The sequence below is a fragment of the Streptomyces longisporus genome (assembly GCF_039532765.1).
Taxonomy (GTDB): Bacteria; Actinomycetota; Actinomycetes; order Streptomycetales; family Streptomycetaceae; genus Streptomyces; species Streptomyces longisporus.
In genome coordinates, this window is sequence record NZ_BAAASG010000012.1 from 113,736 (window position 1) to 170,253 (window position 56,518).

Sequence of the window (56,518 nt, forward strand, 5' to 3'; positions counted from 1 at the left end):
CGTCACCAGCCGCTCGATCGCGTGCACATGCCCCTCACCGGCGTGCTGCGCGACGACATACCCCTCGGGATCGATCACCACCAGCGTCGGCCAGGCCCGCACCGCGTACTGCTTCCAGGTCGCGAGCTCCGGGTCGTCCAGCACCGGATGCTCCACCCCGTACCGCTCCACGGCATCGACCACCGCCGCGTGCTCGGCCTCGTGCACGAACTTCGGAGAGTGCACCCCGATGACGACGACGGTGTCCGCGTGCTTCTCCTCCAGCTCCCGCAGCTCGTCGAGGACGTGCAGACAGTTGATGCAGCAGAACGTCCAGAAGTCCAGCACGACGATGCGTCCGCGCAGGTCGGACAGGGTGTACTGCTGGTCGCCGGTGTTCAGCCAGCCGCCCTTGCCCACCAGCTCGGGGGCTCGGACACGGACGCGCCGGGGAGTGGAGTCGGTCATGGCTCAAGAGTGCCACCGGCCACTGACAGTCACGAAAGCGTGTAACCCGTCGTCGTGTCCACGTGGTCGGGGATCTCCTCGTGGTGGTCGCCGACCGTGAGCGTGCCGGTGGGTTCGAGGAGGAGGATCTCCGTGGGGGTGGGGGCGTGGGGCTTGTGGTGGGTGCCCCGGGGGACCGTGAAGAGGGAGCCCTTCGTGAGGACGACCGTGCGTTCGCCGGACGGTTCACGCAGGGCGATGTGGAGTTCGCCGTCCAGGACCAGGAAGAACTCGTCGGTGTGGTCGTGGACGTGCCAGACGTGCTCGCCCTCGACCTTGGCGACCCGGACGTCGTAGTCGTTGACGGTGGTGACGATGCGCGGGCTCCAGCGGTCCGTGAAGGACGCGAGGGCACTGGACAGGGAGATGGGTTCGGTCGTCATGGGTTCATCGTGGGGGTGGGCCTGGAGGACACGTGAGTGCTAGAAATCGCATATGGCGCAAGGATCCTCTCAGCAGTCTCCGCACCGGGTCGCGGTGATCGTCGACGAGGGCACCAACCCCTTCGAGGTGGGCGTGGCGACCGAGCTGTTCGGGCTGCCGCGGCCCGAACTGGGGCTTCCGGGACCGCTGTACGAGGTGACGTTGTGCGCGCCCGCGCGTGAGGTGCGGATGAACCACGGGTTCTTCACGCTGACCGGGGTGCCGGGGCTGGACGCCGTGGACGGTGCGGACACCCTCGTCGTCCCGGGGCGGCCCGACAACGTCGTCCCGCGCGAGGCCGCCGTACACGACGCGATCCGCCGTACGCACGCGCGTGGCGCGCGCGTGGTGAGCTTCTGCACCGGGGCCTTCGCGCTCGCGGAGGCCGGGCTGCTGGACGGGCGCCGGGCCACGACCCACTGGCGCTGGGCGGACCTGTTCCGCGAGTTGCATCCGAAGGTGCTGCTGGAGCCGGACGTGCTGTTCGTCGACGAGGGCGATCTGCTCACGGCGTCGGGCAGCGCGGCCGCGCTCGACCTCGGCCTGCACCTCTGGCGCCGGGACCACGGGGCTGAGCTCGCGAACGCCGTCTCCCGGCGGCTGGTCTTCGCCTCCCACCGGGACGGCGGGCAGCGGCAGTTCGTGGAGCGGCCCGTGCCGGACGTGCCCGAGGAGTCGCTGGGGCCGCTGCTCGCCTGGGCGCAGGAGCGGCTGGGCGAACCGCTGGCGGTGGCGGACCTCGCGGCCCGGGCGGCGGTGTCCCCGGCGACCCTGCACCGCCGCTTCCGCACCCAGCTGAGCACGACCCCGCTCGGCTGGCTGACCGGGGAACGCGTCGCCCTCGCCTGTCGTCTCATCGAGCGCGGGGAGGAACGGCTGGACGTCGTCGCGGCGAGAAGCGGACTGGGCAGCGCGGCCAACCTGCGCGCGCGCATGCGGCGCGAGACGGGACTCAGCCCGTCGGCCTACCGGCGGCGTTTCGGACCGACGCCCGGGGAAGAGGTGGGGACATGAGATTCCAGGTACGCGACCGGCTCCTCGGCTTCGGTGACGACTACTGGATCGAGGACGAACACGGCAACAAGGTGTTCCTCGTCGACGGCAAGGCCATGCGCCTGCGGGACACCTTCGAGCTGAAGGACACCCAGGGACGCGTCCTGATCGACATCCACCAGAAGATGTTCGCCCTGCGCGACACCATGGTGATCGAACGGGACGGCGCCGCCCTCGCCCGCATCAAGCGCAAACGCCTTTCCCTGCTGCGCCACCACTACCGGGTCTCCATGGTCGACGGCACGGAGCTCGACGTCAGCGGCAAGATCCTCGACCGCGAGTTCGCCGTCGAGTACGACGGCGAACTCCTCGCCGTCATCTCCCGCCGTTGGCTGCACATCCGGGACACGTACGGCGTCGACGTCGTACGGGAGGACGCGGACCCGGCGCTGCTGATCGCGGTGACGGTGTGCGTGATCCACCTGGCGGAGAAGGAACGGGAGGACGACTGAACCCCCGCAGCGCCCGGGGCTAGAGGACCCGGTCCTTCAAGGCCGGGAACTGCTCGCGCGTCGTCGCGACCTTCGCCGGATCGAACTCCACGGTGAGGATCTCCTCGTCCGCCCCGGCCTCTGCGAGGACCTCGCCCCACGGATCCACCACGATCGAGTGACCCGCCTGCGGAACTCCCGCATGGGTCCCGGCCGTTCCACAGGCGAGCACGAACGCCTGGTTCTCGACCGCCCGCGCCTGGGCCAGCAGCGTCCAGTGCGCCCGGCGGCGCTCCGGCCAGCCCGCCGGGACGACCAGGGTCTCGGCCCCGGCGTCGACGAGACCGCGGAAGAGTTCGGGGAAACGGAGGTCGTAGCAGGTGGCGACGCCCACGGTCGTCCCGGGCAGACGGACCGTCACCAGTTCCCGCCCCGCGCCCATCAGCACGGCCTCGCCCTTGTCGAAGCCGAAACGGTGGATCTTGCGGTAGGCGGCGGCCAGATCACCGGAGGGGGAGAAGACGAGAGACGTGTTGTAGAGCGGCCCTGAACCCGCGGCGGAGCCGCTTTCGGATGCAGCCCGCTCGGGGATCGAGCCGGCGTGCAGCCACACGCCCGCGTCGCTCGCGGCCTTCGCCATGGCCTCGTACGTCGGCCCCTCCAGCGGCTCGGCCTCGGTGCCGAACGCCTCGTAGGCGAAGGCGCCGGTCGTCCACAGCTCCGGCAGCACGACCAGATCGGCCCCGGCCTGCTCCCGTACCAGCGAGGCCACCCGCCGCCGACGCGATTCGACCGATTCGCCCTCGTCTACGGCGATCTGGATCAGAGAAGCGCGCACACTACCACCGTCCTGGCATTCGAGCCGTCCACACGGGCCTACGATCGTCACACGAAAGCACTGCCGGGGTGCCTCACAGCAGCGTAACTTGGGGGTCCCCCCGGTTCGAGCGCAGCCGAGAACTGGGGGAGTTCCAAGACCGCGCCGAGTGCAGCCACCTCCCGCTGGCAACGCTGCCACCAACCGCCCGTGTACCGACCGAGGGGTCCCGTTCCGTGAGTCTGCATCCCACCCTCCAGCCCTACGCCGACGCCTGGACCCACTCCATCGAAGCGATATCCGAGCTGGTGGGACCGCTTGTGGAGGGAGAGTGGAACCGTCGGACGCCGTGCCCCGGGTGGTCGGTCCGTGACGTCGTCTCCCATGTCATCGGCCTGGACTGCGAGATGCTCGGCGACCCGCGCCCCATCCACACGCTGCCGCGTGACCTCTTCCACGTCACCAACGACCACCAGCGCTACATGGAGATGCAGGTCGACGTCCGCCGTCACCACACGGCGCCGGAGATGACCTCCGAGCTGGAGTACGTGATCATCCGCCGCAACCGCCAGCTGCGCAACGAGTCGCGCGACCCGGGCACCAAGGTGCGCGGTCCCCACGGCACCGAGCTCACCCTCGAAGAGTCCATGCGCGCCCACGCGTTCAACGTCTGGGTGCACGAACAGGACCTGCGGGCGGCCCTGGGCCGCCCCGGCAACCTCGACTCCCCCGGCGCGCACATCGCCCGTGACGTGCTCCTCGCCGAGCTGCCCGCCATCGTGGCCGAGAAGTCGGACGCGCCGCGCAGTTCGGCGATCGTCTTCGACGTGCACGGCCCGGTCGAGTTCCTGCGCACCATCCGCGTCGACATCCAGGGCCGCGGCACCCTCGAGACCGCCCCCGCCCTCGGCCCCGCCGCCACCCTCACCCTCGACTGGGAGACGTACGTGCGCCTGGCCTGCGGCCGGGTGACCCCGCAGGGCGTCGCGGACCGGGTGAAGGCGGAGGGGGACCCGGAGCTCACGGCGGCCATCCTGCGGAACTTCACGGTGACTCCGTAGCGCCTGCGGATCCCGTGATCAGCGGTCCTCGGTGACCGTCGTCGCGACACCGCCGCTGATCACGACCTTCGCGGAGACACCCTTCTTGGCGGCGGCCTCCAGCTGGTCCAGGGTGCAGCGGGAGGTCCCCGACGACCCCGGGGTGCCGCAGATGGTGCCCGCGCCGTACACCTTGGTGCTGTCGGCGACGAAGAACGCCTGCTCGACGCCCTTCATGTCGGACACGGTGAACTTGCCCGGCGCCAGATAGCCGACGTTGCCGAGCCAGGTGCCGCTGACGCCCTTGGTGCCGGTGCTGCCGCCCGCGCCATGACGTTCGCGGACGACGGTGGCGACGCCCTTCCTGATCGTCACATCGGCGGGGACTGCCGCCTTCCTGGCCGCCGTCTCCAGCTGGTCCAGGGTGCAGTGCGAGCCGCCGCAGATCGTGCCGGCGCCGTGGATCCGGGTGTCGGTGGCGACGAAGAACGCCCGGTCGGTCTTTCCGGGCACGGACACGATGTACTTGCCCGGGGCGAGATAGCTGATCGTGCCCCCGGTGATGGTGGCGTTCACGCCCTGCTGGGACTTCGACGCGTTCCCGGCGGAGGTGCCCGAGGAGCCGGAGTTCTGAGACGACCCCGAGGACTTCGACGTCCCCTGCGACGTGGCCGTCGTGGACGCCGAGGTGTCCGCGGAGCTGCCCTTGTCGGTGGAACCGTTCTGACAAGCCGTCATCAGCAGTCCGGCCGAGATCGCGGCGGTGACGAGGGCGGTCTTGCGCAGGCGGCGGTTCATCGGGAGGTTCCCTTCAAGAGCGAGGACTGTGTTCGAGGCGTTCGACGCACTCGCTGACTATGAGGGGCCGCCGGTCCCCCGGGTCACGTCCGTCCTCGCTTCACGACACCGCTGTCACACGCCCATGACACAGCAACACCCGGGCTGTGAACGTCCGTCGCAGTGAACCGCCCGCTTCACGCGGGCACGTGCACCGTCTCCACCCGGCTCGCCACCAGCCGCTCCCGCTCCCGACGGGCGACCCGCCCCCGCAGCCGCAGGATCTGGCTGACCCCGAGCGCCTGGAGCACGAACACCGCGGAGAAGGCGACCGTGTAGTCGTCGCCGGTGGCGTCCAGCAGCACGCCGATGGCGAACAGTGTCGTCATGGAGGCGACGAAGCCGCCCATGTTGGTGATCCCGGAAGCCGTGCCCTGCCGCTCCGCCGGGTTGGCCGGCCGCGCGAAGTCGAAGCCGATCATCGACGCCGGACCGCAGGAGCCGAGCACCGTGCACAGCACGATCAGCAGCCACATCGGCGCCCGGTCGGCCGGGTAGGCCAGCGTCGCCGCCCACACCACCGCCGTCGCCGCCACGGTTCCGAGCGCCAGCGGCAGTCGCGCCGCGTGGTGCCGGGCGATGATCTGGCCGTAGACGAGGCCCACGACCATGTTCGACAGGACGACCAGGGTGAGCAGTTCACCGGCCGTGGCCCGCGACAGGCCCTGCGCCTGCACCAGGAAGGGCAGCCCCCACAGCAGCAGGAACACCATCGCCGGGAACTGGGTCGTGAAGTGCACCCACAGCCCGAGCCGCGTCCCCGGCTCCCGCCAGGAGGCCGCGATCTGCCGCCGCACGTACGCGGCGCCCTGGTGCGGGAACGGCTCCGGCTCGTACCCCTCCGGGTGGTCCTTCAGGAACAGCAGGAGCAGGACGAGGACGACGACTCCGGCCAGCGCGCTGCCCGCGAAGGCGGCCGTCCAGCCGACGCCGTGCAGCAGCCGGGCCAGCACCAGCGTGGAGACCAGGTTGCCCGCCATCCCGGCCAGTCCCGCGAGCTGCGCGACCAGCGGCCCGCGCCGCGCCGGGAACCAGCGGGTGCCCAGCCGCAGCACGCTGATGAACGTCATCGCGTCACCGCAGCCGAGCAGCGCACGGGAGGCGAGGGCCATGCCGTACGAGGGCGAGAACGCGAACCCGAGCTGACCTGCCGTGAAGAGCACCACCCCGATGGTCAGCACCTTCTTGGTGCCGAGCCGGTCCACCAGCAGGCCGACGGGTATCTGCATGCCGGCGTAGACGAGGAGCTGCAGGATCGAGAAGGTCGACAGGGCCGAGGCGTTGACGTGGAAGCGGTCGGCGGCGTCGAGGCCGGCGACCCCGAGGGACGTACGGAAGATGACGGCGACGAAGTAGACGGAGACGCCGATGCCCCAGACGGCCATCGCGCGCCGGCCGCCCGGGGGGTCACCCGGCAGGGTGGTCGCGGCGGACGCCGACCTCATCGGACCTCACCCCGCGCCAGGTGCGAGAACCAGCTGACGTGCCGGTGCACGACCCCGACCGCCTCCTCCGGGTCCCCCGAGCGCAGCGCCTGGAGGATCTCCTCGTGCTCGGCGAGGGTCTTGGCGATCCGGTCGGGGTGCGAGTGCAGTACGGCGACGCCCATCCGCAGCTGGCGGTCGCGGAGTTGGTCGTAGAGCCGGGAGAGGATCTCGTTGCCTCCGCTGCGGACGATCTCGGCGTGGAAGCAGCGGTCGGTGACGGCGGCCCCGGCGAGGTCACCGGCGGCGGCCTGCGCCTTCTGCTTCGCCAGCAGTTCCTCCAGCCGCTCGACGAGGCCGGCGGGGGCGGGCACGGCCTTGCGCGCCGCATGCGTCTCGACCAGCAGCCGGGTCTCCACCACGTCCGCGATCTCCTGCGCGGACACGGGCAGGACCAGGGCGCCCTTCTTCGGGTAGAGCTTGATCAGCCCTTCCACCTCGAGGCGCAGCAGTGCCTCGCGCACCGGAGTGCGGGACACCCCTACGGCTTCGGCGAGTTCGCCCTCGGTGAGGAGGGTCCCGCCCTCGTAGCGGCGCTCCAGGACGCCCTGCTTGACGTGGGTGTAGACGCGGTCGGCGGCGGGCGGTTGCTTGGCGGTCAGGGTCCCCGGGCTGCTCATGCGAACAGGATAGATACAACACGTACCCATGAGGGGGTTCGTCCACCATGCGGACGGATCGCCGTCGGTGGATTACTGCTTACGGGAACCCGCCTCTGCAGCCGCACAACCTTCTGTGCTACTTACGTGTCACACACGTGCGGCCCCAGCTTCTTTGCACGCTCAACTCGGCCGCACGCCAGGGGCATTCGACACAATCGGGGTAAACACTTGATTACCGGCATTCCGGGCAGTCGTGTCCGCAGAGCCGCCGCCGTCACCGTGACGGCGGGCGCCATGCTCGCGACCGCTGCCCTCACCGCTGCGCCCGCGCAGGCCGTCTCCGCGCCCACGATCGTCGCCAAGGGCGGCTACGTGATGAACAACGCGAACGCCAAGACGCTGTACACGAAGGCAGCGGACACCAAGCGGTCCACCGGCTCCACCACGAAGATCATGACCGCCAAGGTCGTGCTCGCACAGCCGAACCTGAACCTCGACGCCAAGGTCACCATCCAGAAGGCGTACAGCGACTACGTCGTCGCCAACAACGCCTCGCAGGCCCACCTGATCGTCGGCGACAAGGTGACCGTCCGTCAGCTGCTGTACGGCCTGATGCTGCCGTCCGGCTGTGACGCCGCGTACGCGCTGGCCGACAAGTTCGGCTCGGGCTCCACCCGGGACGCGCGTGTGAAGTCGTTCATCGGCAAGATGAACACCGCCGCGCGGAGCCTGGGCCTGACGAACACGCACTTCGACTCGTTCGACGGCATAGGGAATGGCAACAACTACTCGACGCCGCGCGACCTGACGAAGATCGCCAGCAGCGCGATGAAGAACTCCACGTTCCGCACGGTCGTGAAGACGAAGTCGTACACCGCGAAGACCGTCACCAAGACGGGCAGCATCCGCACGATGAACCCGTGGACCAACACCAACGGGCTCCTCAGCAGCTACAGCGGCACCATCGGCGTGAAGACCGGCTCCGGCCCGGAGGCGGGGTACTGCCTCGTCTTCGCCGCCACGCGGGGCGGCAAGACGGTCATCGGCACCGTCCTGTCCTCCACGTCCATCCCGCAGCGCGAGGCGGACGCGAAGAAGCTGATGACCTACGGGTTCGCGCAGCTCGGCTGACCCGGATCAGCACAGGAACAGGGAGGGCCCCTCGCCGACGGCGAGGGGCCCTACGCCTCCTCTAGAGTCGCCGGGTGACCGAGCCCTCCTACCTCACGGCGGTCCGGGAGTCCTACGACACCGTCGCCGCCGACTACCTGAAGCAGGTCAAGCGACCGGCCGAACTGGACCCGCTGTCACGCTCGTTGCTGACCGCGTTCGCGGAGGCCGTGCGGGAGGGCGGCGGCGGGCCCGTCGCGGACCTGGGCTGCGGCCCGGGCCTGGTGACGGCGCACCTCGCCGGGCTGGGGCTGTCCGCCTTCGGCGTCGACCTGTCCCCGCGGATGATCGAACTGGCCCGCCGGACCCATCCGGGCCTGACCTTCACGGTGGGCTCGATGACCGCACTGGACATCGAGGACGGCTCCCTCGCCGGCATCCTCGCCTACTACTCCACCCACCACACCCCACCGGACCTGCTCCCGCTCGTCTACGGCGAGTTCCACCGGACGCTCAGGCCCGGCGGCCTGCTCATGCTGGCCGGTCATGTGGGAGCAGGCGAGTGTGTCCGCCGGGCGCAGGCCTACGGTGGCCATCCGGTCTCGTACGAGTCGCATCGGCTCCCCCCGGACCAGCTCGTGGAACTCCTGGAGCAGGCCGGGCTGACCGTCACGGCACGGGTGCTGCAGGAGCCCGAGGGAACCAGGAGGCCCCAGATCGCCACACTGCTGTGCCGCCGCCCCCTGTAACCGAAGAAGCCACGCACCCACACGGGCACCCGACTCCTGAAGGCCGCGCCCGCCGCGCCGGACAGGCGAAGCCCGCCACGGTTCACCGGCGCCCCAAAGACCGCGTACACGGCCCCTGACAGCTTCCCTCACCGAGCAGGACCGGCAACTCCAACCACAGTTCACCGGCGTCCGGAGGCCGAGTTCACACCAGTGAGCGACTGGCGCAGGCTCCCGGAGGCCGAGTGCACGCCAGTGAGGGACTGGCGCAGGCTCCTGGAGGCTGCGCTCGCCGCGCCGGACAGGCGAAGTCGCCACGGTTCACCGGCGCCCCAAAGACCGCGTACACGGCGGCCCCCGACAGCTGCCCTCACCGAGCAGGACCGGCAACTCCAACCACAGTCCACCGGCGTCCGGAGGCAGAGTGCACGCCAGTGAGGGGCTGGCGCAGGCTTCTGCAGGCTGCGCTCGCCGCGCCGGACAGGCGAAGCCCGCCACGGTTCACCGGCGCCCCGAGGGGGGCGCCGGGTCGTGTCGAAGGTGCGGCTCCGTCATGTGGGTGTGATCAGCCGCGACTGTGCCGGGACAGCAGACGGGATGTCGGCGTCCCGCGGCGGTGCGGCGCAGGTGGCGGAGGGCCTAGGCCCAGGTGATCAGCCGCTTCGGCTGTTCCAGGATCGCCGCCACGTCCGCCAGCACCTTCGAGCCCAACTCGCCGTCCACCAGGCGGTGGTCGAAGCTCAGCGCCAGCGTGGTGACCTGGCGGGGCTTCACCTTGCCCTTGTGGACCCAGGGCTGGAGCTTGATCGCGCCGACGGCGAGGATCGCGGATTCGCCGGGGTTGAGGATGGGGGTGCCGGTGTCGACGCCGAAGACGCCGACATTGGTGATGGTCACCGTGCCGCCCTGCATGGCCGCCGGGGAGGTCTTGCCCTCCCTCGCCGTAGACACCAGCTCGCCGAGCGCCTCGGCCAGCTGCGGGAGCGTCTTGTCGTGGGCGTCCTTGATGTTCGGGACGATCAGACCGCGCGGGGTGGCCGCGGCGATGCCCAGGTTGACGTAGTGCTTGAGCACGATCTCCTGGTTCGCCTCGTCCCAGGACGCGTTGATCCCCGGGTTGCGCTTGATGGCGACCAGGAGGGCCTTGGCGATCAGGAGCAGCGGGTTGACGCGCAGCCCCTCCAGGTCCTTGTCCTGCTTGAGCTCCTCCACCAGCTTCATCGTGCGGGTCACGTCGATCGTCACGAACTCCGTGACATGCGGCGCGGTGAACGCCGAGCCCACCATCGCCGCCGCCGTCGCCTTGCGCACGCCCTTGACCGGGACACGGGTCTCGCGGGCCGTGTCGTACGCCGCAACCGGCGCCGGGGGTGCGGACACAGCGGGAGCCGTCACCGGCTCCGCGGCCGCCGGTGCCACCGCCGCGTGGACGTCCTCGCGCGTGATGATGCCGTCCGGCCCGGACGGGACCACGGTCGCGAGGTCGACGCCCAGGTCCTTCGCCAGCTTGCGCACCGGCGGCTTGGCCAGCGGGCGCGGCTTCTCGGCCGAACCCGCCGGGGCGGTCGCGGTGACCGGCCCGTGGCCGTTGAGCTCCTTCTGGACCGCCGTCGAGGCCTCCGGGACCACCACCTCGGGGCCCTTGCGCGGGCGACGCTTGGTGGAGGACGCGGCGACCCCGTAGCCCACCAGCACCGGCTGGCGGCCGGAGCCCTCCGGCTTCTCCTCGACGGGGGCAGCCGGAGCAGCGGCCTGCGCCGGGGCGGGCACAGCGGCGCCGCCGGACACGTCCACCGCGATGATCGGCGTGCCCACGTCCACCGTGGAGCCCTCGGGGAAGTGCAGGTCGCGGACCACCCCGTCGTACGGGATGGGCAGCTCCACCGCCGCCTTCGCGGTCTCGACCTCGCACACCACCTGCCCGTCGGTGACCCGGTCACCGGGCTGGACGTACCACTTGAGGATCTCGGCCTCGGTCAGGCCCTCGCCGACGTCCGGCATCTTGAACTCGCGTACGGACGCTTCCGTCATCGTCGTCACGACCCTCTCCTCAGTACGCCAGGGCGCGGTCGACGGCGTCGAGCACCCGGTCCAGGCCCGGCAGGTACTCCTCCTCCAGGCGGGCCGGCGGGTACGGGGCGTGGTAGCCGCCGACCCTGAGGACCGGTGCCTCCAGGTGGTAGAAGCAGCGCTCCGTGATGCGGGCGGCGATCTCCGCGCCCGAGCCGAGGAACACCGGCGCCTCGTGGACGACGACCAGGCGGCGCGTCCTCTGCACGGACGTCTGGATCGAGTCGAAGTCCAGCGGGGAGATCGAGCGCAGGTCCAGGACCTCGAGGGACTTGCCCTCCTCGGCGGCCGCGGCGGCGGCCTCCAGGCAGAGCTTCACCATCGGGCCGTACGCGACGAGCGTCAGGTCGGTGCCCTCGCGGACGACCTGAGCCTTGTGCAGCGGCCCGGGGATGGCCTCGGTGTTGACCTCCGCCTTGTCCCAGTAGCGCCGCTTGGGCTCGAAGAAGATCACCGGGTCGTCGCTCTGGATGGCCTGCTGCATCATCCAGTAGGCGTCCGACGCGTTCCCGGGGCTGACCACCTTCAGGCCCGCCACATGCGCGAAGAGCGCCTCGGGGGACTCGGAGTGGTGCTCGACCGCGCCGATGCCGCCGCCGTAGGGGATGCGGACGACCACCGGGAGCTTGACCTTGCCGAGCGAGCGCGCGTGCATCTTCGCGAGCTGCGTGACGATCTGGTCGTAGGCCGGGAAGACGAAGCCGTCGAACTGGATCTCCACGACCGGGCGGTAGCCGCGCAGGGCCAGACCGATGGCCGTACCGACGATTCCGGACTCGGCGAGCGGGGTGTCGATGACCCGGCTCTCGCCGAAGTCCTTCTGCAGGCCGTCCGTCACCCGGAAGACACCGCCGAGCTTGCCGACGTCCTCACCCATGATCAGGACTTTGGGGTCGGACTCCAGGGCGCGGCGCAGCGACTCGTTGATCGCCTTGGCGAGAGCCATCTTCTCGGCCATCTCAGTTGCCCCCCTCATCCGCGAACGACGCCTGGTAGGCGGCGAACTGGGCCCGCTCCTCGTCGACGAGCGCATGCCCGTCCGCGTACACGTTCTCGAAGATGGCGAAGTGGTCCGGGTCCGGCATGGCGCGGACCGCCTCGCGCACTCGTTTGCCCAACGCCTCGCTCTCGGCCTCGAGTTCCGCGAAGAATCCCTCGTCCGCGTGGTTTGAAGCCTCCAGGTACCGGCGAAGGCGCAGGATCGGGTCCTTCGCCTCCCAGGCCTCGCGCTCCTCGTCGGCCCGGTACTTCGTCGGGTCGTCGGAGGTGGTGTGGGCGCCCATGCGGTACGTGTACGCCTCGACGAGGGTGGGGCCCTCACCGCGGCGGGCCCGCTCCAGGGCCCACTTCGTCACCGCGAGGCAGGCCAGCACGTCGTTGCCGTCGACCCGGACGCCGGGGAAGCCGTAGCCCTGCGCACGCTGGTAGAGCGGGACGCGGGTCTGCTTCTCGGTCGGCTCGGAGATCGCCCACTGGTTGTTCTGGCAGAAGAACACCACGGGGGCGTTGTAGACCGCTGAGAACGTGAAGGACTCGGCCACGTCGCCCTGGCTGGAGGCGCCGTCGCCGAAGTAGGCGATGACCGCGCTGTCCGCGCCGTCCTTGGCGATGCCCATCGCATAGCCGGTGGCGTGCAGCGTCTGGGAGCCGATGACGATCGTGTACAGGTGGAAGTTGTTGCCGTTCGGGTCCCAGCCGCCGTTGTTCACGCCGCGGAACATGCCGAGCAGATTGGTCGGGTCGACCCCGCGGCACCAGGCGACGCCGTGCTCGCGGTAGGTCGGGAAGACGTAGTCGTCCTCGCGGGTGGCCCGGCCCGAGCCGATCTGGGCGGCCTCCTGGCCGAGCAGCGAGGCCCACAGGCCCAGCTCGCCCTGGCGCTGCAGGGAGGTGGCCTCGGCGTCGAAGCGGCGGGTGAGCACCATGTCGCGGTACAGGCCGCGGAGCTCATCGGGGGTGATGCCGGCGACGTACTCGTCGTACTCGGCGTTCTTGACGCGCTCGCCCTCGGGCGTCAGCAGCTGTACGAGCTCGGGGTCGGTGCTCGGCGATTTCCTTGCGGTGGTCGTCTTGCCGGCCGTGCTCTTGGTACCGGCGCTGCGTCGCGGCTTGCGCGCGGCAGTGCTCTCCACGGTCACGTGTGCTCCTCCGTCGGTCCGGCATCCCGGGTTCGCCGGGATGCCAGTGCGGCTCGCCTGAAGCCCTACGGACGCACAGGGTGGGTGCGGCCCGGTCGGGGACAGGCGTGACAGGTGCCCCGGCGAGCGCCCTGCAAAAGGCACGTTACCCAGTGCTCCACATTTCTGTGAAACCCCTCCTGACCTGCGATTTTGCTTGGATTTCCAAGTAAATCGCGAAAGTCGGGAACATCTCCTGGTCACAGCCTTGCAGGGGGCCGGAACAACGGCACGTTATCCCGGTGACCCACGTCACGGGAAGAGTTCACCTCGGGCGAGCCCGGGCGACTGGTCAGCCGCCGACGCCCGACGTGACACCCGTGGTGCCGCCGTTGCCACCGCCCGCGTCCGTCCCCGGGTCCGTCGAGTCGCCCGAGGTCGGCGTCGACGGGGCGGGGTCGTCCGTCGGGTCCGCGGTGGTCGGCTGGTTCGTCGGCTGGGTGCTCGGACGGCTGCTGGGGGTGTGGGACGGGGTGTACGACGGCGTGCGCGACGGCGTGTAGTTCCCGGCCCCGGAGCTCGTGCCGGTGCCGTTGTCCGTGGACGTGTCCGTCGGCTGGTCGGTCGGCTGGTCGGTCGGGGACTCGGTGGCCGTGTCGTCCTTGGTGCTCTGCGAGGTGGTCGGCGACTGGGTGGTGCCGTCGCCGCCACTGCCGTTGCCGGTCTTGTGCAGCGCCAGCGCGACGCCCGCCGCGATGGCGATCACCGCGAGGACGGCGAGGACCCACAGCTTGCCGCGGCCGCTGCCCTTGTTGCCGTGCCCCTCGAAGCCGCTGTCGTCCCCGCCGCCGTAGCCGGTGGGCAGGATCGGCTGCGGGATCTGCGTGGTGCCGGAGGAGTCGCCGGGGTGCGGCAGCACCGTCGTGCTCGCGAAGCCCGCGGCAGGGGTGTGCCGACCCTCGTGCACGGCGACCGGGCCGGTGTTCCAGGTGCCGGTGTGGCCGCCCTGGTCGTACAGCATCTGCAGCCCGTACTGGACGAGGCCGCGCATCTCCTCGGCGGTCTGGAAGCGGTCGTCCGGCTCCTTGGCGAGCGAGCGCATGACGAGGCCGTCGAGCTCAGGCGGCGAGGCGTCGGAGACCTCGGACGGCGGCGTGGGGATGTCCTGGACGTGCTGGTAGACCACCGACAGCGGGGTCTCGCCCGTGAACGGGGGCCGCAGCGCGAGGAGTTCGTAGAGGAGGCAGCCCGTCGCATAGAGGTCGGAGCGGTGGTCGACGGCCTTGCCGAGCGCCTGCTCCGGGGAGAGGTACTGCGGAGTGCCCATGACCATGCCGGTCTGCGTCATCGTCGACTGCGCGCCGTGCAGGGCACGGGCGATGCCGAAGTCCATCACCTTCACCGCGCCGGTGTGCGTGATGATCACGTTCGCCGGCTTGATGTCGCGGTGCACGATGCCGTGCTGGTGCGAGTAGGCGAGCGCCTCCAGCACACCGGAGACGATGATCAGGGCCTGCTCGGGGCCGGGCGCCTCGGCGTTGATCAGCAGGTCGCGGATGGTGCGGCCCTCGACGAGCTCCATCACGATGTACGGCACCGACTGGATGCCGCCCGCGGCGTAGCCGCCATTGGACAGCGTGTCCTCGCCGGAGTCGTACACGGCGACGATCGCGTGGTGGTTGAGGCCGGCCACGGACTGGGCCTCGCGCGTGAAGCGGGCCTTGGAGACCGGGTCCTCGGCGAGGTCGGCACGGAGCAGCTTGACCGCGACGGTGCGCCCGAGGCGCACGTCCTCCGCGGCGAAAACCTCCGCCATGCCGCCCCGGCCGAGTCTGCGGGTCAGCCGGTACCGGCCGTCCCCGACCAATCCGCCGTTCCCCCACATTTCCGGCGCATCTGACATACCGCCGCCAGTCGCCTCGGGGTCGGACGGGCCCTGGGCGCGCTGCTGCTGTGCCATCAGTCCTCGCCGTCGTTTCTGCCCGCGGTGCGCGCGGTGTTGTTACGGTCTCCGTCGGCCACGCTACAGCCTCAATGCAAGCCGCCGGTCCGAGAAGGGGGCCGGAACCGGCACAGGACGGACCGGCCATCAAACCGTCACTCCGTCAGTCCGTGCAAGTTCTGTGTACCGCCCGTACAGCCTCTGTAACGCTCGCGCGACGCTTCTATCGCGTACGGTCACGGATCGGGCACCGAGCTTGACGTGTCAGTGCCCTGGGGCAGACTGGGCCGGGAATAGCACTTTGGATCATCGGCAGTCAACGGCGCCTCAAGGCCCACGGGGGAAGCGGAACATGAGCCAGGACGGCGCACAGGGCCGGTATGCGGGGCGGGCGCTCGCCGGCGGCCGCTATCAACTGCGCGACCTGCTCGGCGAGGGCGGCATGGCCTCCGTGCACCTGGCCTACGACTCCGTGCTCGACCGCCAGGTCGCGATCAAGACGCTGCACACCGAGCTCGGCCGCGAGCAGGCCTTCCGCGAGCGCTTCCGCCGCGAGGCCCAGGCCGTGGCGAAGCTCACGCACACCAATATCGTCTCGGTCTTCGACACCGGCGAGGACAGCCTGGACGGCATGACCACGCCGTACATCGTGATGGAGTACGTCGAGGGCCGCCCGCTGGGCTCGGTGCTCGACGAGGACGTACGGCAGTTCGGCGCGATGCCCGCCGACAAGGCGCTGAAGATCACCGCGGACGTTCTCGCGGCGCTGGAGATCAGCCACGAGATGGGCCTGGTCCACCGGGACATCAAGCCGGGCAACGTGATGGTCACCAAGCGCGGCGTCGTCAAGGTGATGGACTTCGGCATCGCGCGCGCCATGCAGTCCGGTGTGACGTCCATGACACAGACCGGCATGGTCGTCGGCACCCCGCAGTATCTGTCGCCGGAGCAGGCGCTGGGGCGGGGCGTGGACGCCCGGTCCGATCTCTACTCGGTCGGCATCATGCTGTTCCAACTCGTCACCGGACGGCTGCCGTTCGAGGCGGACTCACCGCTGGCGATCGCGTACGCGCATGTGCAGGAGGAGCCGGTGGCTCCTTCGTCGATCAACCGGGCGCTGCCTCCCGCGGTGGACGCGCTGGTCGCCCGCGCGCTGAAGAAGAACCCGAACGAGCGTTTCCCGAGCTCCGAGTCGATGCGCGACGAGTGCCTGAGGGTGGCCGCGTCCGTGCAGGCCGCCCCGCCGAGCATCGTGCCGGGCACCCGCCCCCAGAGCGGCTCCGGCGTCGGCTCCGCGGTGTTCCCGCCGGTCCCGCAGGCGCCCCAGGCACAGCCGGGCCCCGTGCAGACGCCGTACCGGGCGCCGCAGCCGCCGACCCCGAACCCGAATCCGTACGGCGCGCCGACACCGCCTCCTTCTCCGGCGTACGGCTATCCGCAGCAGGGCGGCTACCGGACGCCGTCGCCGTACGCGCAGCCGCAGACCCCGCCGCCGTACAACCTCACGCCCCAGCAGCGGCCCTTGGGGCCTCCGGGGGGCGGCAAGAACAACAAGTCGGTGGTCATCGGCACGATCGTCGTCTCGATCATCGCCGTCGGCGGCCTGATCGCGGCCCTGGCGCTCAACGGCGGTGGGGGCGGCGGAGGCGGCGGTCAGGGCGGCGGCAGCAGCCCGGACCCCACGACGACGCACGCGGCGGACTGGCGCGGGCCGGACACCACCAAGGTGATCGACTCGACGGAGTGCACGGAGCCGCAGGAGTCGTACACCGACGAGAACAAGATCCGGGTGCCCGACTTCCGGTTCAAGTACATCGATTCGGTCAAGGAGTGCGCGCAGGCCGCCGGTTGGTCGCTGGTGGTCAACGACTACAACGAGAACACGTACGGCGAGGGCGCGGTGATCGACCAGACCCCCGAGGCCGGCTCGGACGTCGACCCGCACAAGGTCAAGATCACGCTCGACGTCTCGACGGGCAACCCGTCCTGACGCTTGGCATGCAGACGCCGGCATGACGAAGGGCCCGGCGGCTTCGGCCGCCGGGCCCTTTCGCTCACGTCGCTACAGGTCACCCATGTGACTACAGGTACGGCCCGCCCGAGCGGCCGGCCGTGGGTCCGTCCTCGCCCATCTCGTGGCCGACGCCCGGCGGCAGGGCGCGCCGCATCTGCTCCAACTGGGCCCGCGCGGCCATCTGCTGGGCGAACAGCGTGGTCTGGATGCCGTGGAAGAGGCCCTCCAGCCAGCCCACCAACTGGGCCTGTGCGATGCGCAGTTCGGCGTCACTGGGCGTGCCGTCGTCCGTGAAGGGCAGCGAGAGCCGCTCCAGCTCCTCGACCAGCTCCGGCGCCAGCCCGTCCTCCAGCTCCTTCACCGAGCTGCGGTGGATCTCCTTGAGCCGGGCCCGGCTCGCCTCGTCCAGGGGAGCGGCGCGCACCTCCTCCAGGAGCTGCTTGATCATGCTGCCGATCCGCATCACCTTGGCCGGCTGCTCGACCTGCTCCGTCACCGGGATCTCGCGGGAGTCCTCGTCCCCGCCGCCGATCGCCATGCCGTCCTGGCCCACGACCAGGATCTGGGGGTTCTCCGGTGACCTGTCGTTCCTCGGCATCTCCATGCCGCCATTCTCTCGCACGTGTGCATCTCATCACCGTGGTGCCCCCTGTGGAGGGTGATCCACCGTTTACGGTGCGGGAGTTTCCGTCACGGCGCGTGGCTTTCCGTCCTCAGCCGCACCAGCCGGGCCTCGGTGGGGGCCCGGTTCGAGCGAGGTCGAGAACTGAGGGAGGTCGAGCCGGCGGATCTCGACCTCCGTGTGGCACCAGCTTGATCACCAGTTCGTCGCGCGGCGGAGCGGCCCGCCGCACGGGACGCGCGAACCGGGCCCGCAGCTCGGCCACCCGCCTCGGTCAGCGTGTACAGCACCCGTCCGGCCTCGTCCTCGCCGTCCTGGACGACGATCCCGTCCCGTTCCGGACGGCCGAGGGTCGGGGGCCTGCCCATGTTCAGCGGGAGCTGTCGGCCGTGACGGATCGACATACCCGGATTGGTGCAGCGGGTTCGGTTTTTTGGCGGAACCCGGAATGCCGGAAGTAGTGATGAATGTGACGCTTGGGGCGTGAATCCATGGCTGCGTGCTTTGAAGGGGGCCGGACTGGTGGTGGGGGTGGGGGCGGGCGTACTCGTGTTTCCGTACGGGGGTGGTTCGTCGTACGGGGCTGTCGCCTCCTACGGCGGTGTGGCGACGCACGGGAGCGTGGCAACGCACGGGGCGGTATCGACCCACGGGGCGGACGTGGGCCGCATGGCTGCTGAAGGAGCCCCGGCGGCTGCTTCCCGGGCTCCCTCCGCGTCTGTCTCCCCCTCTTCCACCGCCTCCTCCCCCGAGCCGTCCCGGGCCGGGAGCCGGGCGGGTGAGGGACGGGAGCGGCCGGGACGACGGGAGACGGCGGACGAGTCCGGGGCCGTCCCCTCGGACGAGGGGGGTGAGGACGCGTCCCAGGAGGAGGCGGACGCGGGGCAGGCCGCCTCGGCGACGCCGCCCGCGGAGGCGGGCCTGGTGCCCTCCAGGCCCGCGCAGCGCCCCGGCGCCCAGGCCGCCGAGCAGCCCGCCGAGCCCGTCCTGCGCATCCTGCCCCTGGGCAGCGGCTTGGTCCTGATCGGCCTCGGTCTCGGCCTCGCCTTCATCGGCCTGCGGATGCGCCGGGCGTAGGGCCCTGTGTGTGGATGGCCGGGGGAGGCGGGAATTCAGGGCACGACCAGCAGCACCTTGCCCACATGGCCGCTCTCCTCGACGACCCGGTGGGCCGTCGCCGCATCGTCCATCGGGATTTCGCGGTCGACGACGGGGCGGATGTGGCCGGCGTCGAGCAGGGGCCAGACATGCTCGCGTACGGCCGCGACGATGGCCGCCTTCTCGGTGAGCGGGCGAGCCCGCAGCGAGGTGGCGCTGACGGCGGCCCGCTTGTTCAGGAGCGTGGCGATGTTCAGCTCGCCCTTGATGCCGCCCTGCATGCCGATGATCGCGAGACGGCCGTTGACGGCGAGGGCCTGGACGTTGCGGTCCAGGTACTTGGCGCCCATGTTGTCGAGGATGACGTCGGCGCCCGCGCCGTCGGTGGCCTTCTTGACCTCGGCGACGAAGTCCTGCTCCCGGTAGTTGATCAGGATGTCGGCGCCCAGTGCCGCGCACTGCTGAAGCTTCTCCTTGGTGCCCGCCGTGACGGCGACCTTGGCACCGACGGCCTTGGCGAGCTGGATCGCCATGGTGCCGATGCCGCTGGAGCCGCCGTGCACGAGCAGCGTCTCGCCGGGGCGCAGATGGGCGATCATGAAGACGTTGGACCAGACCGTGCAGACCACCTCGGGCAGCGCGGCCGCCTGCTTGAGGTCGACGTCCTTGGGGACGGGCAGCAGCTGTCCGGCCGGAACCGCGACCTTCTCGGCGTAGCCGCCGCCCGCGAGCAGCGCGCACACCTCGTCGCCGACCGCCCAGCCGGAGACTCCGGTACCGAGCGCGGCGACCCGGCCGGAGCACTCCAGACCGGGGTGGCGGGACGCGCCGGGCGGCGGGTCGTAGAAGCCCTGTCGCTGCAGGATGTCGGCGCGGTTGACGGCGCTGGCCACCACCTCGACCAGGACCTCGCCCTCGCCGGCCACCGGATCCGGGACCTCGTCCCACACCAGCGCCTCGGGCCCACCAGGTTCGGGAATCGTGATCGCATGCATGAAGGGGACGCTACTCCCTGCCGTCGGCGGTGCGCGGGCGTGCCGGTCCTCGGGCCGGTCACGAGGCGGCGCCGCGACCCGGTGTGATCACTCCTGGCGCAGGGGCCGGACGTCGGGGGCGACCTGTGCTCCGGGCGAGGCCCGCACGATGGTGATCAGCCGGTCCGTCAACTGCAGTGTGCCGACGGCCTGATCGTCGTATCCGAGCACCCGGTGCCCGCGTACGACGCTCACGACCAGGTCCTCCGTCTCCCGCGGTGTCTTGCCCACCTCGGCCTTCACGACCGGCCGCTCGATCATGTCGAGCCCGCTGCCCTGCTGGATGAGGTCCTCCATGACCATGGCGGCCGCCGGGCTGAGCACGGACAGGCCGAGCAGGCGGCCGGCCGCGCTGGCGCTGGTGATGACCGCGTCGGCGCCGGACTGCTGGAGCAACGGTGCGTTCTCCTCCTCGCGCACCGCGGCCACGATCTTCGCACCGCGGTTGAGCTGCCGGGCCGTCAGCGTGACGAGGACGGCCGTGTCGTCGCGCTGGGTGGCGATGATGATCTGCCGCGCACGGTGCACCTCGGCCCGCTTCAGCACCTCGCTGCGCGTCGCGTCGCCGACCACACCGACGTAGCCCTCGGACGTCGCCGCCTCGATCACCTTGGAGCTGGGGTCGACCACGACGACCTGCTCCTTCTTCAGTCCCGTCGCACACACGGTCTGGATCGCCGAGCGCCCCTTCGTACCGAAGCCGACGACGACGGTGTGGTCGCGCAAGGTGGACCTCCAGCGGTTCAGTCGCCATTCCTCCCGGGTGCGTTCGGTGAGGACTTCGAGTGTGGTGCCGACCAGGATGATCAGGAAGAGCACGCGCAGCGGCGTGATGACGAAGATGTTGGTGAACCGGGCGGAGTCGCTGACCGGGGTGATGTCGCCGTATCCGGTGGTGGAGAGGGTGACGGTCGCGTAGTAGAAGGCGTCGAGCAGGTCGACCGCGCGGTCGGAGTTGTCGTTGTAGCCGTCGTGGTCGGCGTACACGATCAGCGCGGTCGCGACCAGGACCGCCAGGGCCAGTAACAGCCGTTTGGCGACCTGGCGGATCGGCCGTTCGACCACCTTCCTCGGCAGTCTCACCCGGTGGGTCACGAGATGTTCGTCCGCCTGGCGGGCGATCGCGTCATGGCCCGGAAGTTTCACGTGAAACACACCCCGATTCCGGCGGACGCCCAGGGCAGGTCGAGGAGTTCCAGCTCCTGACCCGGGCGGGCGCCGCCCGGCGGTACGACGGCGAGGGCGTCGGCCGCGGCGATCCCGCGCAGCATGGCCGGACCGTTGTAGTGCAGCGGTACGGCGCTGTCGCCGCGCAGCACGACGGGGATGAGCCGGGTGTCGTACGGATGCCCGTGGACCCCGTCCTGGAGCGGCAGGGCGTACGGCTCCGGGGCGGGGCGTGCGGCCAGTGTGCGCAGCAGGGGTTCGGCGAGGGTGAGCAGGCCGGAGACGGCGGCGAGGGGGTTGCCGGGCAGGCCGACGAGATGCTGGTTCTCTTTGGTGCGGGCCAGCAGCATGGGGTGGCCGGGCCGCACCTTCACGCCGTCCACGAGGAGTTCGGCGCCGATGCGCTGCAGGGTCGGGTGGACGTGGTCGACGGGACCGAAGGCGGTGCCGCCGGTGGTGACGATCAGGTCGGCTTCGGAGCCCGTGACGGCCTTGCGCAGGGCCTTCGCGTCGTCCCCGAGCCGTCGTACGGATGTCACCTCGGCGCCCAGGGCGCGCAGCCAGGGCGGCAGCATCGGGCCGAGGGCGTCCCGGATCAGGCCGTCGTGCGGCCGTCCCTCGGTGAGCAGTTCGTCGCCCAGGACCAGGACCTCGACGCGGGGGCGGGGGACGGCGGTGAGGGTGTCGTAGCCGGCGGCCGCGGCGAGACCGAGGACGGCGGGGGTCACGAGGGCGCCGACGGGCAGGAGCTGGTCGCCGGTGCGGCACTCCTGGCCGCGGGGGCGGATGTCCTGGCCGTGCTGTACCTCGCGAGTGGCGTGCAGACGGCCTTTGTCGTCGGTGCGGCCGTGTTCGCTGCGGATCACGGCGGTGGTGTCCGGGGGGATGCGGGCACCGGTGGCGATACGGACGGCCTCGCCGTCGGTGAGGGCTTCGGGCTCGGCATGTCCGGCCAGGACGCCCTCGTCCCGTACGTCCCAGGGGCCGGGTCCCGCGACCGCCCAGCCGTCCATCGCCGAGGTGTCGAAGGAGGGCAGGTCGGTGAGGGCGGTGAGGGGGGCGGCCAGGGTGAGGCCGAGGGAGGCTTCGAGGGGGACCGAGACGAGGGGGCGGCGGGCGCCGGACCGGGCGGCGCGGGCAGCGATCGACCGGGCCTCGGGCCAGGGGGTGGCCCGGTGGTGGGCATCGGGCTTGTGCGGCGCGGCGGCGTCGGCGGCCTGCGGGGCGGACGCGGGTACCAAGTCGCCGGGGGTGCGGTGGTCGGGGGTGCGGTGGTCGGGTTCCTTCACCAGGGCGAGCACCTCCTCGACGTCGAGGTCCTCGACGTCCTCGCCGGGCCGGGTGGAGCGGGCGGTCATCCGGCGTCCGGGCGGGTGTCGGGGGTGGCATCGGGAGCGACGTCGGGCTCGGCGCCCGCGGTCTTGTCCGTCTCGTCGGCCTCCTCGGCCCAGCGCAGGGCGAGGGCCTCGGCCTTGCGGGCGGCTTCGGCGACGGCTTCGGGACCGCCGCCGGCCTGGGCGGCCGCGTAGCCGACGAGGAAGGTGGTCAGCGGTGCGGCGGGCCTGGCCACCCCGTGGGCGGCGTCGCGGGCGAGGTCGAGCAGGACACCGGTGTCGACGTCGAGGTCGATGCCGAGCTCGTCCTTGGCTGCGGAAATCCATTCATCCAACACGTGCCCATGCTCCCTGATGCGTGCCCTGGCGGTGGCGATGTCGTCCCAGGTGTCGCAGTCGAAGGAGGCGACGGGGTCCGGGACGCGGGTGAGGTGGAGGGCGGCGGTCAGCCGGCGCAGCGGCAGCCCCGTGAGGCTGCCGTGCTCAGTGGCGAGCGCGGCCAGTTCGCGGCGCAGCGCGTGCGTGCGGTAGGCGGCCACGAGGGGCTGGTCACGGCCGTCGGCATCGGTGAGCAGGACGCCTTCGGTGGCGCTCGCCTGCAGTGCGCTCAGCAGTCGTCGCACGGTGGCCGCCCCGAGGAACGGCAGGTCGGCCGAGAGAACCACGGTCTGCTCGGCGGTGGTGTGGTGCAGCCCGGCGCCGAGCGCGGCGAGGGGTCCCCCGCCGGGCGGGTCCTCGTGGGCCCACAGCACGGGCCGGGCGGTGGGCCTGGAGCCGGCGACGACGACGGTCGTGCGGGCGTCGGCGCAGGCGGTCAGCACCCGGTCGAGCAGCGCCCGGCCACCGATGTGCACGCCGGGCTTGTCGGCGCCGCCGAGCCGCCGGGCGGCGCCCCCGGCGAGCACGACGGCGTCGTACGCGTCGTGTGCCGGGGTGGCGCCCCGGTCACCGGAGGGCTCGTGCGAGGTCATCCCCCGAGTATGCGTGCCCTCACGATCACAGGGAACGCATGGGCGTCACCCGGAACGCGCGGGCGCCCTCGCCGTCACAGCGTGCGCAGCAGCACCGCCGGCTCTTCCACGCAGTCCGCCACATACCGCAGGAAGCCACCTGCCGTGCCACCGTCACACACCCGGTGGTCGAAGCTGAGCGAGAGCTGGACAACCTGCCGCACAGCGAGCTCACCCTCGTGCACCCACGGCTTGGGGACGATGCGGCCGACGGGGACCGCATGGGCTCCCGGAACGCAAGGACCTCCCCGTCCTCACAGCGTGCGCAGCAGCACCGCCGGCTCTTCCACGCAGTCCGCCACGTACCGCAGGAAGCCACCTGCCGTGCCACCGTCACACACCCGGTGGTCGAAGCTGAGCGAGAGCTGGACAACCTGCCGCACAGCGACCTCACCCTCGTGCACCCACGGCTTGGGGACGATGCGGCCGACGCCGAGCATGGCAGCCTCGGGGTGGTTGATGATCGGCGTGGACCCGTCGACACCGAACACGCCGTAGTTGTTCAAGGTGAAGGTTCCGCCGGTGAGTTCCCCGGGCGTGAGGCTGCCCGTGCGGGCCGCCTCGGTCAGCCGGGCGAACTCCGCGGTGAGCGCTTCGGCGTCCCGTGCGTGTGCGTCCCGTACGACCGGAACGACGAGGCCGCGCTCGGTCTGCGCGGCGAAGCCGAGGTGCACCTGGTCGAGCTGGACGACCTCCCTGGCCTCCATGTCGACCGTGGAGTTGAGCTCGGGGAACCGGGCGAGAGCGGCCGTGCAGATGCGGGCCAGCAGGGCGAGGAGGGAGATCTTCGGCCCGCCGGCCGCGTTCATGGCGGCACGGGCGCGCATGAGCTCGGTGGCGTCGGCGTCCACCCAGCAGGTCGCGTCCGGTATCTCGCGGCGGCTGCGGGAGAGCTTGTCGGCGACGGCGCCCCGGATGCCCTTGAGGGGGATGCGCAGGCCGGTGCCGGGTGCTGCGGTGGGCGTCGGCGCGGGCGTCTGGGTGGCGGCAGCGGTTTCCGCCGTCCGTCCCTGTGCCTCGGCGGCACGCAGCGCGTACTCGACGTCGGCGCGCAGGATCAGCCCGTCGGGGCCGGAGCCCGTCATCTCCTTCAGGTCCAGGCCGTTCTGCCGGGCGAGCCTGCGCACCAGCGGCGAGATCACGGGAACGGGGCCGTCCGCCGTCCCGCGTGCGCCGGGGCTTCCGTTCGCCTCCCGGGGCGCCGCGGGTGCCGGCTGTCCCGGCCGTACCCTGCGGCGGCGTGCGGGCGCCTGCGAAGTGCCGTATCCCACCAGGACGTTGCCCGAACCCTCGCTGTCGCCCTCCGGAGCCGCCGGTCCGACCGCGACCGTCAACAAGGGGGCGCCGACGGGCAGTTCGGTGCCCTCCTCGCCGAAGCGGGCGGTGACCACACCACCGTAGGGGCAGGGCACGTCGACCAGCGCCTTGGCCGTCTCGACCTCGACGACCGGCTGGTCGACCGCGACGACGTCGCCGACCTCCACCAGCCAGCGGACGATCTCCGCCTCGGTGAGCCCCTCCCCGAGGTCGGGGAGCCTGAACTCCAACACCTGTGCCATCAGCTCTCGGCCTCCCACTGCAGACGCCCCACGGCATCGAGGATCCGGTCCACGCCGGGCAGGTGGTGCCGCTCCAGCATCGGCGGCGGGTAGGGGATGTCGAAGCCGGCCACGCGCAGCACCGGCGCCTCCAGGTGGTGGAAGCAGCGCTCCGTGACACGGGCCGCGATCTCCCCGCCCGGGCCGCCGAACCCGCCCGACTCGTGTACGACGACCGCGCGCCCGGTCCGCCGTACCGAGGCGCAGACCGTCTCGTCGTCGAACGGCACCAGGGAGCGCAGGTCGACGACTTCGAGGTCCCAGCCCTCGGCCCGCGCGGCCTCGGCGGCTTCGAGGCAGACGGGAACCGACGGTCCGTACGTGATAAGCGTGGCGCTGCGGCCCGAGCGCCGCACCACCGCGCGGCCTATCGGTTCAACGTCCGTCGGGTGCTCCGGGTTCCAGGAGTCCTTGGACCAGTACAGGCGCTTGGGTTCGAGGAAGACGACCGGGTCGTCGGAGGCGATGGCGGCGCGCAGCAGGCCGTAGGCGTCGGCGACGGTGGCGGGCGTGACGACATGGAGCCCCGGAGTCGCCATGTAGTACGCCTCGGAGGAGTCGCTGTGGTGCTCGACGCCGCCGATGCCGCCGCCGTAGGGGACGCGGATGGTGAGCGGGAGGGGCATCGCGCCGCGGGTGCGGTTGCGCATCCGGGACACGTGCGAGATCAGCTGCTCGAACGCCGGGTAGGCGAACGCGTCGAACTGCATCTCCACGACCGGGCGCAGGCCGTACATCGCCATGCCGACCGCGGTGCCGAGGATGCCCGCCTCGGCCAGCGGGGTGTCCGTGCAGCGGTCCTCGCCGAACTCCTTGGCGAGGCCGTCGGTGACGCGGAAGACACCGCCCAGGGTGCCTACGTCCTCACCCATGACGTGCACGGTGGGGTCGGCGGCCATGGCGTCGCGCAGCGCGCGCGTGAGCGCCTGCGCCATGGTGGCCGGCTTGAGGGCGACGGTGGTCATCAGTGCCCGCCTTCCTGTTCCGCGTGCAGCTCCGCCTGCAACTGGGCCCGCTGTTCGCGCAGTTGTCCGGTGGGTTCGGCGTACACATGGGCGAACAGGTCCATCGGGTCGAGGACCGGGTCCTGGTTCATGCGCTCGCGCAGGTCGGCGGCCATGGTCTCGGCGTCGTCGCGGGCGGCCCGTATGCCGTCGTCGTCGAGGAGACCGCGCTCGGTCAGTTCGTGCTCCAGGAGCGCGATGGGGTCGTGGGCGCGCCAGGCCTCGACCTCGGTGTCGCCGCGGTAGCGGGTGGCGTCGTCGGCGTTGGTGTGGGCGTCGATGCGGTAGGTGATGGCCTCGATCAGCGTGGGGCCGCCGCCCTCGCGGGCGCGGCGCACGGCGTCGGTGAGGACCTCGTGCACGGCGGCCGCGTCGTTGCCGTCGACCAGGCGGCCGGGCATGCCGTAGCCGACGGCCTTGTGGGCCAGCGACGGGGCCGCGGTCTGCTTGGCGAGCGGGACGGAGATCGCGAAGCCGTTGTTCTGGACCAGGAAGACCACCGGGGCCTGCCAGACGGCGGCGAAGTTCAGCGCCTCGTGGAAGTCGCCCTCGCTGGAGCCGCCGTCGCCGACCAGGGCGAGGGCGACCACGTCGTCGCCCTTGAGGCGGGCGGCGTGCGCGAGGCCCACGGCGTGCGGGAGCTGGGTGGCGAGGGGGGTGCACAGTGGGGCCACGCGGTGCTCGTGCGGGTCGTAGCCGGTGTGCCAGTCGCCGCGCAGCAGGGTGAGCGCCTGGACGGGGTCCAGGCCGCGCGCGACGGCGGCGAGCGTGTCGCGGTAGCTGGGGAAGAGCCAGTCGCGGTCCTGCAGGGCGAGCGCGGCGGCGACCTGGCAGGCCTCCTGGCCGGTGCTGGAGGGGTAGACGGCGAGACGGCCCTGCTTGGTGAGGGCGGTCGCCTGCACGTTGTACCTGCGGCCGCGCACCAGCTCGGCGTACAGGCGGCGCAGCAGGGCCGGGTCGGCCTTCGCGGCGGCCTCGGTGCCGAGGACGCGGTAGGGCTCCGCGTCGGGCAGCAGCGGCGCGGGGTCCGTGCGGGGCTGCCAGGCGGGGGGCGGCGACGGCCGGTACCCGCCCCGCTGCTCCATGACCGTCATGACGGCACCTCCTCGTGGGAGCGGCTTCAGGCGCGCCACGGGGGTGATGCGCCTCACCTACCGATTGTTCGGTCGTCGGCACATTTTGGCTACAGGCACCTCCAGGCTGTGGACAAACGGTTCTCCACAACCTGAAATGAACGCAGTACGTCCATGGTAGGGAGGCGGGGGGACATGGCACCTGAACAAATGGCCGAGGGGCCGGAAGGCAGCAGTCCCCTGCCGCAGCCGCGGCCCCTCGACGCCATCGATCTGGACATCCTCCAGATGCTCCAGGCGGACGGCCGCGCATCCATAAGGTCGGTCGCGGAACGGGTGCATGTCTCCCGCGCCAACGCCTACGCGCGTATCAACCGCCTCATCGAGGACGGCGTCATCCGCGGCTTCGGAGCCCGTGTCAACCATGAGCGCGCCGGTCAGGGCACCTCGGCGTACATCACCCTGAAGATCGTCCAGAACTCCTGGCGCACGGTGCGCGAGCAGCTCAGACAGCTGCCCGGGGCCTCCCACATCGCCCTGGTGGGCGGCGACTTCGACGTACTGCTGCTGGTGCACACACCGGACAACAAGGCACTGCGCGAGCTGGTGCTCACCCGGCTGCAGGCGATGCCCGAGGTGCTCAGCACGCGCACGCTGCTGGTGTTCGAGGAGGAGGACCTGGAGCCGCAGGGCTGAGCCCTGAAAAGCCGCTCAGCCTTCCTTGCGGAGCCCTCCGAAGACCAACTGGACGACCGCGTCGGCCACTTCGCGCTCGCTCATGCCTCGTCCGTCGGGCCGGTACCACTCGACGATCGAGTTGATCATCCCGAAGACGAGCCTGGTGGCGAGCCGCACCTCCACGTCACCGCGTACGTCCCCGTCGGCGGCCGCCGCCTTCAGCAGCTCGGCCACCTGGTGGTCGAAGTCACGGCGCCGCTCCAGGGCCCAGCGCTCGGTGCCCGTGTTGCCGCGCACCCGCAGCAGCAGCGTCACATACGGCAGTTCGCCGATCAGCACCTCGACCATGCGCCGCACGACGTACTCGAGGCGTTCGGCGGCGCGCCCCACGCGCGCGTGCTCCTCGTCGAGGATCCCGAAGAGCCCGTCGAGCGCCCGGCTGACGGCCCGGCGCAGCAGCTCCTCCTTGCCGGCCACATGGTGGTAGATCGACGACTTGGAGATGCCGGCCGCCTTGGAGAGGTGCTCCATGGAGGTGCCGTCGTAGCCGCGCTCGTTGAAGACCTGGACGGCGACGGACAGCAGTGTCTCCGGGGTGTACGTGTCGCGCTTGGCGGTGGTCATGACTGGCTGCCCTCCCGCTTGTCGGAGGCGTAGGCGTGCCGGTACAGCGCGAGGGAGGGCGCATAGCGCCCGGAGGGGTCGCGCAGGTGCAGGTCGTCGAGGAGGGCGTAGGCCCAGTTGCGGCCGAGCCTGCGGCTCCACTCGAAGGGTCCGAGCGGGTAGTTGACACCCAGGCGCATCGCGGTGTCGATGTCCTCCTCGGTGGCCACGCCCTTGGCGACGGCGTCGTGCGCGAGGTCGACGATCCGGGCGACCGTGCGGGCGACGATCATGCCGGGGACGTCGCCGATGACACTGACGTCCTTGCCGAGCGCCTGGAAGAGGCCGGTGGCCTCGGCCAGGGTCGCCGACGAGGTGTCCTGGGACGCGGACAGGGCGATACGGGTGGCCCTGCGGTAGTCCAGGGCGAGGTCGAAGTAGACGACGTCGCGGAACTCGACGGAGGTCTGGCCGTCGGCGAGCGCCAGCTGGCCGCCGCTCGGCAGCACCAGGCGGGTGCCGTGGTCCTCGTCCTCCTCGCGCACGGCGATGCCCGCCTCGCGGATCAGCGGGAGCAGCTCGGAGGCGGGGCCCAGGTCGCCCTCGACGACGACGTACGCGGGCTGCTGCGCGGGCTCCGCGGTGTGCGGCTCGGGGCGCTCGGCGTCGTCCCCGTACTCGTACCAGCCCTGACCGCTCTTGCGGCCGAGCCGGCCCGACTCGACCAGGCGCCGCTGGGCGAGCGAGGGCGCGAAGCGCACGTCCTGGAAGAAGGACCGCCATACGGAGTGGGTGACGGACTCGTTGACGTCCTGCCCGATCAGGTCGGTCAGCTCGAAGGCGCCCATCCTGAAGCCGCCCGACTCGCGCAGGACCGCGTCGATGGTGGCGGGGTCGGCGCCCTGGGCCTCGTACACGGCGAAGGCCTCGGCGTAGAAGGGCCGGGCGATGCGGTTGACGATGAAGCCGGGCGTGTCGGCGCAGGCGACCGGTGTCTTGCCCCAGGCGCGCGCCATCTCGTACGCGCGCGTGGCCGACGAAACGTCGGTGGCGAACCCGGAGACGACCTCGACCAGGGGGAGCAACGGCGCGGGGTTGAAGAAGTGCAGGCCGACGAAGCGCCCGGGGTGGCGCAGGGCCCCGCCGATGGCGGTGACGGACAGGGAGGAGGTGTTGGTCGCGAGCAGACAGTCCTCGGCGACGATGTCCTCCAGCTCACGCAGCAGGGCCTGCTTGGCGTCCAGCTGCTCCAAGACGGCCTCGACGACCAGGGAGCAGTCGGCGAGCTCGGTCAGGCTCTCGGCGGGCAGCAGCCGCTCGCGTGCCGCGTCGCGGTCGGCGGCCGTGAGCCGGTCCTTCTCGACGAGCCGGTCGAGGCGGGCGCCGATCGCCGCCGCCGCTTGCGCGGCGCGCCCGGCAGCGGCGTCGTACAGCCGTACGCGATGGCCTGCCACCAGCGCGACCTGGGCGATGCCCTGGCCCATGGTGCCGGTGCCGACGACGGCCACGGGGCTGCTGAGGTCGAGTGCTGTCATGTGCGCGATCCTCCCGCACGGGGTTTTCCACAGATGCGGCAGGCCCCCTTGTCCCGACCGATCGTTCGGTTACTCTAACTCTGACCGGCTGTTCCTGCCCATGTTTCCGCCAGGTCATGAGCTCGACGAAGAGTTCTCAAGACGAGGAGTTGGTCCCGCATGGCCGCCGAACTGACCACCCGCGAGCTGATCGCCAAGCACCGGCCCACCCTCGACCAGGCGCTGGAAGCGATCCGCACGCGCGCGTACTGGTCCCCGCACCCCGAACACCCCAAGGCCTACGGCGAAAACGGCAGCCTGGACGCGGCCGCGGGCAAGGCCGCCTTCGACGCCCTGCTGGGCACCCGCATCGACCTCGGCCAGCCCGGCACGGACGACTGGGTGGGCGCCGAGGTCTCGCCGTACGGCATCGAGCTGGGCGTGACCTACCCGCATGCGGACGTCGACGAGCTGCTGCCCGCCATGAAGGCCGGACAGCGCGCGTGGCGCGATGCCGGCGCGGAGGCGCGAGCGGTGGTGTGTCTGGAGATCCTCAAGCGGATCAGCGACCGGACGCACGAGTTCGCGCACGCGGTCATGCACACCTCCGGCCAGGCCTTCATGATGGCGTTCCAGGCGGGCGGCCCGCACGCCCAGGACCGCGGCCTGGAGGCGGTGGCGTACGCGTACGTGGAGCAGGTCCGCACCCCCGACACCGCGGAGTGGACCAAGCCCCAGGGCAAGCGCGACCCGCTGGCGCTCACCAAGCAGTTCACCGCGGTTCCGCGCGGGATCGCGCTGGTGATCGGCTGCAACACCTTCCCGACGTGGAACGGCTATCCGGGCCTGTTCGCGTCCCTGGCCACCGGCAACGCGGTCCTGGTCAAGCCCCACCCGCGCGCGGTGCTGCCGCTCGCGCTCACCGTGCAGGTCGCGCGCGAGGTCCTCGCCGAGGCGGGCTTCGACCCGAACCTGGTGGCCCTGGCGGCCGAGCGCCCCGGCGAGGGCATCGCGAAGACGCTGGCCACGCGCCCGGAGATCCGGATCATCGACTACACGGGCTCGACGTCCTTCGGCGACTGGCTGGAGGCCAACGCCCGCCAGGCCCAGGTCTACACGGAGAAGGCCGGCGTCAACACGGTGCTGGTCGACTCCACCGCGAACTACAAGGGCATGCTCTCCAACCTGGCCTTCTCGCTGTCCCTGTACAGCGGCCAGATGTGCACGACCCCGCAGAACCTGCTGATCCCCCGCGACGGCATCCGCACCGACGAGGGCCCCAAGACCTTCGACGAGGTGGTCGCCGACCTCGCCCGCTCGGTCGACGGCCTCCTCGGCGACGACGCGCGCGCGAACGCCCTGCTCGGCGCGATCGTCAACCCGGACGTGAAGGCCCGTCTGGAGGCGGCTGCCGGTCTCGGCGAAGTCGCCCTGGCCTCCCGGGAGATCAGCAACCCGGAGTTCCCGGACGCGGTGGTGCGCACGCCGGTGATCGTGAAGCTGGACGGCGCCAAGCCCGACGACGAGGCCGCGTACATGAGCGAGTGCTTCGGCCCGGTCTCCTTCGCCGTCGCGGTCGACTCGGCCGCGGAGGGCGCGGAGCTGCTGCGCCGCACCATCCGCGAGAAGGGCGCGATGACGGTCGGCGCGTACACGACCGACGAGGAGATCGAGCGGACGGTCCAGGAGGTCTGCCTGGAGGAGGCCGCCCAGCTGTCGCTGAACCTCACGGGCGGGGTGTACGTGAACCAGACGGCCGCGTTCTCGGACTTCCACGGGTCCGGGGGCAACCCGGCGGCCAACTCGGCGCTGTGCGACGGGGCGTTCGTCGCGAACCGCTTCCGGGTGGTCGAGGTGCGCCGCGAGGCCTAGGAACCGAGCGCGCCCCCGGTGGCGCTCCAGTGGTACAGCGTCATGGCCACACTGGTCGCGAGGTTGTAGCTGGAGACCTGGGGGCGCATCGGCAGCGACAGCAAGTGGTCGGTACGCGCGCGTAGTTCGGCGGACAGGCCGCTGCGCTCGGAGCCGAACGCGAGGACGGCGTCGTCCGGGAGCTTGACGCCCCGGATGTCGTCGCCCTCCGGGTCCAGGGCGAACAGCGGTCCCGCCGGCAGCTCGTCGACGGCCAGGCGTTCCACGGCGGTCGCGAAGTGCAGCCCCGCGCCGCCGCGCACCACCGTGGGGTGCCATGGGTCGAGGGTGCCGGTGGTGACCACACCGGTCGCACCGAAGCCGGCGGCCAGACGGATCACGGCGCCCGCGTTGCCGAGGTTGCGCGGGTTGTCGAGGACCACGACGGGGGCCGTGCGCGGGATGTGCGCGAGCTTCTCCAGATGGGCCGCACGGGACGGTCGTACGGCCAAGGCGGCGACGGCGGTGGGATGCGGGCGCGGCACCAGGCTCCGGTACGTCGGCTCCGGCACCTCGGTGAGGAGGCCGGCCAGCGCGTCCCGCACATCGGGGGCGAGCTCGTCGGCGAGGGCGAGCGTCGCCCGCCGGTCGGCGGTGACCGCCAGCGGGACCTCGGCTCCGAAACGCACGGCGTGCTTGAGGGCGTGGAAACCGTCGAGCAGCACACAGGTGCCGGCGATCCGGCGCCAGGCGGTCACGGGGTCGGGGGCGGGATCGGTCATGGCGTGCAGCCTACGTGCGCGCGGGACCGCAGCTCACGCCCGCCCGCACGGGCGCAGGCTCACGCGGTGGAGCTCACTTGTGTGGGCTCGGGGCTCTCCGGGGCGGGCGGCCCGGACGGCGTCGTACGGCCGGTGCGGGCGAGGACGCGGCCACGCGCGCGTACTGCCCAGCCGGCGAGGCGGTGCAGCAGCGACGTCGGCAGGAAGACCGCGTCCGTCGCGATCATCGCCAGCGAGAAGAACGGCAGCCCGAGGACGACGGCGATCACGGCGTGCTCGGTCATCATGACCGCCAGCAGGACGTTCTTGACCCGCCGGTTGAACAGCGTGAACGGGAAGGCGACCTGCACGATGACCGTCCCGTACGTCACGAGCATCACCATCGTGCCGCTGGACGACAGCAGGTCGGCGAGCCCGGGCCAGGGCGAGAAGTAGTCGAGGTGGAGGGGGTAGTAGACCGCGGTGCCGTCCTGCCAGCGCGTGCCCTGGATCTTGTACCAGCCGGCCGTCGCGTAGATCAGACAGGCCTCCGTCATGATCACGAAGAGGGCGCCGTTGTGCACGATGTTGGCAACGACGTCCAGGAGGATCCTCGGCTCCGCGCTCTTCGCCCGGCGCCCGACCAGCCACCACACGGCCTGCGCGAGCCAGACGCCCCACAGGATCACGGGCACGGTCGGGTCGGCACCGTCGAACCGCCCGCCGGCCGTCACCGCGATCAGCGCGAACCCGAGCACGGCCCACAGCAACGGGCCGACCCGGTCAAAAACCTGCGCTCCACGCGCGCGTGCCCGACGCGCACGCTCTGCCCGCCGTGCGTCCAGCGACCAGACCTGGCCGCAGCGCGTGAACACGAGGTACACGGACATCAGGTGCAGGACGTTGTCACCGCCGTCCCCCATGAACACGCTGCGGTTCTGCAGTGAGAGCACACCGATCATGAACAGCACGGACATGGTGCGGGTGCGCCAGCCGAGCAGCAGCAGGACGCTCGACAGCGCGGCGAGTACGTAGACGAACTCGAACCAGCCCCGGCCGTCCGACCACATCAGGGCCGTGAAGGCACTGTTGGACGCGATCAGCTGCTGGGCGAGGTCCCAGCTCCACGGGCCGCCGGGGCCGTACAGCTCCTCGCGATGGGGAAACTCGCGCAGCAGGAACAGCAGCCAGGTCGTGCTGAAACCGATGCGGATCACGGCGGACTGGTAGGGGCCGAGCGCCGATTCGGTGATGCGGGCGATGGCGGAGGAGACCGAGAGGGCGAAGCGGTTCACCGGGCGCCTCCGTCGGTGTCGGCGGCGGTGACCGGCCACCAGGGCAGCACGCGGTCCATGGGTTTGTCGGAGACCTTCTCAGTGCTCCACTTCGGCGGGGGCACATTGGTGGTACGGGAACGCACCTGCACCTGATCGATGACTCCGCCCTTGCCTGCCGCCTCGTCGCGGCCCAGGCGGAGCACCACTATGCGCCGCAGATACGTCTCGGACAGGGTGCCGCGCAGCCCCACCGCACGGTTGTTGCCGTCGTGCGTGGAGACGAAGAAGTCCCAGGCCCGGCGCAGCTCGTTCTGCTCGGTGTGGCTGGGCAGCAGATTGCCGTCGATGGCCTGTCCGTCCTCGGCGGACAGGTCGTACCAGCCGGTGGTCCGCACCTCGCCGTTCTTCTCCTGCACCTCGGCGCGCACCTGGACGGCGATGTTCTGCTGCAGCGGGTTCGGCGCGAACAGCTTCCAGTTCTGCTCGAACTCCGGGTAGATCCAGTCGTCGATCGCCTTGCCGTGCGCCTTGGTCAGCGTGTTCGACGGCGCGACGTGCAGAAAGACCATCCCGACGTGCACACAGACGAGGACGGCGACGACGGCGAGCGTCAGCGCGGCGCCGATCTGGTAGCGCAGGGAGAGAGCGGCCACCCCGGTGCGCGGTTCGGCGTACGGGCCGGGCGGGGGAGCCACCGAGAAGGCCAAGGCGCCGGAATCGAGCGCGGCAGCGTCCGGTGAGGCGTCCTGCCCCTCGTCCGCCGGGCCGGGTCCGGCCGGCCGGGGCGGGCTGTCCTGCGCGGGCGATCTGCCTGGTTCGGGCGGACCGACCGGCCCGGGCGGAGCATCCGGCTCGGGCGCACCACCCGGCCTGCCCGGCCCGTCCAGCCCCTGCCGGGCGTCCGAGTCTGTGCCGTACGCGTCCATTCCGCCCCGTCTCCCGATCTGCCACCGCACTCGCAGGGGCACGGTACTCAGGCCCGCCCGCCCGGCACAGCCCCCATCGGGCCGAGCTCCTCGCGGCATACGCGAAGTCGCCCCACTTGTCCACAGGACGGCGGTCGAGTTATCCCCAGCGGTTGACACCTTACGGCGCCCGTCCCACCATGGAATCGCACGAACCGAACGATCGGTCGGGAGCCAGCTCCGGACAGAGCCCAGGTCGAGGGGGACCGCATGGCGACAGCAGCCGCGCACCAGACGTACGGCACCGTGGAAGACACCGACGCCACCGGTGCGTACGAGCGCGCCTTCGACGCCGCCGTGGCCGCCGACGAGCGCATCGAGCCGCGCGACTGGATGCCGGAGGCCTATCGCGCGACGCTGGTCCGGCAGATGGCGCAGCACGCCCACTCCGAGATCATCGGCATGCAGCCGGAGGCCAACTGGATCACCCGCGCGCCCTCCCTGCGCCGCAAGGCGATCCTGATGGCCAAGGTCCAGGACGAGGCCGGACACGGGCTGTACCTGTACAGCGCGGCCGAGACCCTCGGCACCAGCCGCGACGAGCTGCTCGACAAGCTTCACTCCGGCCGCCAGAAGTACTCATCGATCTTCAACTACCCGACGCTGACCTGGGCGGACGTCGGCGCGATCGGCTGGCTGGTGGACGGCGCCGCCATCACCAACCAGGTCCCGCTGTGCCGCTGTTCCTACGGCCCGTACGCGCGCGCGATGGTCCGCATCTGCAAGGAGGAGTCCTTCCACCAGCGCCAGGGGTACGAGCTGCTGCTGGCCCTCGGCCGCGGCACCCCGCAGCAGCGGGAGATGGCGCAGGACGCGGTGAACCGTTGGTGGTGGCCGTCCCTGATGATGTTCGGTCCGCCCGACGACGAGTCGGCGCACTCCGCGCAGTCGATGACGTGGAAGATCAAGCGGCATTCGAACGACGAGCTGCGCCAGCGCTTCGTCGACATCTGCGTCCCCCAGGCCGAGTCCCTGGGCCTCACCCTCCCCGACCCGGACCTGAAGTGGAACGAGGAGCGGGGGCACTACGACTTCGGCCCGATCGACTGGACGGAGTTCAAAGAGGTCCTCAAGGGCAACGGCCCGTGCAACGAGCAGCGGCTCACCCAGCGCCGGCGCGCGCACGAAGAAGGTGCGTGGGTGCGGGAGTCGGCCGCGGCCTACGCGGCCAAGCACACGAGCGGGACCAGTGGGATCAGCAAGACCGGCGAGATGGGAGCGACGCGAGCATGACGAACACCGACTGGCCCCTGTGGGAGGTCTTCGTGCGCTCACGCCGCGGCCTCTCGCACACCCACGCCGGCAGCCTGCACGCGCCGGACGCGGAGTTCGCCCTGCGCAACGCCCGCGACCTGTACACCCGCCGCGGTGAGGGTGTCTCGATCTGGGTCGTCCCGTCGTCCGCGATCACGGCATCCTCTCCGGACGAGAAGGACCCGTTCTTCGAGCCGGCCGCCGACAAGCCGTACCGGCACCCGACGTTCTACGAGATCCCGGAGGGGGTGAAGCACCTGTGACGGTTCCTGAAACGGCCGCGGCTCCCACGACCGCCGCCCTCGCCCTCGGCGACGACGCCCTGGTGCTCTCGCACCGCCTCGGCGAATGGGCGGGGCATGCCCCCGTCCTGGAGGAGGAGGTCGCCCTCGCCAACATCGCGCTGGACCTGCTGGGCCAGGCCCGCGTGCTGCTGTCGGCGGTGGGGGACGAGGACGAACTGGCGTATCTGCGCGAGGAGCGCGCCTTCCGCAACCTCCAGCTGGTGGAACAGCCGAACGGCGACTTCGCCCACACCATCGCCCGCCAGCTCTATTTCTCCACCTACCAGCACCTGCTGTACGCCGAACTGGCCGCCGCGGACGGTCCGTTCGCAGGCCTCGCCGCAAAGGCCGTGAAGGAGGTCGCCTACCACCGCGACCACGCCGAGCAGTGGACCCTGCGGCTCGGCGACGGCACGGAGACCGGCCACGAGCGCATGCAGCGCGCGTGCACGGACCTGTGGCGGTTCACCGGCGAGATGTTCCAGCCGGTGGACGGCCTGGACGTCGACCTGGCGGGGATGGAGAGGGACTGGCTTGAGTCCGTCCGGGCCGTGCTGCACCGCGCGACCCTGACGGTCCCCGAGGGGCCGCGCGCCGGGGCGTGGGCGGCCGGCGCGGGCCGCCAGGGCGTGCACACGGAGTCCTTCGGGCGGATGCTCGCCGAGATGCAGCACCTGCACCGCAGCCACCCGGGGGCGTCATGGTGACGACGACCACCGCCCTGGAGTCCGAACTCCTCGAGATCGCCGGTTCGGTGCCCGACCCCGAACTGCCCGTGCTCACCCTCCAGGAGCTCGGCGTCCTGCGCGCGGTGCATGTGCGCGGCGCGGACTCGGTCGAGGTCGAACTGACGCCGACCTACACCGGCTGCCCCGCCATCGAGGCGATGTCCCTGGACATAGAGCGAGTCCTGCACGCGCACGGCATACGGGACGTCACCGTCCGCACGGTGCTGCGGCCCGCCTGGTCGACGGACGACATCACCTCCGAAGGGCGGCGCAAGCTACGGGAGTTCGGGATAGCTCCCCCGCGCGTACGAGAGGCCTCGGGGCCGGTCACCGTGTCGCTCGGCCCGACCCGCACGCTGGAGCCGGTGCGCTGCCCGCACTGCGGCAGCACCGACACCGAGCTGCTCAGCCGCTTCTCCTCCACCGCCTGCAAGGCGTTGCGGCGCTGTCTGTCCTGCCGGGAACCCTTCGACCACTTCAAGGAGCTGTGATGGCCCGCTTCCACACGCTCCGGGTGGCGGCGGTCGACCGGCTCACCGACGACTCCGTGGCCCTCACCCTCACCGTGCCCGAGGAGCTGCGCGAGGAGTACCGGCACGCCCCGGGCCAGCACCTCGCCCTGCGGCGCCTGGTCGACGGCAAGGAGATCCGGCGCACGTACTCGATCTGCTCCCCGGCGCCTGCCCCCGGCGACGCGGGCCCCGGAACCCTGCGGGTCGGCGTACGGCTGGTCGAGGGCGGGGCCTTCTCGACGTACGCGCTCAAGGAGATCAATGCAGGCGACGAGCTGGAGGTGATGACCCCGGCCGGCCGCTTCACCCTCGACCCCGCGCCCGGCCTGTACGCGGCGATCGTCGGCGGCAGCGGCATCACCCCGGTGCTGTCGATCGTCTCCACGCTGCTGGCACGCGAGCCGCAGGCCCGGTTCTGTCTGATACGCAGCGACCGCACGGCCGCCTCGACGATGTTCCTGGACGAGGTCGCCGATCTGAAGGACAGATACCCCGGGCGGCTGCAGCTGGTGACGGTGCTGTCCAGGGAGGAACAGCAGGCGGGGCTGCCGTCCGGACGCCTGGACCAGCAGCGGCTGACGGAGCTGCTTCCGGCGCTGTTGCCGGTGGAGCAGGTGGCGGGTTGGTTCCTGTGCGGGCCGTTCGGGCTGGTCCAAGGGGCCGAGCGGGCCCTGCGCGGGCTCGGTGTGACGCGCACGCGCATCCACGAGGAGATCTTCCACGTCGACGCCGCCGCCCCCGCGCCGGCCGCGACCGCCCCCGCGCACAGCACGGTCACCGCGCGGCTCGACGGCCGCGGCGGTACCTGGCCCGTGCAGGACGGCGAGTCCCTGCTGGAGACGGTCCTGCGCAACCGTCCCGACGCGCCCTACGCCTGCAAGGGCGGAGTGTGCGGCACCTGCCGGGCCTTCCTGGTCACCGGCGAGGTGCGCATGGACCGCAACTTCGCGCTGGAACCGGAGGAGACGGAGGCGGGATACGTGCTGGCGTGCCAGTCGCATCCCGTGACGGAGAAGGTGGAGCTGGACTTCGACCGCTGAACCGACGGCCGCGGTTCCAAGTCGGCGGACCGTTCCCTTCTTCTAGAACCTGTTCTATCTTGACGGTCCGTCAGATCAGCGGACCCTCCGGAGGGACAGGACCGTGGACTTCACCTTCACCGAGGAGCAGCAGGCGGCGGCCGAGGCGGCGCGGGGGGTGTTCGCCGGGGTCGCGCCGGACGCGGTGCCCAGCCCCTCCCTCGTCCCCGGCGCCGTGGCCGACGACTTCGACCGCGCACTGTGGACCAGGCTCGCCGAGGCGGACCTGCTGAGCCTGCTGCTGGACACGGAGTTCGGCGGGGCGGGCCTGGACGCCATCGCCCTGTGCCTGGTGCTGCGGGAGTCGGCCAAGGTCCTGGCGCGCGTTCCGCTGCTGGAGACCAGCGCGGCCGCCGCGGCCGTACAGGCCTACGGCGGCGAGGAGTTGAAGGCGGCGCTGCTCACCCGCGCGGGGCGGGGCGAGGCGGTGCTGACCGTCGCCGTGAACGGCCGCACCGGCCACGACCCGGCCGAACTCGCCGTCACCGCGCGGCGGGAGGGCGACCAGTGGACCCTGGACGGCGTGCAGACCGCCGTGCCGTGGGCGCACACCGCCGACTTCGTCGTCGTACCCGCCCATACGGCCGCCGACCGCGCCCTCCTCGCCGTGGTCCCCCGCACCCACCAGGGCGTCGGGCTGGGCGAGCAGGTCTCCACCACCGGCGAACGGCTCGGCGAACTGCGTCTGGAAGCCGCACGGATCCCGGCCCGTGACGTCATCGACGCCGACGGCGCATGGGAGTGGCTGCGCGAACTGCTGACCACCGGGACCTGCGCGCTGGCCCTCGGCCTCGGCGAACGCGTGCTCGCGATGACCAGCGAATACACCGGCAAGCGGGAGCAGTTCGGATACCCCGTCGCCACGTTCCAGGCCGTCGCCGTGCAGGCCGCCGACCGGTACATCGACCTGCGTGCGATGGAGGCCACGCTGTGGCAGGCGGCCTGGCGGATCGCCTCGGGAGCACCCGGCGTACTGCCCGCCTCCGCTGACGTCGCCGTCGCCAAGATCTGGGCGTCGGAGGGCGTACGGCGGGTCGTGCAGACGGCACAGCATCTGCACGGCGGGTTCGGGGCGGACGTCGAGTACCCACTGCACCGCTACCACGCCTGGGCCAAACACCTGGAGCTGCAGCTCGGCCCGTCGGCAGCGCACGAGGAGGCCCTCGGTGACCTGCTGGCGGCGCACCCGCTGGGCTGACCGCCCGGGCCGACGCGAGCTACAGCACGAACCCGGGCTGCCCCTCGTCCGTCACGACCGGGCGGCCCGCGGCCGCCCACACCTGCATGCCGCCGTCGACGTTCACGGCGTCGATGCCCTGCTGCACGAGGTACATCGCGACCTGCGCCGAGCGACCGCCGGAACGGCAGATCACGTTGACGCGGCCGTCCTGCGGCGCGGCCTCGGTCAGCTCGCCGTAACGCGCGACGAAATCACTGATGGGGATGTGCAGTGCCCCTTCGGCGTGACCCGCCTGCCACTCGTCGTCCTCGCGGACGTCCAGCAGGAAGTCGCCGTCCTTGAGGTCCGAGACCTCGACCGTGGGCACACCAGCTCCGAAATGCATGCCCAAGACGCTACCCGACGCGGCCCGGCGCGGAACCGGCCGCCCGAGCGGCAGGGCTACCCCAGCAGCTCGGCCAGCTCCGCCTCGCGCCGGGAGACATCCGCCAGGAGCTTCTCGGCGATCTCCTCCAGCAGACGGTCCGGATCGTCCGGCGCCAGCCGGAGCATCGCGCCGATCGCGCTCTCCTCCAGTTCCTTGGCGACCAGGGCGAGCAGTTCCTTGCGCTGGGCGAGCCATTCGAGGCGGGCGTAGAGCTCCTCGGCGCGGCTCGGACCGCGCTCCTGCGGTGCCGGGCCCTTGGCCCACTCCTCGGCCAGCTCCCGCAGCAGGGTCTCCTCACCACGGGCGTAGGCGGCGTTGACCCGGGTGATGAACTCCTCGCGCCGGGCCCGCTCGGTGTCGTCCTGGGCCAGGTCCGGGTGGGCCTTGCGGGCCAGTTCGCGGTAGAGCTTGCGGGCCTCGTCGCTGGGGCGCACCCGCTGCGGAGGCCGCACAGGCTGGTCCGTGAGCATCGCCACGGCCTCCGGGAAGAGCCCCTCCCCGTCCATCCAGCCGTGGAACAGCTCCTCGACGCCGGGCATCGGCAGCACCCGGGCCCGCGCCTCGTCCGCCTTGCGACGGTCCTCGGGATCGCCGGTGCGGGCGGCCCGGGCCTCGGCGATCTCCGCGTCCAGCTCGTCCAGGCGGGCGTACATCGGGCCGAGCTTCTGGTGGTGCAGCCGGGAGAAGTTCTCGACCTCCACGCGGAAGGTCTCGACAGCGATCTCGTACTCGATCAGCGCCTGCTCGGCGGCCCGCACGGCCCGCTCCAGCCGCTCCTCGGGACGCGGCGCACCGTCCTCGGGCGTCGCCTGCGCCTCGCCGGCGACACCACCCTGCTCAGCTTCCGGGCTCGTCACCCGCCCAGCGTAGGCCACCCCGGCCCGCCTCTCCGACCCACCGACATGAGCGCCGGAGCCCCACTCCCCGATGCCCACCGGCCCCGACGTCACCGGCGTCCCCGGCCGGCACCTGATCTCAGGAGTGCGCACCTGCTGCGGGACCGCTCACCGGAGAGGCGCAGGCGGTGCAGGGGCCCCAGTCGATGTACGGCGCCCCGCGCTCCTCACCCGCCCCCTGCGAGAACTCCCCTCACACCCCCATCTCCGCCGCAACCCTCCCCGCCCGCACCGCAGCCACCAGATCGGCGTGGTCGGCCTCCGTGCGGTCGGCGTAGGCGACGGCGAAGTCGGCGATCGCCTCGTCCAGTTCCTCGCTCTTGCCGCAGTACCCGGCGACCAGGCGCGGGTCGGCGCTGTGGGAATGGGCGCGGGCCAGGAGGGCGCCGGTCATGCGGCCGTAGTCGTCTATCTGGTCGGCGGCCAGCGCCGCCGGATCGACGCTGCCCTTGCGGTTGCGGAACTGCCGTACCTGGAAGGGCCGCCCCTCCACCGAGGTCCAGCCCAGCAGGATGTCGCTGACCACCTGCATGCGCTTCTGCCCGAGAACCACCCGGCGGCCCTCGTGCTCCACCTGCGGCGCATCGAAGCCCGCCGTCACCAGGTGCGGCACCAGCGCCGAGGGGCGGGCCTCCTTCACCTGGAGGACGAGCGGCTCCCCCCGGTGGTCGAGGAGCAGCACCACGTACGACCGGGTGCCTACGCTGCCCGTGCCGACGACCCGGAAGGCGACGTCGTGCACCGCATGGCGGGCCAGCAGCGGGAGCCGGTCCTCGGAGAGCGTCGTCACATACTGCTCGAGTGCGGCGGCCACCGCCGCGGCCTCCGCGTCCGGAACCCGCCGCAGCACCGGCAGCGCCTCGACGAAGCGCCGCCCGCCGTCCTCGGCCTGTTCCGTCGACTTCGCCGCGAAACGCCCGCTCGTGTTGGCCCGTGCCTTCTCTGACACGCGCTCCAGCGTGCCGAGCAGGTCATGGGCGTCGGTGTGGGAGACGAGTTCCTCGTCCGCGATGGCGTTCCACGCGTCCAGCACCGGCAGCTTGGCGAGCAGCCGCATGGTGCGGCGGTAGGCGCCGGTCGCGTCGTAGGCCGCCTTGCGGCACTGGTCCTCGTCGGCGCCGGCCTCCCGGCCCGCGAGCACGAGGGAGGCGGCGAGCCGCTTGAGGTCCCACTCCCAGGGGCCGTGGACGGTCTCGTCGAAGTCGTTGAGGTCGATGACCAGGTCACCGCGCGCATCGCCGTACAGGCCGAAGTTCGCGGCATGCGCATCCCCGCAGATCTGTGCGCGGACCCGGGTCATGGGGGTGCGCGCCAGGTCGTACGCCATGAGGCCGGCGGAGCCGCGCAGGAAGGCGAAGGGCGTGGCCGCCATCCGGCCCGCGCGTATCGGGGTGAGCTCGGGGATCCGGCCGCGGTGGGACTCCTCGACCGCGTCGGCCGCGTGCGGACGCGAGCCGTCGAGGTCGAGCGCGGAGTGCGCACTGCGCGGCACCCGCTTGCGCAGCGCCTTGCCCTCGTCCTTGGGCGATCCCTGGGCGGGCCACTCGGCGAAGCCCCGCACCCGCGGAAGCCGCCGCACACCCGACCCCGCCGCTGCCTCTCCGATTCCGGTCACGCCAACCGCCTCCCCCGCACGCCCATGAACATCAACTCGTGCCGACCGTACAGCCGGTGGACGGGACGCGTCAGACCCTGTGGACAACTCCGCACCTGTGGAAAACGCCGCCGGGACCGGACCTTGCGGGCCATGTGATTGTCCTCACCGGGTAACGCGCCTCACACCGCCTGGAACAACGCAAAAGCCCCAGGTCAAAGACCTGGGGCTTTTGGCTGGTGCGCGAGGGGGGAGTTGAACCCCCACGCCCTTGCGGGCACTGGAACCTGAATCCAGCGCGTCTGCCTATTCCGCCACCCGCGCATTGGGTGTGTCCTCCGGCTCCGGCCCTTTGGGCTGGCGCCTTCCGACACGCAGAACATTAGCACGCTGGCCGGGGTGGGTTCACATCCCTTATCCCTGGGCAGCCGCCCACCAGCGCGGACGTGCCGTCCGGCCGTCGACCGGCCGCCCCGTGTTCGTCCCGCCACGTGACCGTGAACCACCGGCACACCGACGACCCGCCCGCGAAGCCCTCCGCTCCGTATCAACACGTACCGGTTCACGTATCAACCTCGTACCGGTCCTGCCCGTCTCCCCTGGAGCCGGGCAGGGTCCACAGCCAGGTGCGGGACACTGGTCTGCGGCCGCCTCTACGATCCTGGGCAGAAGGAGAGCGTGGGAGTAGTTCGAAGGGCAGCTTCGGAGGGAACCTCCGGAGGGAACTTCGTCCAGCGTCGACACCCGTCGACCGGGCCGACAGGGGGAACCAGCTGATTCACCCGCGCGTGGATACGATCAGTAAGCAGTACCAGGCAAGGCAGCGCCCGCCAGCCGGGACACTGGACGGAAGCGACATCGGAGGAGGTGCCTCATGGGAGTCCTGAAGAAGTTCGAGCAGCGTCTCGAAGGTCTGGTCAACGGCACCTTTGCCAAGGTGTTCAAGTCCGAGGTCCAGCCCGTGGAGATCGCCGGAGCGCTCCAGCGTGAGTGCGACAACAACGCGACCATCTGGAACCGCGACCGCACGGTCGTCCCCAACGACTTCATCGTGGAACTGAGCACGCCGGACTTCGAGCGGCTCAGCCCCTACTCCGGCCAGCTCGGCGACGAGCTCGCCGGCATGGTGCGCGACTACGCCAAGCAGCAGCGCTACACGTTCATGGGACCCATCAAGGTCCACCTGGAGAAGGCGGACGACCTCGACACCGGCCTGTACCGGGTGCGCAGCCGTACGCTCGCCTCCTCCAGCAGCCAGCAGGCTCCCGGATCCGCCGCTCCGCCGGCCGGGACCGCGGGCCGCCCCGGCGGTGGGTACGGCTACCCGCCGGCCGCCGCACCCGCGGGCGCCCCTCCGATGCCCGCCGCGCCGCCGCCCGGCGCGCGGCCCGGCGCAGCGCCCTACGGCCAGCGTCCCGGCGCGGGCGGCCCGGTCGGCGCACCGCAGCCCGGCTCACGCACCCGCCACTGGATCGAGATCAACGGCACCCGCCATCAGATCTCCCGCCCGACGCTGGTGCTGGGCCGCAGCACCGAAGCCGACGTGCGGATCGACGACCCCGGTGTATCCCGCCGGCACTGCGAGATCCGGACCGGAACGCCCTCGACGATCCAGGATCTCGGGTCCACCAACGGCATCGTGGTGGACGGGCAGCACACCACCCGCGCTACGCTCCGCGACGGCTCGCGGATCGTCGTGGGCAGCACCACCATCATTTACCGGCAAGCCGAAGGGTGAAGCGGGGGCAATGTCAGAGCTGACCCTCACGGTCATGCGGCTGGGTTTCCTGGCCGTACTGTGGCTGTTCGTGATCGTGGCCGTGCAGGTCATCCGCAGCGACCTGTTCGGTACGCGCGTCACCCAGCGCGGCTCCAGGCGCGAGGCCGCACGGCCCCAGCAGGCCGCCCGACAGCAGGCCGCGCCCCCGCCCCAGCGTCAGCAGGCCGGCGGCGGCCGCCAGCGCCGCAACGCCCCCACCAAGCTCGTCGTCTCCGAGGGCACCCTCACCGGCACGACCGTCGCGCTCCAGGGCCAGACCATCACCCTGGGCCGGGCGCACGACAGCACGATCGTGCTGGACGACGACTACGCCTCCAGCCGCCATGCCAGGATCTACCCGGACCGCGACGGCCAGTGGATCGTCGAGGACCTGGGCTCCACCAACGGCACATACCTCGACCGGAGCCGGCTGACGACCCCCACGCCGATTCCGCTGGGCGCGCCGATCCGCATCGGCAAGACAGTCATCGAACTGCGGAAGTAGTGCTACGTCATGAATGAGCGCGAGCGGAGCGAGCACGCAGCGGCGGCCCCCACCACGGGCACCGGCGCGCTCCCGACCGGAGGGTGGGCACCGTGCGGATGTACCCGGAGCCGACGGGCGAGGTGCGCATGAGTCTGTCACTGCGCTTTGCCGCCGGATCGCACAAAGGCATGATCCGCGAGGGCAACGAGGACTCCGGATACGCCGGTCCGCGCCTGCTCGCGATCGCCGACGGCATGGGCGGCGCCGCCGCCGGCGAGGTCGCCTCCTCCGAGGCCATCTCCACCATCGTCGCCCTCGACGACGACGTGCCGGGCTCCGACATCCTCACCTCCCTCGGCACCGCCGTACAGCGCGCCAACGACCAGCTGCGCTCCATGGTCGAGGAGGACCCCCAGCTCGAGGGCATGGGCACCACGCTCACCGCCCTGCTGTGGACCGGCCAGCGCCTCGGCCTCGTCCACGTCGGCGACTCCCGCGCCTATCTGCTGCGCGACGGCGTCCTCACCCAGATCACCCAGGACCACACCTGGGTACAGCGCCTCGTCGACGAGGGCCGCATCACCGAGGAAGAGGCCACCACCCACCCCCAACGCTCCCTGCTGATGCGGGCGTTGGGCAGCGGCGAGCACGTCGAGCCGGACCTGTCCATCCGTGAGGTCCGCGCCGGCGACCGCTACCTGATCTGCTCCGACGGCCTGTCCGGCGTCGTCTCCCACCAGACGCTCGAGGACACCCTCGCCAGCTACCAGGGCCCGCAGGAGACCGTGCAGGAGCTGATCCAGCTCGCGCTGCGCGGCGGCGGCCCCGACAACATCACCGTCATCGTCGCCGACGTACTGGACCTGGACACCGGTGACACCCTCGCCGGGCAGCTCTCCGACACCCCGGTCGTGGTCGGCGCGGTCGCCGAGAACCAGAACCACCTGCACGACCCCGGCTTCATGGAGACCCCGGCCGGTCGCGCCTCCGGCCTCGGCCGCCAGGGCCACGGACACGGCGGGGGCGGCGAGTTCGGCCCGCCCGGCTCCGGCGACACCACCGGCTACATCCCCGCGGGCAGCTTCGGCGACTACACCGACGACGACTTCGTCAAACCCCGCGCGGGCCGCAAGTGGGCGAAGAGATCCTTCTACATCGTGCTCGCCCTCGCCGTCGTCGGCGGCGGACTCTACGGCGGCTGGCGCTGGACCCAGACCCAGTACTACGTCGGCACCAAGGACGAGCACGTCGCGCTGTACCGGGGCATCAGCCAGGACCTGGCGTGGGTCTCCCTCTCCAAGGTGGAGAAGGACCACCCCGAGATCGAACTCAAGTACCTGCCTCCGTACCAGCAGAAGCAGGTCAAGTCCACGATCGCCGAAGGCAGCCTGACCGGCGCCCAGTCGAAGATCAACGAGCTTTCCGTGCAGGCCTCCGCATGCAAGAAGGAGTCCGAGCGTCAGGCGGCCGAGAGCAAGAACAACTCGAAGACCGGCACGGGCCAGGCGGGCGGCACCACGGGAACCAGCAAGACCTCCCTCACGTCCAAGGCATCACCGAGCCCCTCGACCTCACCGACCCCGTCCACATCAGCGACCGCACCCACACCCAGCCCCGGCCCCACTCTCTCGGAGGATGAGCAGAAGGTCGTCTCGCTGTGCGGTAAGCAGTAGGCAAGCCGTGAGAGGCCCTGTCACACGATGAGCAGTACTACCAACACACCGACGCACCATACGTCCACGATCGGCGCGATCGGCGCACCGAGCCGGCGCAACACCGAGCTCGCGCTCCTGCTGTTCGCCGTCGTCATCCCGGTCTTCGCCTACGCCAACGTGGGCCTCGCCATCAACGACAAGGTGCCGGCCGGGCTGCTGAGCTACGGCCTCGGACTCGGCCTGCTCGCGGGCGTCGGCCACCTCGCCGTACGGAAATTCGCCCCGTACGCCGACCCGCTGCTGCTGCCCCTGGCCACGCTGCTCAACGGACTCGGGCTCGTCGTCATCTGGCGCCTCGACCAGTCCAAGCTGCTGCAGTCCATCAAGCAGGCCGGCAGTGCGGCGCCCCGCCAGCTGCTGTACACGGCAATGGGCATCGGGCTGTTCATCGTGGTGCTGATCTTCCTCAAGGACCACCGCGTCCTGCAGCGCTACACCTACATCTCCATGGTCGGTGCGCTGGTCCTGCTGCTGCTCCCGCTGGTCCCGGGCCTGGGCGCCAACATCTACGGCGCCAAGATCTGGATCTCGGTCGCCGGATTCTCCATCCAGCCCGGTGAGTTCGCGAAGATCGTGCTGGCGATCTTCTTCGCCGGCTACCTGATGGTGAAGAGGGACGCCCTCGCGCTCGCCAGCCGCCGCGTCATGGGCCTGTACCTGCCGCGCGGCCGCGACCTCGGCCCGATCCTCGCCGTCTGGGCGATGTCGATCCTCATCCTGGTCTTCGAGACCGACCTCGGTACGTCACTGCTGTTCTTCGGAATGTTCGTCATCATGCTGTACGTCGCCACCGAGCGGACCAGCTGGATCGTCTTCGGTCTGCTGATGTCCGCGGCCGGTGCCGTCGGCGTGGCGAGCATCGAACCGCACGTGAAGATGCGCGTCCAGGCCTGGCTCGACCCCATGAAGGAATACACGCTCAGCCAGCAGGGCGTGGGCGGCCACTCCGAGCAGTCGATGCAGGCGCTGTGGGCGTTCGGCTCCGGCGGCACCCTCGGCACCGGCCTCGGCCAGGGCCACTCCGACCTGATCCGGTTCGCCGCCAACTCCGATTTCATCCTCGCCACCTTCGGCGAGGAGCTGGGCCTGGCCGGCATCATGGCGTTCCTGCTGCTCTACGGCCTGATCGTGGAGCGCGGCGTGCGCACCGCGCTCGCCGCCCGCGACCCGTTCGGCAAGCTGCTCGCCATCGGCCTGTCCGGTGCCTTCGCGCTCCAGGTGTTCGTCGTCGCCGGCGGCGTCATGGGCCTGATCCCGCTGACCGGTATGACGATGCCGTTCGTGGCGTACGGCGGTTCCTCCGTCATCGCCAACTGGGCGCTGATCGGCATCCTCATCCGCATCAGCGACACCGCCCGCCGCCCGGCGCCCGCGCCCGCCGGCAACCCCGACGCCGAGATGACCCAGGTGGTCCGCCCGTCATGAACAAGCCCCTGCGCCGGATCGCGATCTTCTGCGGCCTCCTGGTCCTCGCACTGCTCGTCCGCGACAACTGGCTCCAGTACGTCAAGGCCGACAGCCTCAGGACCGACCCGAAGAACCGTCGCGTCACCATCGCCCGCTACTCCACCCCGCGCGGCGACATCATCGTCGACGGCGACCCGATCACCGGCTCCGCCAAGACCAGCAAGAGCGGGCTCAACGACCTCGAGTACAAACGCACCTACAAGGACGGAGCGATGTGGTCGCCCGTCACCGGGTACGCCTCGCAGGCCTTCGGTGCCAGCCAGCTGGAGTCCATCGACGACGGCATCCTCACCGGCACCGACGACCGGCTCTTCTTCCGCAACACCCTCGACATGATCACGGGCAAGCAGAAGGCGGGCGGCAACGTCGTCACCACCCTCAACGCCGCCGCGCAGAAGGCCGCCTACAACGGGCTGAAGTCCCAGGGCGGCAAGGGCGCGGCCGTCGCGCTCGACCCGTCCACCGGGAAGATCCTGGCGCTGGCGTCCTACCCGTCGTACGACCCTTCGTCGTTCGCCGGGAACTCCACGTCGACGGACTCCAAGAACTGGACCGCGCTCCAGAAGAAGAACAACCCCTCGGACCCGATGCTCAACCGGGCGCTGCGCGAGACCTACCCGCCGGGCTCCACCTTCAAGGTGGTCACGGCCGCGGCCGCGCTGGAGAACGGCCTGTACAACTCCGCCGACCAGGCCACCGACTCGCCGCTGCCGTACATCATGAAGGGCACGACGACCGAGTTGAAGAACGAGGGCAACATCCCCTGCAAGAACGCCACGATGCGGGTCGCCCTGAAGGTGTCCTGCAACACGGTGTTCGGCAAGATCGGCGCCGACCTCGGCAACGCCAAGATGCTCGCCGAGGCGAAGAAGTTCGGCTTCGACTCCGAGCAGTTCACGCCGGTCCGCTCCAGCGCCTCGGTCTTCTCCGACAACATGAACTCCTCGCAGACCGCGCTGTCCTCGATCGGCCAGTTCAACACTGCGGCCACCCCGCTGCAGATGGCCATGGTCGCCTCCGCGGTCGCCAACAACGGCAAGCTGATGAAGCCGTACATGGTCGACAAGCTGCAGTCGTCCAACCTCGACACCATCGCGCAGACCGACCCGCAGGAGCTCAGCCAGCCCCTGTCGGCGAAGAACGCGCAGATCCTGCAGTCGATGATGGAGACGGTCGTCAAGGACGGCACCGGCCAGAAGGCCCAGATCGGCGGCGGTGTCACCGTCGGCGGCAAGACCGGCACCGCCCAGCACGGCGTCGAGAACAGCGCGAACCCGTACGCCTGGTTCATCTCCTACGCCAAGCTCCCCGACGGCAGCTCGCCGGTCGCCGTGGCCGTGGTCATCGAGGACGAGAACGCCAACCGTGACGACATCTCCGGCGGCGGCCTCGCCGCCCCGATCGCGAAGAGCGTGATGGAGGCGGTCATCAACTCCAAGAAGTGACCCCGCTCACGTCCCCTTCACATCGGTGCACGTTGCGATACCGGTCCTGTATCGGGTGACGCACTTAGCCAGGTCACACAAAGCTAGCCGGGTACGGTAGGCCCGGACGGCAGCCTCCGACCGCACACACGTGTGAGTCGGGACCGACGGAGAGGGCTGGTAGGAGCTATGGAAGAGCCGCGTCGCCTCGGCGGCCGGTACGAACTGGGCCAGGTGCTCGGTCGTGGTGGCATGGCGGAGGTCTACCTCGCGCATGACACCCGCCTCGGGCGCCAGGTGGCGGTGAAGACACTGCGCGCGGACCTCGCACGCGACCCTTCCTTCCAGGCCCGGTTCCGCCGGGAGGCCCAGTCGGCCGCCTCGCTCAACCATCCCGCGATCGTCGCGGTCTACGACACGGGCGAGGACTACATCGACGGGGTCTCGATCCCGTACATCGTGATGGAGTACGTGGACGGCTCCACGCTCCGCGAACTCCTCCACTCCGGCCGCAAGCTCCTGCCCGAACGCGCGATGGAAATGACCATCGGCATCCTCCAGGGCCTGGAGTACGCCCACCGCAGCGGCATCGTCCACCGCGACATCAAGCCGGCCAACGTCATGCTCACGCGCAACGGCCAGGTCAAGGTCATGGACTTCGGCATCGCCCGCGCCATGGGCGATTCCGGCATGACCATGACGCAGACGGCCGCCGTCATCGGCACCGCGCAGTACCTCTCACCGGAGCAGGCCAAGGGCGAGCAGGTCGACGCCCGCTCCGACCTGTACTCGACCGGCTGCCTCCTCTACGAGCTCCTGACGGTACGCCCGCCCTTCGTCGGCGACTCCCCGGTCGCCGTCGCATACCAGCACGTACGCGAGGAAGCCCAGCCGCCCTCCGTATTCGACCCCGAGATCACGCCCGAAATGGACGCCATCGTCCTCAGGGCCCTGGTCAAGGACCCGAACTACCGCTACCAGTCCGCCGACGAGATGCGCGCCGACATCGAGGCCTGCCTCGACGGCCAGCCCGTCGCGGCCACGGCGGCCATGGGCTCCGTCGGCTACGGCGGCTACCCCGACGACCAGCCCACCACGGCCCTGCGCGCCACGGACGCCGGCGCCACGTCGATGCTGCCCCCGATGAACCCGGACGACGGCGGCTACGGCTACGACGACCGCTCCCGCCGCCGCCAGAAGAAGTCCAACACCTCCACGATCCTGCTGGTCGTGGCGGGCATCCTCGTCCTGGTGGGCGCGATCCTGATCGGCAAGTACGCGTTCAGCGGGAACGGGGGCGTCGGCAACGACAAGGTGGACGTACCCAACCTCGTCGGCCTGAGCCAGAGCGACGCCGGGAACCAGCTGAACAACATCGGCCTGAAGGTCGGCACGGTCAAGAAACAGCCCTGCGAGGACCAGAGCAAGGGCAATGTCTGCTCGCAGGACCCGGGCAAGGGCACCAGCCTCAAGAAGGGCGAGGCGGTCAACCTGGTGGTGTCGACGGGCGCTCCGAAGGTGGCCGTGCCGAATGTCATCGGCAAGACCCTCGACGAGGCCAATCAGATCCTGGGGGACGACAAATACAAGTTCGTCGTCAAGACGAAGACACAGGAGTCCTCGCAACCTGCCAACACAGTCCTGGACCAGGACCCGACGCTCGGCAAGGAAGTGGAGAAGGGCTCCACCATCACCCTCACCATCGCCAAGGCACCCGAGACCGTCGCTGTGCCCAATGTCGCCGGTCAGAGCTGCGACGACGCCAAGTCCGCCCTGCAGGCCGTCGGCCTCACCGGCAACTGCGTCAACACGCCCACCAACGACGACAACCAGGTCAACAAGGTCATCTCGACCAACCCGGGTATCGGCACCCAGGTCAAGAAGAACACCGCCGTGCAGATCAGCATCGGCCAGAAGCAGAACAACCAGGTCCAGGTGCCGAACATCCAGGGCCAGAAGCTGAAGGACGTCAAGAACGCCCTGAAGCAGGCGGGCCTCCAGGTCGGCAACATCAACGGCTCCCAGGACGACAACGCCATCGTGATCAACTCGGACCCGACCCCGGGCAGCACGGTCAACCAGGGCACACCGGTCAACCTGCAGACCCTCGGCGGCAACGGCAACAACGGCGGGAACGACGGCGGCACCAACTTCTTCGGCGGTACGACCGGCTGACCCCACCGTACGGATAACTAATACAGCAGCCTGGCATGACGGAGCTCTTGTGCCCTTTGAAAACAGGGCACAAGAGCTCCGTCATAGGTATCAGCTTGAAAATGCGCGACCCAGAATCGGCAACTTTTTTGTGGGCGCAGGTACGGCGGCAGCTTGCAATGGTAGTCGTCATCACGGATGACAGTGATCATCATTTCTAATTCAGCCAAGGCGCTCAGACGCTGAGCGCGTCAGGACAGGGAACAGCGGCACCCCTACATTTACCCTTCACGGCTTCGCCCCCCCAACGGCGAAAGAGCCTCAGGCGTTGCAGGCGCCACCCTCTTCGCATAATCAGCGCCTCTTTGAAAGAACTCCAAACTTGAGAGCCAACCGTCAAGATGATATGGTCATGTCAAACTTAGCAACCTGGGAGGATACGATGCGGAAAATATGCAAGGGCGTTGGCGTGGCTGCGGCAGCATTGACTCTCGCGGTCACCCTTCCCGCCTCAGCGGAAGCTGACACCCTCCAGCCCAGCTGCAGCACTACCGGGGCTAATGGCACCGTAACAGTCCCCGGCTTCAGCCATAAAGCCACGTATATCGTCGTCGCACTGGACCTATACGACTCACTCGCCGACGGACACCACGTGCGAATCAGGCTCATCACCAAGGATGCGAATAAGAACTACACGTACTGGCCATGGCACGCCGACTATGACGGGAAGGGGTCTTCTAAAGAGTGGAACACTTCCGCCAAGGACAGTAATGGCTTCATTAATGTCGCTGCTCAGGTCGCCCGTTTTGACGGCGACAACCTGCTAAATTCCTGTACTGCCTGGGCTTTGGGCCAGACCCCGCTCCACCGGTAGGCGCGCTGCGGACGCGTACCAGTTGACAGTTCGCCCGACGGGCTTCATCAGGTCGAGGTCGGCGAGTGTTTGAGTTGTGTCGTCATCCACAGGCCAACCCCATGTAGGCATGGGTGTGATGGCTGGACCGGCCAGCCTCCGCAGATGCAAAAGATCCCGGGAACAGGCCGCAGGGAAGAGTGCTTTCGTCGGCCATGATCCTTTATCTGCAGTGCAGACCCAGGGTGAATCACACCACGACGGCTTAGAGCGCCACTTTGCTGCACATTCTCAAGCAGCCAGGAAAAAATCTGGTCGCATCGCGCAGAGAGTCATACATCTGAACCACCTCACATCGTCGATCCCTTATACGGTCGACGACCGTTCACCGGAGGTGGCCGATGAAGGCGTTCCAAGCCTCGTGACTGAAGGCGCGCGCTGGACCGGCCGGGCGCTTGCTGTCACGTATGGGGACTATGAGGGCAGGGTCGTCCGCCACTTCGACGCACTCGTTGTTTCCGCCGCTGTACGTGCTGCTCCTGAACGTGCACGAGGTGAAAGCCTGATGGCGGCCCCTCGGTTGAATCGGGAAGACCGCCACAACGGCACGAGCAACAGGCGGCACCAACGTCTTTGGCAGCGGCACCGGAACCTCGTCCCGCATGAAGGACTGACGCCTCTCACCACGAAGGGATCCCCGGCCACCACCGTGAACGGTGGCCGGGCATCCCTTCTTAAATGCCTCAACGACATCGACGCACATCAGTACGCCCATCGATCGTGTCTTCATATGGGACGACTCGTTGATCGGGTGGGACGGAATATCGAAAATTCTGCCCCGTCCGCACGGCCACCCCACAAACGGAAGGGCAGAACGTGATCAACGAATCGGCGCTGCTGGAATCGAAGTCTCTGCGGGACAGCGTGCTGGAGCGCACGGACGTACTCGACAGAGTCAAGGCGCTGTCGCTGCTGCCGGACGGGATGCATGTGACTACGGCGACGGTCGCGGCGTACTTCGGCGTGTCCGTCGAGGCAATCCGGCAGCTCAAAGCACGGCATCACGAGGAGCTGTCGGTCAACGGAATGGTGACGCTCAAGGGCCCCGACCTCGCAGAATTTAAGCGTGACGTCTTGTCACGCTGTCCGGGAAATTATCCACAGCCTCGATCAAGCCTCACTCTCTACTCACGCCGCGCCGTCCTCAACATCGCCATGCTCCTCCGCGACAGTGACGTCGCCCGCCAGGTCCGCGCGTACCTCCTCGACATGGAGTACCTGGCACGTACGCAACCTGTCGAAGCGCCCGCCGCCCCAGACGCCGTTTCCCTCGACGACCGCATCGACCAACGCATCACCCACATCCTCGGCAAGACGGTCGTACCGATGTTCAACGCCCTGATCGAGACCTCGGGCGAGCACCGCAAGGAGCTGATCGCGCTGCGGGCCGGAGTCCAGCGCATCGAACAGCGGCTCCACCAGCACCACCAACGACTGAAGAGGCTCGAGGGAGTTCGCGACGACCGGCCGAGCATCGGAGTCATGGCCGCCATGGACGCCATGAACGGCCGCACGTTTGAAGGCCACATGGCCAAATTGCTGAGGCGCGACGGATGCACCGACATCGTCGTAGTGGGCGGTCATGGAGACCGAGGTGTCGACATCATCGGGCGCACCGCCGACGGCCGTCGCCTCGTCGCTCAATGCAAGAGGTTCGCGCCCTACCTCAAGATCACCAGCTCCGACATCCAGAAGTTCATCGGGTCGGCGAAGGTTCTCCACAGCGCGGAAGTGGCGCTGTTCGTAGCGACATGCCCCTTCACTCCGGACGCCCTACAGCTCGCCGCCGAGACCGGGGTCATCGCCGTACACCGCGGGATGCTGGAGGAGTGGGCCGCCGGTGAGCCGTTGAAGATCCTGGAGTAGGCATGGCCTGACGCAAAGAGGCCCGAAGCCGCAAGAGATAGTTGCGGCTTCGGGCCTCGACCATGCTAGTGGGACTGAGTTGCTGCAAGTAACGCAGTCACCGCAGTTCCTCCGGCGGCGTCCTCTTGCTGTCCACCTTGTCCACCCGCACCAGCTCCCCCCACACCACATACCGGTACCGGCTGGTGTACACCGGCGTGCAGGTCGTCAGCGTGATGTAGTGGCCCGCCTTCTTCTTCCCCGACTCCTTCGGGATCTGCGAGATGACCTTGACGTTGTACTTCGAGGTCTCGTCGAGGATGTCGTAGACCTTGTAGATGTACCACTTGTCCCGGGTCTCGAAGACGATCGGGTCGCCGACCTTCAGCTTGTCGATGTTGTGGAACTTCGCGCCGTGACCGTCCCGGTGCGCGGCCAGCGTGAAGTTGCCCTTCTTGCCACTGGTCGGCAGCGTCGCCTTGACCGGGTCCGTGTAGTAGCCGGCCACGCCCTCGTTGAGGACCTCCGTCGACGTGCCCTTCTCGACCAGGACCTCGCCGTTCTTCATGGCGGGAACATGCAGGAAGCCGATGCCGTTCTTGGTGTCCAGCGCGCCGGGACCCGTGGACCGGCCCTCGTGGGCCCACGTGTCGCGGACCTTCTCGCCCTGCTTGTCCGCCGCCCGGTCGGCTATGACGTTCGTCCACCAGAGCGAGTAGAGGACGAACAGGCCCAGCACCAGGCCCGCCGTGATGAGGAGTTCACCGAAGACGCTCACCACCGCCGCGATACGGCCCGTGCCGCGGCGGCGGGCCGGTGGCGCCGCGGGCGCGTCCGTGTCCTCTTGAGTGTCGTCGGTGGTCGCTGCCACGTTCATCTGCCCCTACTCGACGAGCGCATCCGGCTTGCCCTTGCTGCGCGGCCGTTCCTCGACCATCTTGCCCCAGACGATCAACCGGTACTTGCTGGTGAACTCCGGAGTACAGGTCGTCAGCGTGATGTACCGGCCGGGCTTGGTGAAACCCGACTGCGGCGGCACGGGGCTGATCACGCTCGTATTGCTCGGTGACGTCACCGGCAGCGTCGACGTCACCTTGTAGACGAAGTACTCGTCCTGCGTCTCGACGACGACCTCGTCGCCCTTCTTCAGCTTGTTGATGTACCGGAAAGGCTCGCCGTGCGTATTGCGGTGACCCGCGAGCGCGAAGTTGCCGGTCTTCGCGTCGGGCATCGCCGTCTTCAGCCTGCCCTCGCTGTAGTGGCCGACCATGCCCTTGTCCAGCACCTGCTTGTTGCTGACGCCCTGGGCGATCGGCACGACCACGTCCAGCTCGGGAATGTGGAGGATCGCGAAACCCTGGCCCGGCTCGAACTCGCCCGGCGCACGCTTGCCGCTCGCCCAGTCGTTCTGCAGGGTGCTGGTCTCCTTGTCCGCCGCCTCATGCGCCCGCACGTTCGTCCACCACAACTGGTAGGTGACGAACAGCAGCATCAGCACGCCGGTGGTGATGAACACCTCACCGATCGCCCGGCTCGCGACGACACCCGGACTCGGCTTGCGTGCACGGGCCTGCCGGCGTGCCTCCACCCGCGAAAGCGGAGCCTTGGAAGCGTCGGCCGACACCTCCTCGGCGTCTTCCGCCGCCTCCGAAGTCGTACGAGCGCCCCCATGACGCCCATGACGGCCCTTGGCGGCCTTCCTCCGGGCCGCTCGGCCGCCCGGAGTGGTTCCAGTGGCAGGCGTGGCTGTTGGGGCGCCAGAGGGCGATATGGAACCGCCCGACGGCGGCTCCGGTATCCGCAGGGCCACCGTCTCCTCGTCCACGGCCGGCAGATACGGCTCCGGCTCCTCCACCAGCGGCGCTACGTACGGCTCCTCCACAGGCGCCGCATACCCCCCGTGCCGCCCCTGCTGCCCCGCCGCCTCGCCGTTCCACTCATCGAAGGCACCGGAGGTCTCGAATCCACCGGAAGCCTCGAACGAACCCGACGCCTCGAACGAACCCGACGCCTCGTACCCCCCAAACGAGGCGTACCCCTCGTACGGCTCCTGCCCG

At 70.3% G+C, this 56,518-nt stretch carries 53 protein-coding genes and 1 tRNA gene (2 of these 54 only partly in view); 23 read left to right on the top strand and 31 right to left on the bottom strand.

Translation table 11 applies throughout. The annotated features are described in order from the left end of the window. Both ABD355_RS26175 and ABD355_RS26180 read right to left on the bottom strand, forming a co-directional pair. Positions 1-447, bottom strand: the beginning of a protein-coding gene (locus ABD355_RS26175) for an NHL domain-containing thioredoxin family protein (protein ID WP_344403110.1). The gene continues 1,380 nt to the left of window position 1, outside the view; only the first 447 of its 1,827 coding nucleotides appear in the window; it begins with the start codon at positions 445-447; the stop codon falls past the left edge of the window. A 29-nt stretch (positions 448-476) separates the two neighbouring features. Further along, entirely contained in the window at positions 477-869 is a 393-nt protein-coding gene (locus tag ABD355_RS26180) for a cupin domain-containing protein (RefSeq protein ID WP_344403111.1), read from the bottom strand. A 52-nt stretch (positions 870-921) separates the two neighbouring features. Here ABD355_RS26180 and ABD355_RS26185 point away from each other — a divergent pair, with 52 nt between their 5' ends. Further along, on the top strand, positions 922-1,923 hold the full coding sequence (locus tag ABD355_RS26185) for a helix-turn-helix domain-containing protein (protein ID WP_344403112.1): 1,002 nt from the start codon (positions 922-924) through the stop codon (positions 1,921-1,923). Next, positions 1,920-2,414, top strand: coding sequence for an LURP-one-related/scramblase family protein (locus ABD355_RS26190; protein ID WP_344403113.1), 495 nt, complete (start codon positions 1,920-1,922; stop codon positions 2,412-2,414). Before ABD355_RS26185 ends, ABD355_RS26190 begins: the two co-directional genes overlap by 4 nt. A gap of 19 nt (positions 2,415-2,433) precedes the next feature. Here ABD355_RS26190 and ABD355_RS26195 read toward each other — a convergent pair whose 3' ends face one another. Then, positions 2,434-3,231, bottom strand: coding sequence for a carbon-nitrogen family hydrolase (locus ABD355_RS26195; RefSeq protein ID WP_344403115.1), 798 nt, complete (start codon positions 3,229-3,231; stop codon positions 2,434-2,436). Positions 3,232-3,446: 215 nt separating this feature from the next. Between ABD355_RS26195 and ABD355_RS26200 the strand changes: the two genes are divergently transcribed. Then, positions 3,447-4,271: a maleylpyruvate isomerase family mycothiol-dependent enzyme gene (locus ABD355_RS26200; protein WP_344403116.1), complete on the top strand. Its 825-nt coding sequence runs from the start codon at positions 3,447-3,449 to the stop codon at positions 4,269-4,271. An 18-nt stretch (positions 4,272-4,289) separates the two neighbouring features. Here ABD355_RS26200 and ABD355_RS26205 read toward each other — a convergent pair whose 3' ends face one another. The 3 genes from ABD355_RS26205 to ABD355_RS26215 all read right to left on the bottom strand — a co-directional run bounded on the left by ABD355_RS26205 (position 4,290) and on the right by ABD355_RS26215 (position 7,191). Beyond that, the gene (locus tag ABD355_RS26205; RefSeq protein WP_344403118.1) at positions 4,290-5,048 is read right to left on the bottom strand and encodes a hypothetical protein; all 759 of its coding nucleotides are present in this window, start codon (positions 5,046-5,048) and stop codon (positions 4,290-4,292) included. A gap of 176 nt (positions 5,049-5,224) precedes the next feature. Then, entirely contained in the window at positions 5,225-6,532 is a 1,308-nt protein-coding gene (locus tag ABD355_RS26210; protein ID WP_344403119.1) for an MFS transporter, read from the bottom strand. Then, on the bottom strand, positions 6,529-7,191 hold the full coding sequence (locus ABD355_RS26215) for a GntR family transcriptional regulator (RefSeq protein WP_344403120.1): 663 nt from the start codon (positions 7,189-7,191) through the stop codon (positions 6,529-6,531). Before ABD355_RS26215 ends, ABD355_RS26210 begins: the two co-directional genes overlap by 4 nt. Before the next feature lie 210 nt (positions 7,192-7,401). Here ABD355_RS26215 and ABD355_RS26220 point away from each other — a divergent pair, with 210 nt between their 5' ends. Then, entirely contained in the window at positions 7,402-8,304 is a 903-nt protein-coding gene (locus ABD355_RS26220; protein ID WP_344403121.1) for a D-alanyl-D-alanine carboxypeptidase family protein, read from the top strand. Between the two features lie 74 nt (positions 8,305-8,378). Next, positions 8,379-9,032, top strand: coding sequence for a class I SAM-dependent methyltransferase (locus ABD355_RS26225; RefSeq protein WP_344403122.1), 654 nt, complete (start codon positions 8,379-8,381; stop codon positions 9,030-9,032). A 618-nt stretch (positions 9,033-9,650) separates the two neighbouring features. On the opposite strand, the gene ABD355_RS26230 is transcribed toward ABD355_RS26225, so the two are convergent. From ABD355_RS26230 to ABD355_RS26245, 4 genes are all read right to left on the bottom strand, one after another. Continuing rightward, on the bottom strand, positions 9,651-11,051 hold the full coding sequence (locus ABD355_RS26230) for a dihydrolipoamide acetyltransferase family protein (RefSeq protein ID WP_344403123.1): 1,401 nt from the start codon (positions 11,049-11,051) through the stop codon (positions 9,651-9,653). A 10-nt stretch (positions 11,052-11,061) separates the two neighbouring features. Next, positions 11,062-12,039 carry an alpha-ketoacid dehydrogenase subunit beta gene (locus tag ABD355_RS26235; protein WP_344403125.1) on the bottom strand — a complete coding sequence of 326 codons (978 nt, stop codon included), beginning with the start codon at positions 12,037-12,039 and terminating at the stop codon, positions 11,062-11,064. Position 12,040: 1 nt separating this feature from the next. Continuing rightward, entirely contained in the window at positions 12,041-13,219 is a 1,179-nt protein-coding gene (gene pdhA, locus ABD355_RS26240; RefSeq protein ID WP_344403126.1) for a pyruvate dehydrogenase (acetyl-transferring) E1 component subunit alpha, read from the bottom strand. A 331-nt stretch (positions 13,220-13,550) separates the two neighbouring features. Continuing rightward, entirely contained in the window at positions 13,551-15,158 is a 1,608-nt protein-coding gene (locus ABD355_RS26245; RefSeq protein WP_344403127.1) for a protein kinase domain-containing protein, read from the bottom strand. Positions 15,159-15,492: 334 nt separating this feature from the next. On the opposite strand from ABD355_RS26245, the gene ABD355_RS26250 reads away from it, so the two are divergent. Then, complete coding sequence (locus ABD355_RS26250) at positions 15,493-17,130, top strand: protein kinase domain-containing protein (protein ID WP_344403129.1); 1,638 nt, start codon at positions 15,493-15,495, stop codon at positions 17,128-17,130. A 91-nt stretch (positions 17,131-17,221) separates the two neighbouring features. Here ABD355_RS26250 and ABD355_RS26255 read toward each other — a convergent pair whose 3' ends face one another. After that, the gene (locus ABD355_RS26255; protein WP_115907015.1) at positions 17,222-17,758 is read right to left on the bottom strand and encodes a proteasome activator; all 537 of its coding nucleotides are present in this window, start codon (positions 17,756-17,758) and stop codon (positions 17,222-17,224) included. Between the two features lie 687 nt (positions 17,759-18,445). On the opposite strand from ABD355_RS26255, the gene ABD355_RS26265 reads away from it, so the two are divergent. Beyond that, positions 18,446-18,853 carry a hypothetical protein gene (locus tag ABD355_RS26265; RefSeq protein WP_344403130.1) on the top strand — a complete coding sequence of 136 codons (408 nt, stop codon included), beginning with the start codon at positions 18,446-18,448 and terminating at the stop codon, positions 18,851-18,853. A gap of 35 nt (positions 18,854-18,888) precedes the next feature. On the opposite strand, the gene ABD355_RS26270 is transcribed toward ABD355_RS26265, so the two are convergent. The 8 genes from ABD355_RS26270 to pdhA (ABD355_RS26305) all read right to left on the bottom strand — a co-directional run bounded on the left by ABD355_RS26270 (position 18,889) and on the right by pdhA (ABD355_RS26305) (position 27,115). Beyond that, a complete protein-coding gene (locus ABD355_RS26270; protein WP_344403132.1) occupies positions 18,889-19,869 on the bottom strand; it encodes an NAD(P)H-quinone oxidoreductase in 981 nt (326 codons plus the stop codon). 87 nt (positions 19,870-19,956) lie between these two features. Next, entirely contained in the window at positions 19,957-21,054 is a 1,098-nt protein-coding gene (locus ABD355_RS26275; RefSeq protein WP_344403133.1) for a potassium channel family protein, read from the bottom strand. Next, positions 21,051-22,433, bottom strand: coding sequence for a molybdopterin molybdotransferase MoeA (locus ABD355_RS26280; protein WP_344403134.1), 1,383 nt, complete (start codon positions 22,431-22,433; stop codon positions 21,051-21,053). The genes ABD355_RS26275 and ABD355_RS26280 overlap by 4 nt, the downstream gene beginning before the upstream one ends. Further along, positions 22,430-23,380 carry an NTP transferase domain-containing protein gene (locus ABD355_RS26285; RefSeq protein WP_344403135.1) on the bottom strand — a complete coding sequence of 317 codons (951 nt, stop codon included), beginning with the start codon at positions 23,378-23,380 and terminating at the stop codon, positions 22,430-22,432. The genes ABD355_RS26280 and ABD355_RS26285 overlap by 4 nt, the downstream gene beginning before the upstream one ends. A 74-nt stretch (positions 23,381-23,454) precedes the next feature. Then, entirely contained in the window at positions 23,455-23,622 is a 168-nt protein-coding gene (locus tag ABD355_RS26290) for a 2-oxo acid dehydrogenase subunit E2 (protein WP_425585797.1), read from the bottom strand. Between the two features lie 51 nt (positions 23,623-23,673). Further along, positions 23,674-24,978, bottom strand: coding sequence for a dihydrolipoamide acetyltransferase family protein (locus ABD355_RS26295; RefSeq protein ID WP_344403136.1), 1,305 nt, complete (start codon positions 24,976-24,978; stop codon positions 23,674-23,676). Next, entirely contained in the window at positions 24,978-25,982 is a 1,005-nt protein-coding gene (locus ABD355_RS26300) for an alpha-ketoacid dehydrogenase subunit beta (RefSeq protein ID WP_344403137.1), read from the bottom strand. Before ABD355_RS26300 ends, ABD355_RS26295 begins: the two co-directional genes overlap by 1 nt. Beyond that, the gene (pdhA, locus tag ABD355_RS26305) at positions 25,982-27,115 is read right to left on the bottom strand and encodes a pyruvate dehydrogenase (acetyl-transferring) E1 component subunit alpha (RefSeq protein ID WP_344403138.1); all 1,134 of its coding nucleotides are present in this window, start codon (positions 27,113-27,115) and stop codon (positions 25,982-25,984) included. The genes ABD355_RS26300 and pdhA (ABD355_RS26305) overlap by 1 nt, the downstream gene beginning before the upstream one ends. 189 nt (positions 27,116-27,304) lie before the next feature. Between pdhA (ABD355_RS26305) and ABD355_RS26310 the strand changes: the two genes are divergently transcribed. After that, positions 27,305-27,790: an Lrp/AsnC family transcriptional regulator gene (locus tag ABD355_RS26310; protein ID WP_344403461.1), complete on the top strand. Its 486-nt coding sequence runs from the start codon at positions 27,305-27,307 to the stop codon at positions 27,788-27,790. 15 nt (positions 27,791-27,805) lie between these two features. Here the strand turns inward: ABD355_RS26310 and ABD355_RS26315 are convergent, their stop codons facing one another. Then, entirely contained in the window at positions 27,806-28,396 is a 591-nt protein-coding gene (locus tag ABD355_RS26315) for a TetR/AcrR family transcriptional regulator (protein ID WP_344403139.1), read from the bottom strand. Continuing rightward, the gene (locus tag ABD355_RS26320; RefSeq protein WP_344403140.1) at positions 28,393-29,910 is read right to left on the bottom strand and encodes a 3-hydroxyacyl-CoA dehydrogenase; all 1,518 of its coding nucleotides are present in this window, start codon (positions 29,908-29,910) and stop codon (positions 28,393-28,395) included. Before ABD355_RS26320 ends, ABD355_RS26315 begins: the two co-directional genes overlap by 4 nt. Before the next feature lie 159 nt (positions 29,911-30,069). On the opposite strand from ABD355_RS26320, the gene paaN reads away from it, so the two are divergent. Next, a complete protein-coding gene (gene paaN, locus ABD355_RS26325) occupies positions 30,070-31,761 on the top strand; it encodes a phenylacetic acid degradation protein PaaN (RefSeq protein WP_344403141.1) in 1,692 nt (563 codons plus the stop codon). Here the strand turns inward: paaN and ABD355_RS26330 are convergent. The 3 genes from ABD355_RS26330 to ABD355_RS26340 are packed head-to-tail and all read right to left on the bottom strand — an operon-like array spanning position 31,758 to position 34,704. Continuing rightward, the gene (locus ABD355_RS26330; RefSeq protein WP_344403142.1) at positions 31,758-32,522 is read right to left on the bottom strand and encodes a TrmH family RNA methyltransferase; all 765 of its coding nucleotides are present in this window, start codon (positions 32,520-32,522) and stop codon (positions 31,758-31,760) included. The genes paaN and ABD355_RS26330 overlap by 4 nt on opposite strands. 59 nt (positions 32,523-32,581) lie before the next feature. Further along, positions 32,582-33,796 (bottom strand): HTTM domain-containing protein, encoded by a 1,215-nt coding sequence (locus ABD355_RS26335; RefSeq protein ID WP_344403143.1) that lies wholly within the window; start codon positions 33,794-33,796, stop codon positions 32,582-32,584. Then, positions 33,793-34,704, bottom strand: a complete 912-nt coding sequence (locus tag ABD355_RS26340) for a DUF5819 family protein (RefSeq protein ID WP_344403144.1) — start codon at positions 34,702-34,704, stop codon at positions 33,793-33,795. The genes ABD355_RS26335 and ABD355_RS26340 overlap by 4 nt, the downstream gene beginning before the upstream one ends. A gap of 249 nt (positions 34,705-34,953) precedes the next feature. On the opposite strand from ABD355_RS26340, the gene paaA reads away from it, so the two are divergent. The 6 genes from paaA to ABD355_RS26370 all read left to right on the top strand — a co-directional run bounded on the left by paaA (position 34,954) and on the right by ABD355_RS26370 (position 39,798). Next, positions 34,954-35,976 carry a 1,2-phenylacetyl-CoA epoxidase subunit PaaA gene (gene paaA, locus ABD355_RS26345; RefSeq protein ID WP_344403145.1) on the top strand — a complete coding sequence of 341 codons (1,023 nt, stop codon included), beginning with the start codon at positions 34,954-34,956 and terminating at the stop codon, positions 35,974-35,976. Next, a complete protein-coding gene (gene paaB / locus ABD355_RS26350; protein ID WP_057606276.1) occupies positions 35,973-36,260 on the top strand; it encodes a 1,2-phenylacetyl-CoA epoxidase subunit PaaB in 288 nt (95 codons plus the stop codon). Before paaA ends, paaB begins: the two co-directional genes overlap by 4 nt. Further along, complete coding sequence (gene paaC / locus ABD355_RS26355) at positions 36,257-36,988, top strand: 1,2-phenylacetyl-CoA epoxidase subunit PaaC (protein WP_344403147.1); 732 nt, start codon at positions 36,257-36,259, stop codon at positions 36,986-36,988. Before paaB ends, paaC begins: the two co-directional genes overlap by 4 nt. Beyond that, positions 36,985-37,500 carry a 1,2-phenylacetyl-CoA epoxidase subunit PaaD gene (paaD, locus tag ABD355_RS26360; protein ID WP_344403462.1) on the top strand — a complete coding sequence of 172 codons (516 nt, stop codon included), beginning with the start codon at positions 36,985-36,987 and terminating at the stop codon, positions 37,498-37,500. The genes paaC and paaD overlap by 4 nt, the downstream gene beginning before the upstream one ends. Beyond that, complete coding sequence (locus tag ABD355_RS26365; RefSeq protein WP_344403149.1) at positions 37,500-38,561, top strand: 2Fe-2S iron-sulfur cluster-binding protein; 1,062 nt, start codon at positions 37,500-37,502, stop codon at positions 38,559-38,561. The genes paaD and ABD355_RS26365 overlap by 1 nt, the downstream gene beginning before the upstream one ends. Positions 38,562-38,664: 103 nt before the next feature. Continuing rightward, the gene (locus ABD355_RS26370) at positions 38,665-39,798 is read left to right on the top strand and encodes an acyl-CoA dehydrogenase family protein (protein ID WP_344403150.1); all 1,134 of its coding nucleotides are present in this window, start codon (positions 38,665-38,667) and stop codon (positions 39,796-39,798) included. A 19-nt stretch (positions 39,799-39,817) separates the two neighbouring features. Here ABD355_RS26370 and ABD355_RS26375 read toward each other — a convergent pair whose 3' ends face one another. The 4 genes from ABD355_RS26375 to ABD355_RS26390 all read right to left on the bottom strand — a co-directional run bounded on the left by ABD355_RS26375 (position 39,818) and on the right by ABD355_RS26390 (position 43,021). Then, positions 39,818-40,147 carry a rhodanese-like domain-containing protein gene (locus ABD355_RS26375; protein ID WP_115907038.1) on the bottom strand — a complete coding sequence of 110 codons (330 nt, stop codon included), beginning with the start codon at positions 40,145-40,147 and terminating at the stop codon, positions 39,818-39,820. 74 nt (positions 40,148-40,221) lie between these two features. Then, positions 40,222-41,064 (bottom strand): J domain-containing protein, encoded by an 843-nt coding sequence (locus ABD355_RS26380; protein ID WP_344403151.1) that lies wholly within the window; start codon positions 41,062-41,064, stop codon positions 40,222-40,224. Between the two features lie 232 nt (positions 41,065-41,296). Next, positions 41,297-42,709, bottom strand: a complete 1,413-nt coding sequence (locus ABD355_RS26385; protein WP_344403463.1) for a DUF2252 domain-containing protein — start codon at positions 42,707-42,709, stop codon at positions 41,297-41,299. Positions 42,710-42,934: 225 nt separating this feature from the next. Continuing rightward, a tRNA-Leu gene (locus ABD355_RS26390) sits at positions 42,935-43,021 on the bottom strand. A 550-nt stretch (positions 43,022-43,571) separates the two neighbouring features. On the opposite strand from ABD355_RS26390, the gene ABD355_RS26395 reads away from it, so the two are divergent. The 7 genes from ABD355_RS26395 to ABD355_RS26425 all read left to right on the top strand — a co-directional run bounded on the left by ABD355_RS26395 (position 43,572) and on the right by ABD355_RS26425 (position 52,577). Then, positions 43,572-44,435, top strand: a complete 864-nt coding sequence (locus tag ABD355_RS26395; RefSeq protein WP_344403152.1) for an FHA domain-containing protein — start codon at positions 43,572-43,574, stop codon at positions 44,433-44,435. Positions 44,436-44,445: 10 nt separating this feature from the next. Continuing rightward, positions 44,446-44,961 carry an FHA domain-containing protein FhaB/FipA gene (locus tag ABD355_RS26400; protein ID WP_266957641.1) on the top strand — a complete coding sequence of 172 codons (516 nt, stop codon included), beginning with the start codon at positions 44,446-44,448 and terminating at the stop codon, positions 44,959-44,961. Between the two features lie 98 nt (positions 44,962-45,059). Then, the gene (locus tag ABD355_RS26405; protein ID WP_344403465.1) at positions 45,060-46,616 is read left to right on the top strand and encodes a Stp1/IreP family PP2C-type Ser/Thr phosphatase; all 1,557 of its coding nucleotides are present in this window, start codon (positions 45,060-45,062) and stop codon (positions 46,614-46,616) included. A gap of 27 nt (positions 46,617-46,643) precedes the next feature. Further along, positions 46,644-48,083 (top strand): FtsW/RodA/SpoVE family cell cycle protein, encoded by a 1,440-nt coding sequence (locus tag ABD355_RS26410; RefSeq protein ID WP_344403154.1) that lies wholly within the window; start codon positions 46,644-46,646, stop codon positions 48,081-48,083. Continuing rightward, positions 48,080-49,570 (top strand): penicillin-binding transpeptidase domain-containing protein, encoded by a 1,491-nt coding sequence (locus ABD355_RS26415; protein ID WP_344403155.1) that lies wholly within the window; start codon positions 48,080-48,082, stop codon positions 49,568-49,570. The genes ABD355_RS26410 and ABD355_RS26415 overlap by 4 nt, the downstream gene beginning before the upstream one ends. Before the next feature lie 168 nt (positions 49,571-49,738). Further along, positions 49,739-51,724, top strand: coding sequence for a Stk1 family PASTA domain-containing Ser/Thr kinase (gene pknB, locus ABD355_RS26420; RefSeq protein ID WP_344403157.1), 1,986 nt, complete (start codon positions 49,739-49,741; stop codon positions 51,722-51,724). Between the two features lie 391 nt (positions 51,725-52,115). Continuing rightward, positions 52,116-52,577: a hypothetical protein gene (locus tag ABD355_RS26425; RefSeq protein ID WP_344403158.1), complete on the top strand. Its 462-nt coding sequence runs from the start codon at positions 52,116-52,118 to the stop codon at positions 52,575-52,577. Between the two features lie 364 nt (positions 52,578-52,941). On the opposite strand, the gene ABD355_RS26430 is transcribed toward ABD355_RS26425, so the two are convergent. Beyond that, entirely contained in the window at positions 52,942-53,346 is a 405-nt protein-coding gene (locus ABD355_RS26430; RefSeq protein ID WP_344403159.1) for a DUF397 domain-containing protein, read from the bottom strand. A 134-nt stretch (positions 53,347-53,480) separates the two neighbouring features. Here ABD355_RS26430 and ABD355_RS26435 point away from each other — a divergent pair, with 134 nt between their 5' ends. Further along, positions 53,481-54,482: a restriction endonuclease gene (locus tag ABD355_RS26435; protein WP_344403161.1), complete on the top strand. Its 1,002-nt coding sequence runs from the start codon at positions 53,481-53,483 to the stop codon at positions 54,480-54,482. Between the two features lie 97 nt (positions 54,483-54,579). On the opposite strand, the gene ABD355_RS26440 is transcribed toward ABD355_RS26435, so the two are convergent. Continuing rightward, positions 54,580-55,338: a class E sortase gene (locus tag ABD355_RS26440; RefSeq protein WP_344403162.1), complete on the bottom strand. Its 759-nt coding sequence runs from the start codon at positions 55,336-55,338 to the stop codon at positions 54,580-54,582. Between the two features lie 6 nt (positions 55,339-55,344). Beyond that, on the bottom strand, positions 55,345-56,518 hold the 3' portion of the coding sequence (locus ABD355_RS26445; protein WP_344403163.1) for a class E sortase. It continues 41 nt past the right edge of the window; 1,174 of the gene's 1,215 nt are visible here — the last part of the coding sequence; its start codon lies off the right edge, out of view; it ends in the stop codon at positions 55,345-55,347.

Coding starts and splice junctions, on each gene's coding strand:
- ABD355_RS26180 (WP_344403111.1), bottom strand. CDS start 869: ATGACGACCGAACCCATCTCCCTGTCCAGTGCCCTCGCGTCCTTCACG.
- ABD355_RS26185 (WP_344403112.1), top strand. CDS start 922: ATGGCGCAAGGATCCTCTCAGCAGTCTCCGCACCGGGTCGCGGTGATC.
- ABD355_RS26190 (WP_344403113.1), top strand. CDS start 1,920: ATGAGATTCCAGGTACGCGACCGGCTCCTCGGCTTCGGTGACGACTAC.
- ABD355_RS26205 (WP_344403118.1), bottom strand. CDS start 5,048: ATGAACCGCCGCCTGCGCAAGACCGCCCTCGTCACCGCCGCGATCTCG.
- ABD355_RS26210 (WP_344403119.1), bottom strand. CDS start 6,532: ATGAGGTCGGCGTCCGCCGCGACCACCCTGCCGGGTGACCCCCCGGGC.
- ABD355_RS26215 (WP_344403120.1), bottom strand. CDS start 7,191: ATGAGCAGCCCGGGGACCCTGACCGCCAAGCAACCGCCCGCCGCCGAC.
- ABD355_RS26235 (WP_344403125.1), bottom strand. CDS start 12,039: ATGGCCGAGAAGATGGCTCTCGCCAAGGCGATCAACGAGTCGCTGCGC.
- ABD355_RS26245 (WP_344403127.1), bottom strand. CDS start 15,158: ATGGCACAGCAGCAGCGCGCCCAGGGCCCGTCCGACCCCGAGGCGACT.
- ABD355_RS26250 (WP_344403129.1), top strand. CDS start 15,493: ATGAGCCAGGACGGCGCACAGGGCCGGTATGCGGGGCGGGCGCTCGCC.
- ABD355_RS26255 (WP_115907015.1), bottom strand. CDS start 17,758: ATGGAGATGCCGAGGAACGACAGGTCACCGGAGAACCCCCAGATCCTG.
- ABD355_RS26265 (WP_344403130.1), top strand. CDS start 18,446: ATGGCTGCTGAAGGAGCCCCGGCGGCTGCTTCCCGGGCTCCCTCCGCG.
- ABD355_RS26270 (WP_344403132.1), bottom strand. CDS start 19,869: ATGCATGCGATCACGATTCCCGAACCTGGTGGGCCCGAGGCGCTGGTG.
- ABD355_RS26280 (WP_344403134.1), bottom strand. CDS start 22,433: ATGACCGCCCGCTCCACCCGGCCCGGCGAGGACGTCGAGGACCTCGAC.
- ABD355_RS26285 (WP_344403135.1), bottom strand. CDS start 23,380: ATGACCTCGCACGAGCCCTCCGGTGACCGGGGCGCCACCCCGGCACAC.
- ABD355_RS26295 (WP_344403136.1), bottom strand. CDS start 24,978: ATGGCACAGGTGTTGGAGTTCAGGCTCCCCGACCTCGGGGAGGGGCTC.
- ABD355_RS26300 (WP_344403137.1), bottom strand. CDS start 25,982: ATGACCACCGTCGCCCTCAAGCCGGCCACCATGGCGCAGGCGCTCACG.
- pdhA (WP_344403138.1), bottom strand. CDS start 27,115: ATGACGGTCATGGAGCAGCGGGGCGGGTACCGGCCGTCGCCGCCCCCC.
- ABD355_RS26310 (WP_344403461.1), top strand. CDS start 27,305: ATGGCCGAGGGGCCGGAAGGCAGCAGTCCCCTGCCGCAGCCGCGGCCC.
- ABD355_RS26315 (WP_344403139.1), bottom strand. CDS start 28,396: ATGACCACCGCCAAGCGCGACACGTACACCCCGGAGACACTGCTGTCC.
- ABD355_RS26320 (WP_344403140.1), bottom strand. CDS start 29,910: ATGACAGCACTCGACCTCAGCAGCCCCGTGGCCGTCGTCGGCACCGGC.
- paaN (WP_344403141.1), top strand. CDS start 30,070: ATGGCCGCCGAACTGACCACCCGCGAGCTGATCGCCAAGCACCGGCCC.
- ABD355_RS26330 (WP_344403142.1), bottom strand. CDS start 32,522: ATGACCGATCCCGCCCCCGACCCCGTGACCGCCTGGCGCCGGATCGCC.
- ABD355_RS26340 (WP_344403144.1), bottom strand. CDS start 34,704: ATGGACGCGTACGGCACAGACTCGGACGCCCGGCAGGGGCTGGACGGG.
- paaA (WP_344403145.1), top strand. CDS start 34,954: ATGGCGACAGCAGCCGCGCACCAGACGTACGGCACCGTGGAAGACACC.
- paaB (WP_057606276.1), top strand. CDS start 35,973: ATGACGAACACCGACTGGCCCCTGTGGGAGGTCTTCGTGCGCTCACGC.
- ABD355_RS26365 (WP_344403149.1), top strand. CDS start 37,500: ATGGCCCGCTTCCACACGCTCCGGGTGGCGGCGGTCGACCGGCTCACC.
- ABD355_RS26395 (WP_344403152.1), top strand. CDS start 43,572: ATGGGAGTCCTGAAGAAGTTCGAGCAGCGTCTCGAAGGTCTGGTCAAC.
- ABD355_RS26400 (WP_266957641.1), top strand. CDS start 44,446: ATGTCAGAGCTGACCCTCACGGTCATGCGGCTGGGTTTCCTGGCCGTA.
- ABD355_RS26405 (WP_344403465.1), top strand. CDS start 45,060: ATGTACCCGGAGCCGACGGGCGAGGTGCGCATGAGTCTGTCACTGCGC.
- ABD355_RS26410 (WP_344403154.1), top strand. CDS start 46,644: ATGAGCAGTACTACCAACACACCGACGCACCATACGTCCACGATCGGC.
- ABD355_RS26415 (WP_344403155.1), top strand. CDS start 48,080: ATGAACAAGCCCCTGCGCCGGATCGCGATCTTCTGCGGCCTCCTGGTC.
- pknB (WP_344403157.1), top strand. CDS start 49,739: ATGGAAGAGCCGCGTCGCCTCGGCGGCCGGTACGAACTGGGCCAGGTG.
- ABD355_RS26425 (WP_344403158.1), top strand. CDS start 52,116: ATGTCAAACTTAGCAACCTGGGAGGATACGATGCGGAAAATATGCAAG.
- ABD355_RS26430 (WP_344403159.1), bottom strand. CDS start 53,346: ATGAAGACACGATCGATGGGCGTACTGATGTGCGTCGATGTCGTTGAG.
- ABD355_RS26440 (WP_344403162.1), bottom strand. CDS start 55,338: ATGAACGTGGCAGCGACCACCGACGACACTCAAGAGGACACGGACGCG.